This is a genomic window from Mycobacterium sp. 852002-10029_SCH5224772 (assembly GCF_001667315.1).
In the GTDB taxonomy this organism is placed as follows: domain Bacteria; phylum Actinomycetota; class Actinomycetes; order Mycobacteriales; family Mycobacteriaceae; genus Mycobacterium.
Genome location: NZ_LZHT01000132.1, coordinates 1 through 56280, shown reverse-complemented (window position 1 = coordinate 56280; position 56280 = coordinate 1). Strand labels below are relative to the sequence as shown.

At 67.6% G+C, this 56280-nt stretch carries 55 protein-coding genes, 2 pseudogenes and 1 riboswitch (1 of these 58 only partly in view); of the genes and pseudogenes, 27 read left to right on the top strand and 30 right to left on the bottom strand.

The genetic code is table 11. The features are described 5' to 3' along the window. Both A5775_RS22775 and A5775_RS22770 read left to right on the top strand, forming a co-directional pair. On the top strand, positions 1–248 hold the 3' portion of the coding sequence (locus tag A5775_RS22775; RefSeq protein WP_067257528.1) for a hypothetical protein. It extends 541 nt beyond the left edge of the window; 248 of the gene's 789 nt are visible here — the last part of the coding sequence; its start codon lies off the left edge, out of view; the stop codon is at positions 246–248. A gap of 47 nt (positions 249–295) precedes the next feature. After that, positions 296–1363, top strand: coding sequence for a hypothetical protein (locus A5775_RS22770; protein WP_067257524.1), 1068 nt, complete (start codon positions 296–298; stop codon positions 1361–1363). Between the two features lie 73 nt (positions 1364–1436). Here the strand turns inward: A5775_RS22770 and A5775_RS22765 are convergent, their stop codons facing one another. Together A5775_RS22765 and A5775_RS22760 are read right to left on the bottom strand one after the other, a co-directional pair. After that, positions 1437–1583, bottom strand: coding sequence for a hypothetical protein (locus A5775_RS22765; RefSeq protein ID WP_007169078.1), 147 nt, complete (start codon positions 1581–1583; stop codon positions 1437–1439). A 28-nt stretch (positions 1584–1611) separates the two neighbouring features. Further along, positions 1612–2184, bottom strand: a complete 573-nt coding sequence (locus A5775_RS22760) for an HhH-GPD-type base excision DNA repair protein (RefSeq protein WP_067257521.1) — start codon at positions 2182–2184, stop codon at positions 1612–1614. A gap of 111 nt (positions 2185–2295) precedes the next feature. Here A5775_RS22760 and A5775_RS22755 point away from each other — a divergent pair, with 111 nt between their 5' ends. After that, positions 2296–2829 (top strand): nuclear transport factor 2 family protein, encoded by a 534-nt coding sequence (locus tag A5775_RS22755; RefSeq protein ID WP_067257510.1) that lies wholly within the window; start codon positions 2296–2298, stop codon positions 2827–2829. A 34-nt stretch (positions 2830–2863) separates the two neighbouring features. Here A5775_RS22755 and A5775_RS22750 read toward each other — a convergent pair whose 3' ends face one another. Together A5775_RS22750 and A5775_RS22745 are read right to left on the bottom strand one after the other, a co-directional pair. Then, positions 2864–3088, bottom strand: a complete 225-nt coding sequence (locus A5775_RS22750; protein ID WP_067257507.1) for a DUF5302 domain-containing protein — start codon at positions 3086–3088, stop codon at positions 2864–2866. A 47-nt stretch (positions 3089–3135) separates the two neighbouring features. Further along, entirely contained in the window at positions 3136–3579 is a 444-nt protein-coding gene (locus A5775_RS22745) for a PPOX class F420-dependent oxidoreductase (RefSeq protein ID WP_067257504.1), read from the bottom strand. A gap of 75 nt (positions 3580–3654) precedes the next feature. Here A5775_RS22745 and A5775_RS22740 point away from each other — a divergent pair, with 75 nt between their 5' ends. After that, positions 3655–4176, top strand: a complete 522-nt coding sequence (locus A5775_RS22740) for a DUF1697 domain-containing protein (RefSeq protein ID WP_067257501.1) — start codon at positions 3655–3657, stop codon at positions 4174–4176. 52 nt (positions 4177–4228) lie between these two features. Here the strand turns inward: A5775_RS22740 and A5775_RS22735 are convergent, their stop codons facing one another. Next, the gene (locus A5775_RS22735) at positions 4229–4594 is read right to left on the bottom strand and encodes a GntR family transcriptional regulator (RefSeq protein ID WP_067257499.1); all 366 of its coding nucleotides are present in this window, start codon (positions 4592–4594) and stop codon (positions 4229–4231) included. A gap of 37 nt (positions 4595–4631) precedes the next feature. Between A5775_RS22735 and A5775_RS22730 the strand changes: the two genes are divergently transcribed. Continuing rightward, a complete protein-coding gene (locus tag A5775_RS22730; RefSeq protein ID WP_067257498.1) occupies positions 4632–5345 on the top strand; it encodes an NAD-dependent deacylase in 714 nt (237 codons plus the stop codon). On the opposite strand, the gene A5775_RS22725 is transcribed toward A5775_RS22730, so the two are convergent. Continuing rightward, the gene (locus A5775_RS22725; RefSeq protein ID WP_067257496.1) at positions 5342–5974 is read right to left on the bottom strand and encodes a bifunctional 2-polyprenyl-6-hydroxyphenol methylase/3-demethylubiquinol 3-O-methyltransferase UbiG; all 633 of its coding nucleotides are present in this window, start codon (positions 5972–5974) and stop codon (positions 5342–5344) included. The two genes, A5775_RS22730 and A5775_RS22725, sit on opposite strands and share 4 nt — an antisense overlap. Positions 5975–6040: 66 nt before the next feature. After that, on the bottom strand, positions 6041–8356 hold the full coding sequence (locus A5775_RS22720; RefSeq protein ID WP_067257494.1) for an MMPL family transporter: 2316 nt from the start codon (positions 8354–8356) through the stop codon (positions 6041–6043). 309 nt (positions 8357–8665) lie between these two features. Between A5775_RS22720 and A5775_RS26090 the strand changes: the two genes are divergently transcribed. After that, complete coding sequence (locus tag A5775_RS26090) at positions 8666–8788, top strand: hypothetical protein (protein ID WP_003878506.1); 123 nt, start codon at positions 8666–8668, stop codon at positions 8786–8788. A 139-nt stretch (positions 8789–8927) separates the two neighbouring features. On the opposite strand, the gene A5775_RS22715 is transcribed toward A5775_RS26090, so the two are convergent. Both A5775_RS22715 and A5775_RS22710 read right to left on the bottom strand, forming a co-directional pair. Next, positions 8928–9680, bottom strand: a complete 753-nt coding sequence (locus tag A5775_RS22715) for a 3-hydroxyacyl-CoA dehydrogenase (RefSeq protein WP_067257491.1) — start codon at positions 9678–9680, stop codon at positions 8928–8930. A 44-nt stretch (positions 9681–9724) separates the two neighbouring features. Next, positions 9725–10807, bottom strand: coding sequence for a CaiB/BaiF CoA-transferase family protein (locus A5775_RS22710; RefSeq protein WP_067257488.1), 1083 nt, complete (start codon positions 10805–10807; stop codon positions 9725–9727). Positions 10808–10925: 118 nt separating this feature from the next. Here A5775_RS22710 and A5775_RS22705 point away from each other — a divergent pair, with 118 nt between their 5' ends. Both A5775_RS22705 and A5775_RS22700 read left to right on the top strand, forming a co-directional pair. Further along, positions 10926–11735, top strand: coding sequence for an enoyl-CoA hydratase (locus tag A5775_RS22705; protein WP_067257484.1), 810 nt, complete (start codon positions 10926–10928; stop codon positions 11733–11735). Between the two features lie 94 nt (positions 11736–11829). Next, the gene (locus A5775_RS22700; RefSeq protein ID WP_067257481.1) at positions 11830–13170 is read left to right on the top strand and encodes a DUF2867 domain-containing protein; all 1341 of its coding nucleotides are present in this window, start codon (positions 11830–11832) and stop codon (positions 13168–13170) included. Positions 13171–13176: 6 nt separating this feature from the next. Here the strand turns inward: A5775_RS22700 and A5775_RS22695 are convergent, their stop codons facing one another. Continuing rightward, entirely contained in the window at positions 13177–13899 is a 723-nt protein-coding gene (locus A5775_RS22695) for a CPBP family intramembrane glutamic endopeptidase (RefSeq protein ID WP_067257477.1), read from the bottom strand. Next, complete coding sequence (locus A5775_RS22690) at positions 13896–15044, bottom strand: NAD(P)H-binding protein (RefSeq protein WP_067257474.1); 1149 nt, start codon at positions 15042–15044, stop codon at positions 13896–13898. Before A5775_RS22690 ends, A5775_RS22695 begins: the two co-directional genes overlap by 4 nt. A 159-nt stretch (positions 15045–15203) precedes the next feature. On the opposite strand from A5775_RS22690, the gene A5775_RS22685 reads away from it, so the two are divergent. From A5775_RS22685 to A5775_RS22675, 3 genes are read left to right on the top strand one after another with little or no spacing between them, the layout of a single operon-like run. Further along, entirely contained in the window at positions 15204–16307 is a 1104-nt protein-coding gene (locus A5775_RS22685; protein WP_082953138.1) for a type III polyketide synthase, read from the top strand. A gap of 20 nt (positions 16308–16327) precedes the next feature. Beyond that, complete coding sequence (locus A5775_RS22680) at positions 16328–16828, top strand: isoprenylcysteine carboxyl methyltransferase family protein (RefSeq protein WP_067257471.1); 501 nt, start codon at positions 16328–16330, stop codon at positions 16826–16828. Continuing rightward, entirely contained in the window at positions 16825–17841 is a 1017-nt protein-coding gene (locus tag A5775_RS22675) for an NAD(P)/FAD-dependent oxidoreductase (protein WP_067257465.1), read from the top strand. The genes A5775_RS22680 and A5775_RS22675 overlap by 4 nt, the downstream gene beginning before the upstream one ends. A 21-nt stretch (positions 17842–17862) precedes the next feature. Here A5775_RS22675 and A5775_RS22670 read toward each other — a convergent pair whose 3' ends face one another. From A5775_RS22670 to A5775_RS22630, 9 genes are all read right to left on the bottom strand, one after another. Continuing rightward, a complete protein-coding gene (locus A5775_RS22670; RefSeq protein WP_067257461.1) occupies positions 17863–18654 on the bottom strand; it encodes a crotonase/enoyl-CoA hydratase family protein in 792 nt (263 codons plus the stop codon). Continuing rightward, entirely contained in the window at positions 18651–19796 is a 1146-nt protein-coding gene (locus tag A5775_RS22665) for a thiolase family protein (RefSeq protein WP_067257458.1), read from the bottom strand. Before A5775_RS22665 ends, A5775_RS22670 begins: the two co-directional genes overlap by 4 nt. A gap of 278 nt (positions 19797–20074) precedes the next feature. Continuing rightward, positions 20075–21559, bottom strand: a complete 1485-nt coding sequence (locus A5775_RS22660) for an aldehyde dehydrogenase family protein (protein ID WP_067257454.1) — start codon at positions 21557–21559, stop codon at positions 20075–20077. 91 nt (positions 21560–21650) lie between these two features. Beyond that, positions 21651–22868, bottom strand: a complete 1218-nt coding sequence (locus A5775_RS22655; RefSeq protein WP_067257449.1) for a cytochrome P450 — start codon at positions 22866–22868, stop codon at positions 21651–21653. A gap of 9 nt (positions 22869–22877) precedes the next feature. Further along, a complete protein-coding gene (locus A5775_RS22650; protein ID WP_067257446.1) occupies positions 22878–23882 on the bottom strand; it encodes an SDR family oxidoreductase in 1005 nt (334 codons plus the stop codon). After that, positions 23875–25029, bottom strand: coding sequence for a spirocyclase AveC family protein (locus tag A5775_RS22645; protein WP_067257442.1), 1155 nt, complete (start codon positions 25027–25029; stop codon positions 23875–23877). Before A5775_RS22645 ends, A5775_RS22650 begins: the two co-directional genes overlap by 8 nt. A gap of 5 nt (positions 25030–25034) precedes the next feature. Next, positions 25035–26153 carry an ABC transporter substrate-binding protein gene (locus tag A5775_RS22640; protein WP_067257439.1) on the bottom strand — a complete coding sequence of 373 codons (1119 nt, stop codon included), beginning with the start codon at positions 26151–26153 and terminating at the stop codon, positions 25035–25037. Between the two features lie 93 nt (positions 26154–26246). Then, positions 26247–27098: a CbbQ/NirQ/NorQ/GpvN family protein gene (locus A5775_RS22635; RefSeq protein WP_067257436.1), complete on the bottom strand. Its 852-nt coding sequence runs from the start codon at positions 27096–27098 to the stop codon at positions 26247–26249. Positions 27099–27153: 55 nt separating this feature from the next. Beyond that, positions 27154–28872, bottom strand: a complete 1719-nt coding sequence (locus A5775_RS22630; RefSeq protein WP_197512849.1) for a nitric oxide reductase activation protein NorD — start codon at positions 28870–28872, stop codon at positions 27154–27156. A 181-nt stretch (positions 28873–29053) separates the two neighbouring features. On the opposite strand from A5775_RS22630, the pseudogene A5775_RS22625 reads away from it, so the two are divergent. From A5775_RS22625 to metE, 9 genes and pseudogenes are all read left to right on the top strand, one after another. Next, positions 29054–29368 (top strand): annotated as a pseudogene (locus A5775_RS22625) (SDR family NAD(P)-dependent oxidoreductase); the annotation flags it as partial. Between the two features lie 105 nt (positions 29369–29473). Then, complete coding sequence (locus A5775_RS25590; protein WP_231995253.1) at positions 29474–29632, top strand: hypothetical protein; 159 nt, start codon at positions 29474–29476, stop codon at positions 29630–29632. 61 nt (positions 29633–29693) lie between these two features. After that, positions 29694–30842, top strand: a complete 1149-nt coding sequence (locus tag A5775_RS22620) for an acyl-CoA dehydrogenase family protein (protein ID WP_067257432.1) — start codon at positions 29694–29696, stop codon at positions 30840–30842. Beyond that, on the top strand, positions 30839–31957 hold the full coding sequence (locus A5775_RS22615) for an acyl-CoA dehydrogenase family protein (RefSeq protein ID WP_067257429.1): 1119 nt from the start codon (positions 30839–30841) through the stop codon (positions 31955–31957). Before A5775_RS22620 ends, A5775_RS22615 begins: the two co-directional genes overlap by 4 nt. Next, positions 31957–32614 (top strand): annotated as a pseudogene (locus A5775_RS22610) (nitroreductase family protein). The gene A5775_RS22615 and the pseudogene A5775_RS22610 overlap by 1 nt, the downstream one beginning before the upstream one ends. Positions 32615–32751: 137 nt before the next feature. Further along, positions 32752–34032, top strand: a complete 1281-nt coding sequence (locus tag A5775_RS22605) for a TetR/AcrR family transcriptional regulator (RefSeq protein WP_067257425.1) — start codon at positions 32752–32754, stop codon at positions 34030–34032. Between the two features lie 97 nt (positions 34033–34129). Continuing rightward, positions 34130–34972: an SDR family oxidoreductase gene (locus A5775_RS22600; RefSeq protein WP_067257422.1), complete on the top strand. Its 843-nt coding sequence runs from the start codon at positions 34130–34132 to the stop codon at positions 34970–34972. Between the two features lie 94 nt (positions 34973–35066). After that, complete coding sequence (locus A5775_RS22595) at positions 35067–35720, top strand: SDR family oxidoreductase (protein WP_067257419.1); 654 nt, start codon at positions 35067–35069, stop codon at positions 35718–35720. 68 nt (positions 35721–35788) lie between these two features. Continuing rightward, a riboswitch (cobalamin riboswitch) is annotated at positions 35789–35991 on the top strand. A gap of 147 nt (positions 35992–36138) precedes the next feature. Continuing rightward, positions 36139–38418, top strand: coding sequence for a 5-methyltetrahydropteroyltriglutamate--homocysteine S-methyltransferase (gene metE / locus A5775_RS22590; protein WP_067257416.1), 2280 nt, complete (start codon positions 36139–36141; stop codon positions 38416–38418). A 70-nt stretch (positions 38419–38488) separates the two neighbouring features. Here metE and A5775_RS22585 read toward each other — a convergent pair whose 3' ends face one another. After that, positions 38489–40213 (bottom strand): DUF3556 domain-containing protein, encoded by a 1725-nt coding sequence (locus tag A5775_RS22585; protein WP_067257413.1) that lies wholly within the window; start codon positions 40211–40213, stop codon positions 38489–38491. 85 nt (positions 40214–40298) lie between these two features. Further along, on the bottom strand, positions 40299–40988 hold the full coding sequence (locus tag A5775_RS22580; RefSeq protein ID WP_067257409.1) for a TrkA family potassium uptake protein: 690 nt from the start codon (positions 40986–40988) through the stop codon (positions 40299–40301). 121 nt (positions 40989–41109) lie between these two features. Here A5775_RS22580 and A5775_RS22575 point away from each other — a divergent pair, with 121 nt between their 5' ends. Next, positions 41110–42606, top strand: a complete 1497-nt coding sequence (locus A5775_RS22575; RefSeq protein ID WP_067257579.1) for a potassium/proton antiporter — start codon at positions 41110–41112, stop codon at positions 42604–42606. Between the two features lie 207 nt (positions 42607–42813). Continuing rightward, positions 42814–44193 carry an FAD-dependent oxidoreductase gene (locus tag A5775_RS22570; RefSeq protein ID WP_067257406.1) on the top strand — a complete coding sequence of 460 codons (1380 nt, stop codon included), beginning with the start codon at positions 42814–42816 and terminating at the stop codon, positions 44191–44193. A 60-nt stretch (positions 44194–44253) separates the two neighbouring features. Here A5775_RS22570 and A5775_RS22565 read toward each other — a convergent pair whose 3' ends face one another. Beyond that, the gene (locus A5775_RS22565; protein WP_067257403.1) at positions 44254–44763 is read right to left on the bottom strand and encodes a DoxX family protein; all 510 of its coding nucleotides are present in this window, start codon (positions 44761–44763) and stop codon (positions 44254–44256) included. A gap of 272 nt (positions 44764–45035) precedes the next feature. On the opposite strand from A5775_RS22565, the gene A5775_RS22560 reads away from it, so the two are divergent. Then, the gene (locus tag A5775_RS22560; RefSeq protein ID WP_231995254.1) at positions 45036–46577 is read left to right on the top strand and encodes a pyruvate, phosphate dikinase; all 1542 of its coding nucleotides are present in this window, start codon (positions 45036–45038) and stop codon (positions 46575–46577) included. Beyond that, on the top strand, positions 46574–47188 hold the full coding sequence (locus tag A5775_RS22555; RefSeq protein ID WP_067257397.1) for a hypothetical protein: 615 nt from the start codon (positions 46574–46576) through the stop codon (positions 47186–47188). Before A5775_RS22560 ends, A5775_RS22555 begins: the two co-directional genes overlap by 4 nt. Here A5775_RS22555 and A5775_RS22550 read toward each other — a convergent pair whose 3' ends face one another. The 3 genes from A5775_RS22550 to A5775_RS22540 form a co-directional block, all read right to left on the bottom strand. Continuing rightward, positions 47189–48415, bottom strand: coding sequence for a WS/DGAT domain-containing protein (locus A5775_RS22550; RefSeq protein WP_067257393.1), 1227 nt, complete (start codon positions 48413–48415; stop codon positions 47189–47191). It lies immediately after the preceding gene. Positions 48416–48446: 31 nt separating this feature from the next. After that, positions 48447–49349 (bottom strand): alpha/beta fold hydrolase, encoded by a 903-nt coding sequence (locus A5775_RS22545; protein ID WP_067257390.1) that lies wholly within the window; start codon positions 49347–49349, stop codon positions 48447–48449. 162 nt (positions 49350–49511) lie between these two features. Next, complete coding sequence (locus A5775_RS22540) at positions 49512–50000, bottom strand: VOC family protein (protein WP_067257387.1); 489 nt, start codon at positions 49998–50000, stop codon at positions 49512–49514. Between the two features lie 119 nt (positions 50001–50119). Here A5775_RS22540 and A5775_RS22535 point away from each other — a divergent pair, with 119 nt between their 5' ends. Further along, complete coding sequence (locus tag A5775_RS22535) at positions 50120–50980, top strand: alpha/beta fold hydrolase (protein WP_067257383.1); 861 nt, start codon at positions 50120–50122, stop codon at positions 50978–50980. A gap of 105 nt (positions 50981–51085) precedes the next feature. Here A5775_RS22535 and gnd read toward each other — a convergent pair whose 3' ends face one another. After that, positions 51086–52108: a phosphogluconate dehydrogenase (NAD(+)-dependent, decarboxylating) gene (gene gnd, locus A5775_RS22530; RefSeq protein ID WP_067257381.1), complete on the bottom strand. Its 1023-nt coding sequence runs from the start codon at positions 52106–52108 to the stop codon at positions 51086–51088. An 18-nt stretch (positions 52109–52126) separates the two neighbouring features. Beyond that, positions 52127–53533, bottom strand: coding sequence for a glucose-6-phosphate dehydrogenase (locus tag A5775_RS22525; RefSeq protein WP_067257378.1), 1407 nt, complete (start codon positions 53531–53533; stop codon positions 52127–52129). A gap of 120 nt (positions 53534–53653) precedes the next feature. Between A5775_RS22525 and A5775_RS22520 the strand changes: the two genes are divergently transcribed. Continuing rightward, positions 53654–54487 carry an adenylate/guanylate cyclase domain-containing protein gene (locus A5775_RS22520; RefSeq protein WP_067257375.1) on the top strand — a complete coding sequence of 278 codons (834 nt, stop codon included), beginning with the start codon at positions 53654–53656 and terminating at the stop codon, positions 54485–54487. Here A5775_RS22520 and A5775_RS25170 read toward each other — a convergent pair. Then, complete coding sequence (locus A5775_RS25170) at positions 54439–54648, bottom strand: hypothetical protein (protein ID WP_082953136.1); 210 nt, start codon at positions 54646–54648, stop codon at positions 54439–54441. The genes A5775_RS22520 and A5775_RS25170 overlap by 49 nt on opposite strands. A 147-nt stretch (positions 54649–54795) precedes the next feature. Between A5775_RS25170 and A5775_RS22515 the strand changes: the two genes are divergently transcribed. Further along, a complete protein-coding gene (locus A5775_RS22515; protein ID WP_067257576.1) occupies positions 54796–55482 on the top strand; it encodes a guanylate cyclase in 687 nt (228 codons plus the stop codon). On the opposite strand, the gene A5775_RS22510 is transcribed toward A5775_RS22515, so the two are convergent. Then, entirely contained in the window at positions 55479–55802 is a 324-nt protein-coding gene (locus A5775_RS22510) for a putative quinol monooxygenase (protein WP_067257371.1), read from the bottom strand. The two genes, A5775_RS22515 and A5775_RS22510, sit on opposite strands and share 4 nt — an antisense overlap. Positions 55803–56280: the final 478 nt, after the last annotated feature.

The window sequence follows — 56280 nt, the reverse complement described above, 5'->3', positions numbered from 1 at the left end:
CGAGCGCACCGGCCACACCGCCCGCTCCGCAAATCCCGCAGGCGCAGGTCAACATGCCGGCGATGCCGTCGGGCCTCCCGGTCAGCGTGCCCTCGCAGGTGCGGCTTCCGCAGGATCTGCCTGCGCTGGCGTCGGGGCAGACCCCGGCGGCTCCGGCAGCTCCGGTGGCCCCGGCCGCTCCGGCCGCACCCGCTCCGGCCGCCAGCCCGGCCGGGCCGGCAGCGCCGCTGCTCGCAGCGTTGCCTTGAGCAACGTCGTAATCGGCCTAAACCACCACTGAGAACCAGAGGACACCGTGGCAACCACTTGGAATCTGTCCAACGGTTTGGCCGCTGTCGTCACGGCATCGGTTGCCGCGCTCGGGCTTTGCCCGAGCGCGGCAGCCGACCCGCCGGCGCCGCAGCCGACACCACAATCCAACGCGGCCCAACAGCTGCCGGGTCTGCCTGCCTTGTCGCAGCTCAGCCCGCTCATCCAGCAAGCGGCCGGTGACCCGCAGCAAGCGACACAGCTGCTCATGGCCGCCGCGCAAGCCTTCGCCCACAGCCCGACCGCGCCCAGCGAGTCCAAAAACGTGGCGGCGGCGGTGAATCAGTTCGTCCAGGAGCCCACCGCGCCGGTCCAGCATGTTCCCGCGGCGGGCGTAGAGCCCGGGTTGCAGGCCCACCTGCCGGCCGGAATCGACCCGGTGCACGCGGCCGGTCCCGCGCCCGAAGCGGCACCCGAGGCGCACCTGCCGGCCGGTGTCGATCGGGTGCACGCGGCCGGGCCGGCGCCCGCGGCCGCTCCGGCACCGGTGCCCGCCCAGCCCGCCAATGTGCCCGTCGCGGCACCGGTTCCGGCACCGCCGGCACCGGCAGCACCCGCACCAGAGGCTGCCGCTGCGGCGGCCCCGGCACCTGCACCTGCGCCGGATGCCGCCCCCACGGCGGCCGCTCCGGGCTTCGGCGCTGACGCGCCTCCCACGCAGGACTTCCTGTATCCCTCGATCGGCACCAATTGCCTGGCGGATGGCAGCAGCGCCATCGCCACCGCGCTGTCGGTCGCGGGGCCGGCCAACATCCCGCTTCCCGGCCCGGGGCCCGGTCAGACCGCCTACGTGTTCACCGCGGTCGGCACGCCCGGACCCGCCGAGGTGCAGAAGCTGCCGTTGAACGTCACCTGGGTGAACCTGACCACGGGCAAGTCCGGGACGGTCGCCCTCAAGCCGCGTTCGGACATCAACCCCGAGGGGCCGACGACGCTGAGCGCGATCGCCGACACGGGCTCGGGCAGCATCATGTCGACGATCTTCGGGCAGGTCACGACCAAGGAAAAGCAGTGCCAGTTCATGCCCACGATCGGCTCGACGGTGGTGCCGTAACAGAACGGCGTCGCACCGTCTCGCCGCCTGCGAACGCGCGTGTTCCCGCTCCCGGGGTCACGCGCGTTCGCTGCTAGTAGGCCATGAACAGGATCGCGTCGCGGTCGTACTCGAGGCCAGGATGAACGCTGGCGAGGTGGGCTTGGGTCAATTCGACCAGCTCGTCCTCGTCCTTGCCGACAATGGCTTCGCCGCACGGACACGTCAGGTGTGTTTTCACGTTGCCGCCCTTCCCTTCCGGTGACCTACTACTTTGCCGCCTTGGCTGCGGCTTTCATTTGCTTTTTGTAGGAGCGCACTTCGCTCATCGATTGGGCGTCGACGATGTCGGCGACGGAGATGTGCGTGCCGGCCTTGCCGAACTCCCCGGCCGCCGCGCGCCAGCCCTTTGGCGTGACGCCGTACTGCTTGCCCAGCAGCGCCAGAAAGATCCGGGCCTTGACCTCGCCGAAACCAGGGAGCCCCTTGATGCGCCGCAGCAGTTCCTCGCCGTCGGGGTCACCCGCGCTCCACAAGCCGGCGGCATCGCCGTCGTAACGGTCCACGATGATTTGGGCCAGGGTCTGGATACGTTTGGCCATCGATCCCGGAAACCGGTGTATCGCAGGCCTTTGCGAGCACAGCGCGGCGAACTTGTCGGGGTCGTACTCGGCAATTTCGTGAGCACCGAAGCTGCCCATCCGGTCCGCGATCTTCTTCGGGCCCGCGAAGGCGGTCTCGAACGGTACCTGTTGATCGAGAACCATCCCGATGAGCAGGGCCAACGGATTCTCGTCGAGCAGCGCGTCGGCCTCAGGATCTTGAGCCAGCCAAAGTTTCACCGTCAAAGACCTTCCTTCCGCACAACACCCTACGACCGCGCCCCAGCGGTTTGACACGAACCACCGGAAACGCGTCTGCGGTCAGCGCCATGACCATCGAGTTATCGTGGCGTGGTGGTGGATGAGGCCCGATTGGCGCTGATGCTGGCCCGCGACGAACTGCACGCGCTCGTCACTTCCTATTTCCGGGCGGTCGACCGCGCTGATTACGAAGGCCTCCGCAGCCTGTATCACCCCGACGCGACCGACTCGCACGGCTCGTTCTCGACGGGGGGCGTCGAGGAGTTCATCGCACAATTGCAGGCCGCGGAACCGTATGTGCGTGTCTCCCAACACAACATCACCACGACGAACTTTGTGGTCGAGGGCGACGCGGCCCGCGGTGAGATCTACTGCCTGGTGTTTCACACCTTCGCCGGTCCCGAGCATGACGTGGACGTCATCATCGGCGGCCGATATCTGGACGAGTATGCCAAGCACGACGGCCGCTGGAAGTTCAGCCGGCGCACCATCGTGGCGGATTGGGCATACCAAAACGACCCGTCCCAAGTGAACTTCGGACACCCCAGCACCCGGGGAAGCCTGCGCGGCAAACCGGGGCAAGACGACCCCTCGATCGGCCTATTCTGCCCACCCCGGGGGTAGACGAATCAGGCCGTCTACTAACGACTCTCGATCCTCAGCCGCTCTTGCGGCGGAATTCGCGGCGGTTTCCCGCCGCGCCGTGCGCCCGGGGCTGCTTGCCGGCGCCGTCTTTGTGGTCGGATCCGTCCGACGATTTCGCCATCTTGCGGTCGAGGGCTTCACGGAACTTGCGCTTGGTGTCCTCGTCCGACCCGGGCGATTCAGAAGCCCCCGAAGACTTGGACGACTTTGAACCCTGCCGGGCATTCGATTCAGCCATAGGGGCAGCTTAGCCCCGGTTTGCCGGGCGGGCCGCAGGCGGCGCGGCTACCGCATGCCCGGGGGCATGCCGTACAGGTGCGTGATCGGCAACGTCAGCAGCACCCGCCGATCGGTGACCATCGCCTGACGGTACTCGTCCCAATCCGGATGTTCGCCGGCGATGTTGCGGTACAAGGCAATCAGCGCTTCCACGGTGTCATCGCCGGGCGCGGCCGCCGGGGGCGTCAGTTCGGCGGTGCCCTCGGCGACGGCATAGGACCATCCGTCGTCGGCGTCGACCAGGATCGACGCCCGCGGGTCCCGGCGCAGGTTGCGCGTTTTGGCGCGTGGCTCGGTGATCGACACCTGGATCACCGTGCTGCGCGGGTCGAAGTGGTAGCTCACGTTCGACAGCTGCGGTCGCCCGTCGCGCTTGATGGTGGCCAGCACCCCGAGGGAATGTCCGCTTATCAAGGCCAGCAGCTTGTCGTCGAAGACTTGGCGTCCCATGACGAAAGCCTACGTCGCGCGCCGGCCGGGCGGCCCCGGATGGTGGTTCCCCGGCCGGGCTGGTGGAATCGGGGTATGGCCAAGTACGCGGCGTTTCTGCGTGGCGTCAACGTCGGGGGCGTCAATCTCAAGATGGCCGAGGTGGCGGCCGCCCTGACCCACGCGGGCTTCAGCGACGTGCGGACCGTGTTGGCCAGCGGCAACGTGCTGCTGGAGTCGTCGGCCGGCGTGACGGCGGTGCGCAAGACGGCGGAAGCCGCGCTGCGCGAACGGTTCGGCTATGACGCCTGGGTGCTGGCCTACGACATCGGCACGGTGCGCGACGTGGTCGACGCCTACCCGTTCGAGCGCGGGGCCGACGGCTACCAGTCCTACGTCACGTTCGTCGCCGACGCCGCCGTGCTCGACGAGCTCGCCGCGCTGAGCAAGGACGCCGGCCCGAGCGAGAGGATCGCCCGCGGTGACGGCGTGGTCTACTGGCAGGTCCCCAAGGGCAGCACCCTGGACAGCACCATCGGCAAGACGATGGGCAAGGCGCGCTACAAATCGTCGACCACGACGCGCAACCTGCGCACGCTGGACAACGTGTTGCGCTGAGCGCGGGCCGCACGCGCTCGATGCGCCAACGCTTTTGGACGCAGAACCAGGCTCACTCGTCGGGCACCGATTCGATGTAGCGCAGGGCGTCGGCTTTGTCCAACCCGAGTCCCCGCGCCACCCGGACATACTCGCGGGCGGCGGCCGCCATCGCGGCGTCGGTCGGATCGTAGCGGGCGACGAATGTGCCGAAGCGGCCCCGGGTTTCGATGATGGCGGCGGTTTCCAGCTCACGGTAGGCGCGGGCCACGGTGTTGACGGCGACCCCGAGTTGGCCGGCCAGGTCCCGCACGGTGGGCAGGCGGGTGCCCGGCGGCAGCGCGCCGTCGCGGACACCGTCGATCACCTGCGTCCTGAGCTGGTCGAACAGCGGTTTGCCCGCCTTCATGTCGACCCGCAACCAGTCACCCAGCTCCACCCGTTCAGTATCCCCCACCCCCGGCTATGTTGGTGGGATGCGCGTAGCGGTGCTCAGCGGCGCGGGGATCTCCGCGGAGAGCGGCGTGCCGACGTTCCGCGATGACAAGAACGGGTTGTGGGCCCGCTTCGATCCCTACGAGCTGTCCAGCACCCAAGGGTGGCGCGACAATCCCCAGCGTGTCTGGGGCTGGTATCTGTGGCGCCACTACCTGGTCGCCGACGTGCAACCCAATGCGGGTCATCGCGCCATCGCCGCCTGGCAAGACGACGCCCAGGTCACCGTCATCACCCAGAACGTCGACGACCTGCACGAGCGCGCCGGCAGCGACTCCGTCCAGCACCTACACGGAAGCCTGTTCGAATTCCGTTGTGCGCGTTGCGCTGTGCCGTATGGCGGCGCACTACCGCAGATGCCCGAACCGGCGCTGGAGGTGGAGCCCCCGGTGTGTCGATGCGGCGGCCTGATCCGGCCCGACATCGTGTGGTTCGGTGAACAGCTGCCCGACGAGCCCTGGCAGCGCGCCGTCGAGGCGACCGAGTGCGCCGACGTGATGGTGGTGGTCGGGACCTCGGCGATCGTCTATCCGGCGGCCGGGCTGGCGGAGCTGGCGCTGTCCCGCGGCGCCGCCGTCATCGAGGTCAATCCGGAAGTCACGCCCCTGTCCGGCAACGCCACCCTCAGCATCCGTGAGACGGCGAGCCGGGCGTTGCCCGGACTGCTGCAGCGGCTGCCGGCGCTGCTGGACTAGGCGGGCCGCCGCGCGCGGCCCAGCAGCAGCTCGGACACCGGCATCGGCGCCCAGGCCGGCAGCGTCCACTCCCGCCGCGACGTGTCGACATCGAATCCGGCCTCGACGATCGAGCGTTCGGTGTCGCGATGGGTGTGGCAGTTGCCGAACAGCCGCGGCCACAACGTCGCATCGACGAAACGCTGAAAGCGGCCCCGCGCACCGGCGCTGGCGATGTGCTCGAGGTAGCGCAGTTCCCCACCGGGGCGCAGCAACGAGTACAGGCGCCGAAGCACGCCGCCGGGATCGCGCACCGAGCACAGCACCAGCGAGCACACCACCGCGTCGAACGGCTCCCCGCCGCTGAGGCTTTCGGCCGTCTCGCCGGAAACGATCACGCGCACGGACGCCGCGTCCGCCGCGGCGCGGGCCCGTGTCGCCAGCCGCGGTTCGGGCTCCACCGCGACCACCTCGTCGACCGACTCCGGGTAGTACGGAAAGTTCGTCCCGATCCCCGCGCCGACTTCCAAAACCCGGCCGGACAGGCCGGCCAGATTCTCCCGCCGCAGGACCCGGATCGCCTCGGCTTCATGGCTGGCGACGACGGGCCACACGCGCGCGAAGAAGGGATTGTCGACCACTGTTGTCATGCGTATGTGAACCTTCCGACTCGGATGAGGCCCAGAATAGGGTTCGGCGACGGGATGGGTCGGCCGTTAACCGATATTGGGCACCGGTTCCCCGAGCGCGGACCCGGCAACCGGTTCCGGGGTGGGTTCGCGGTAGGCGGTTTCGCCGCCTTCGCTGATGCCGAACCGATCGTGCAGCCACGCCAGCGGCCCGGGCGCCCACCAATTCCAGCGGCCCATCACGTGCATGAAGGCCGGGACGACCACCATCCGCACCAGGGTGGCGTCGGCGATGACGGCCAGCACCAGGCCCAGACCGAACATCCGCATGAACGAGACGTGGGCGGCGATCAGTGCGGCAAACGACATCGACATCACCAACGCGGCGGCGGTGATCACCCGGCCGGTGCGGGCGACGCCGAGCGCCACACTCTCGTCGTTGGCGGCGTGGGCCTGCTTCGGGGTCGGCGTGGCGGGTCGAGCGGCGCCCGACGCCAGCCAGTATTCGCGGATCCGGGAGAGCAGGAAAACCTCGTAATCCATCGACAACCCGAACGCGATGCAGAACAGCAACACCGGCATGTTCGCCACCAACGTCCCGCTCGGCGTGGTTCCGAGGGCGCCGAGATGGCCGTCCTGGAATATCCACACCAGCGCGCCGAACGCGGCGGTCAACGACAGAAAGTTGCAGGCGAGCGCCTTGGCCGGCAGCAGCACGCTGCCGGTGAGCAGGAACAGCAACACGAAGGTGATCGCGGCCATCAGTCCGAGGACCAGCGGAAGCCGTTCCGTCACCGCGTCGACGCTGTCGCGGTTGACCTGCGCCACCCCGCCCATCTCTACGGATCGCCCCGCCGGGCTGGAGACCTCGTGCAACCGCCCGAGCTGGGTGTCGTTCGCCGCGGAAAACAGCGGCGCCGTGCTGCTGACGGTCAGGAACGCGCTGCCGTGGGCCAGCCCGGTCGCCCCGGTTGGTGGCCCCACCCGGTTTCCGCCGGTGAAGGTGCCTCCGGGCGCGGACACCGCCGCCACGTCGGGCACCCGCGACAGGTCGGCGGCGTACGTGTCGAAGTCCCCCGGATTCAGGCCGGCGGCGTCGGGGATGACTACGGGCACCGATGTCGCGGAATCGTCGGCGAAATCGCTGCGCAGCCGGTCGCCGACCTGATGCGCCGACGCCGAACGCGGCAGCACCCGGTCGTCCGGGAAGCCCCATTTCACCGAGAAGAACGGAAGCCCGAGCAGCAGGAGCAGGCCGACGACGCTCAGGCCGATCGGCGCCCAGCGACGCATCACGACCTTGCTCGACCGATACCAGAATTGTTGCTCGACGGGTTTGCGCACCGGTTCGGGTCGCCGGAGCGCCCGACGCATCAGCCGGCGCACATCGAAGGCGTCCAGCCGATCGCCCAGCAGCACGATCGCGGCCGGGGTGATGACGATGGACGCGGTGGCGACGAAGGCGACGGTGGCCACTCCGGCGTAGGCGAACGACTTGAGGAAATACATCGGGAACGCCACCGTCGCCGACATCGACAACGCCACGGTGACCGCGGAGAACAGCACCGTGCGGCCGGAGGTGGCCATGGTCCGGATGAGCGCCTCCTCGCGGTCGTGGCCCTCGGCCAATTCGTCGCGATAGCGGCTGACGATGAGCAGGGTGTAGTCGATGGCCAGCGCCAGGCCCAGGGCGGTGCTGAGGTTGAGGGCGAAGGTCGACACCTCGGTGGTGAAGGTGACCAGGCGCAGGACCGACATCGAGCCCACGACGGCCAGCGCACCCAACGCCATCGGCAGCGCGGCGGCCAGCAGCCCGCCGAACACCCAGATCAGCACCAGAAAGCTCAGCGGCAGCGCGATCATCTCCATCACCAGCAGGTCGTCCTGGTTCTGCTTGTTGATCTGGGCGTACTGCATGGCCGCGCCGCCGGCGCGGACGGTGACCCCGTCACGGTCGTGCACGAATTGGTCCGCGAGGGTCTGGGCGTTGTTCTGGACGAAGTTTTCGCCGCCTTTGAGGTTGACCACGATGAGGCCCGACCTGCCGTCGCGGCTGACCAACTCGGCCGGGGCCGCGCCAGTCCAGGGCGAGGACGCGTTGTAGACCAGCGGGGAACGTTGCAATTCGTTGACGAGGTCGGTGCCCACGGTGCGGGCTTGTTCGCTGTTGGTGCCGCCGGGTGCCGTCACCATGATCAGCATCTGCTGACCGCTCTGCCCGAACTTTTCGGTCAACACGTCGATGGCGCGGGCGGACTCCGAGTCCGGATCTTGGAAGCCGCCGGGAGACAAGCTCTTGGCGACGGGAATGCCGAAAACGGCGGCGGCGACGAAAACCAGCAGCCCTATAGCGATGATTCGGCGCGGCGCCGCGATCGCGACTCGGGCGATTTTCTGCAGCATTTTCAGCCCTTCCGCTGCCGGTGGCCCCAATGCGCTGGCCGCTGGCTAGTCCGCGACAACGTAACAAACGCTAATTACCACGCGTCGAACAGTGTTCTCCTGTAGCACGTGGAAGGGCCGGTGAACCGTTCAACGCCGGGTTAAACCGCGGGGACGGTAAGAGTCCGGCCAGAAAAATGTGTCGCATGTAAGCAGTTCACGGCCCAAATCCCGGCGGGAGCGGCGGGAACCCTACCCGCCGGTAAATTGCCACCGTTTTCCGAATCGTGACTCAATGATTCCTTAATGGTGGCCCATACGCTCAGTGTCATGTGGATCGACGACACAAGTGCCGACGTCATCAAGGTCGACTTCGAGGCCCTCTACCACGGCGACGTGCTGGTGGAAGGCGAGACCTCGGAGCAGTTCGACGAACTGCAAGCGGCGAGCTGAGCCAGACCATGAGCATGCTCGCACGGCTGTTAATGGCCGAACCCTCCGTCAGTCGGTGGTTCCGCAAGTAACCATCGATCCTGGTTATCACGAAAGCCCCCCGCCGAAGCGGGGGGCTTTCGTTTTGTCTGACGGTGCGTCAGCGAGGCGCCATGCGAATGGCGCCATCGAGACGGATGACCTCGCCGTTGAGCATCGGGTTCTCGACGATGTGCACGGCCAGCGCGCCATACTCGTCGGGGTCACCCAGCCGGGCGGGGTGCGGCACCTGCTTACCCAGCGACGCCTGCGCCTCCTCGGGCAGCGAACCGAGCAGCGGCGTCTTGAACAGCCCGGGCGCGATGGTCACCACGCGGATGAGCTGGCGCGACAGGTCGCGGGCGATCGGCAGCGTCATCCCGACCACCCCGCCCTTGGACGCGGAGTAGGCGGCCTGGCCGATCTGGCCCTCGAACGCGGCGACCGAGGCCGTGTTGATGATGACGCCACGTTCCTCGCCGATCGGCTCGGTCTTGGCGATGCGCTCGGCCGCCAGCCGCAGCACGTTGAAGGTGCCGATCAGGTTGACCCCGATGACCTTCTTGAAGCCGTCCAGCGGGAACGGGCCATCCTTGGACAGCGTCTTGATGGCGTTGCCGATGCCGGCGCAGTTGACGTTGATGCGCAGCGTGCCCATCGACTCCGCGGCGTCCAGCGCCTTGCCGACGGCGGCCTCGTCGGTGACGTCGGCCTCGACGAAGCGGGCCCGGTCGCCCAGCTCGCGGACCGCTTCTTCGCCGCGCAGGTCGATGACCACCACCTGGGCGCCGCGGTCGAGCAGTCGCTTGGTGGTGGCCAGGCCCAGGCCTGACGCGCCCCCGGTGACGACGGCAACGGCGTCTTTGATCTCCATCCGAGTCCTTTCGTGAATCTGCCGACCAACTTGTTGGTTGGGAACTATACCCAGTCCTTGAGCACCGCTTCGGCGTCGGTCACCGGCGCCGCGGGGCGCGGGGTCTCCGGCGCGGTGCGGGAGAACCGCGGCGCCGGCAGCGGCTGCAGGCCACCGTCGACTTCGTAGAAGGTGTTCCGCTCGGTGATGTGCGGCTCGGTCTGCACCTCGCCGAAGGCCAGCACCGGCGTCACGCACGCATCGGAGTCGGCGAACACCTTGGCCCAGTGGTCGCGGTCCTGGCTGGCGAACTTCTCGACCAAGACCGCCCGCAATTCGGGCCAGCGGCTGACGTCGTTCTGCCCGGGCAGGTCCGCGCCGTCCAGGCCCAGTCCGGTCAGCATGGCGGCGTAGAACTGCGGTTCGATCGCGCCGACCGCGACGTAGCGGCCGTCGGCGCATTCGTAGGTGTCGTAGTAGGGGGCGCCGCCGTCGAGCAGGTTGGTGCCGCGCGCGTCGGTCCACATGCCCGAGGAGCGCATCTGCCACATCATCTGGACCAGCACGCTCGAGCCGTCCACCATCGCGGCGTCGACGACCTGGCCCTTGCCGGAGGTCTGCCGCTCCCACAGCGCGGACAGGATGCCCAGCAGCAGGAACATCGAGCCGCCACCGAAGTCACCCACGAGGTTCAGCGGCGGGACGGGCCGTTCGTTCACCCGGCCGATGGAGTGCAGGATGCCGTTGAGCGAGATGTAGTTGATGTCGTGACCCGCCTGCTGGCTGCGCGGGCCGGTCTGACCCCAGCCCGTCATCCGGGCGTAAACCAGCCGGTCGTTGACCTTGGCGCAGTCCTGCGGACCCAGACCGAGCCGCTCGGTGACGCCCGGTCGGTAGCCCTCGATCAGCACGTCGGCCTTGGCGATCAGTTTGAGGACGAGCGCGCGCCCGTCGTCGGACTTCAGATCGGCGGTCACCACCCGCCGGTTGCGCATCATGGCGTCCTTCGCTACGCCACCAGGACCTGATGACGGGCGGTCGATGCGCACCACGTCGGCGCCCAGATCCCCCAGGATCATCGCGGCGTGCGGACCCGGCCCGATACCGGCCAACTCGACGACACGCAGTCCCTTCAACGGTCCAGCCATGATCCACCGACCTTTCGTCCGCTCTGACGCCTTGACCGTTCGTGCCAAACAACCGGTCGTTCGACATCTTCGCAGCCGTGCCGGCCGGCCGCGCACCCCGGTCACTTATGGTGAGCCCATGCCTTCATCCGCGATCGCCACCCTCGCCCCAGTCGCAGGACTCGACGTCACGCTGTCCGACGGCGTGTTCTCGGTGACCATCAACCGGCCCGACAGCCTGAACTCGCTGACCATTCCGGTGATCACCGGGATCGCCGACGCGATGGAGTACGCGGCCACCGACCCCGAGATCAAGGTGGTGCGCCTGGGCGGCGCCGGACGCGGCTTCAGCTCCGGCGCGGGCATCAGCGCCGACGACGTGTCCGGCGGTGGTGTCCCGCCGGACGAGATCATCCACGAGATCAACCGGCTGGTGCGCGCGATCGCCGCGCTGCCCCACCCGGTGGTCGCCGCCGTTCAGGGGCCCGCGGCCGGGGTCGGCGTGTCCATCGCCCTGGCTTGTGACGTCGTATTGGCTTCGGAGAGCGCGTTTTTCATGCTCGCGTTCACCAAGATCGGGCTGATGCCCGACGGCGGTGCGTCGGCGTTGATCGCGGCCGCGATCGGCCGGATCCGGGCCATGCAGATGGCGTTGCTTCCCGAACGGCTGACGGCCACCGACGCGCTGTCCTGGGGACTGGTCACCGCGGTCTATCCGGCCGACGAGTTCGAGGCCGAGGTGGACAAGGTGATCGCCCGGTTGTTGGGCGGGCCGGCCGTGGCCTTCGCCAAGACCAAGCTGGCGATCAACGCGGCCACGCTCACCGAATTGGATCCGGCCCTGCAGCGCGAATTCGACGGACAGTCGGTGCTGCTGAAGTCCCCCGACTTCGTCGAGGGCGCAACGGCCTTCCAGCAGCGCCGCACCCCTGATTTCACCGATCGCTGAATGTCGTAACGCTGACCGTCGCGGCGCTTGAGCTTGCGCCGATGCGGTAACCCTCCGTGTCAGACCCCAACGGCTGACAAGCGACGGAGGATGGATGCCCGAACAGGTGCGGTGCCTGGTGACCGGCGCGACCGGCTACATCGGCGGGCGTCTGGTGCCCCGCTTGCTCGACGACGGTCATCACGTCCGGGCCCTGGCGCGCAACCCCGACAAGCTGGCGCAGGTGCCGTGGCGGCAGCAGGCGGAGGTGGCACGCGGTGACCTCGGCGACGTCGATTCCCTCATCGCCGCGTTCGACGGAATCGACGTGGTGTACTACCTGGTCCACTCGATGGGAACGTCGAAGGATTTCGCCGCCGAGGAGACCCGCGCCGTCCGCAATGTCGTGACGGCTGCGCGCCGCACCGGGGTGCAGCGGGTGGTGTATCTGAGTGGCCTGCATCCGGACAACACCGATCTCTCACCGCATCTCGCGTCACGCAAAGCTGTCGGGGAGGCACTCATCGACTCCGGCATCCAGACCGTGGTGTTGCAGGCGGGGGTGGTCATCGGGTCGGGGTCGGCGTCGTTCGAAATGATCCGGCACCTCACAGACCGGCTGCCGGTGATGACCACGCCGAAGTGGGTGCACAACAAGATCCAGCCGATCGCGGTGCGGGACGCGCTGCACTACCTGGCCGCGGCGGCGACGGCCCCAGTCCCGAACTCGCGCACCTGGGATATCGGCGGCCCCGACGTGCTGGAATACGGCGACATGATGCGGGTCTACGCCCGGGTCGCGGGGCTGGGCAATCGCTACCTGTTCGTGTTGCCGTTTCTGACCCCGACGATCGCCAGCCTCTGGGTGGGGACGGTGACCCCGATCCCGCCCGGCCTGGCGCGGCCGCTGATCGAATCGCTGGAATGCGATGCGGTGATGCGTAATTCCGACATCGACGGCATCATCGAACCCCCACCGGGCGGGCTGATCGACTACAGTCGCGCGGTCGAGCTGGCGCTGCAGCGGGCCGCCCGCGGCTTCCCCGATGCCTCCTGGTCCTCGCTGCGGTCCGAACCCGCCGAGGCGCTGCCCAGCGACCCCGACTGGGCCGGCGAGATCGTCTACACCAACGTGCGCACGGCCGATACCGCCGCCGAGCCCGAGAGCGTCTGGATGGCCGCGGAGGACGCGATGAACTCACGGACACCCGACTGGAAGGTCGAGGAGCGCGCGCCGGGAACCCTGTTGCGGCTGCGCTCCACCAAGCGGGCCCCTGGACGGGAGTGGCTCGAGATTGCCGTCACGCGGCAAGGCGATCGCGAGAGCCGGTATACCCAGCGGTCGGTCTTTGTGCCGAGGGGTATTCCGGGGCGGGTGTACTGGTTCTTCGTTCGGCCGGTCCGCACCGCCGCGATGCGTGCGCTCGCGCGTGAGGTCGTTGGTTCGGCCCGATAGCCGGCGTTAGACGCCGAACATCGGAGGCAGCGCAAGGACCATGATCAACCCCCATACCAGGTGGGTGAGCACCGGTGCCAAAACGCCACCGGTCGCCCGGCGCTCGAACGCGCACACCGTGCCCAAAATGATCGCGGCGAAGCCGAGCATCGGGTTGCCACTGGCCAGTGTCGCGATCGTATAGAGGACGGTCGAAATCACGACCGGGTGATAGCGCCCCAGGGCCGTGTAGAGCGCGCCGCGAAAGAACACTTCCTCGGCAACGGCGTTGACGAGCGTGATCGCCACGATCACCGGGTACCACCCGTGGTGGGCGTATAGCAGTACCCGGGTTATCAGCTCCGCTACGGGCGTGATCTCCCTGACGATCAGTCCGCCCACGACGAACGCGCCGCCGAGCAGCAGGCCGACGCTGGTGCCGGTGATGACCGGCCGCTGGTTGCGCCCCCGCCAACATATCCCGCCCAGGTGCAGCGGGCCGGAGGTCAGCGCTCCGGCGGTCCACACCCCCGCCAGCGCCAGGGTCAACCAGTAGAAGCTGGACTCCCCTGGATGGCGCCGCAGCGAATACCCCAGCACCGCGGCGCCGGCCACCATCGTGATCGCGACGATGACACGCCGCCGCCGCACGACCGACGGCGATTCATTGTGTGGCACAGCAACATTGGTAACCGCACGGCGCAGCTCGGAAAAGACGCTGGTGTGGTAGGGGGTCATCGACTGGCTCATGCGGGACGCACCTTCGGGGTCAGGGCGATCAGGATGTCGAGGCCGGTGCGAACCGCTCCCGCAACCGGACCGGGGACCCTGTTCACCAGTCCCAGGGTCGGCCGCACGATCGACGGTGTGACTCGCTGGGCGAGATGGCGGATGCGGCGCGCATCGCCACCGGTCCATCCGGCATCGGTGTTGGCGAGGTGGTGCGGATCAGCCAGCGCGTTGACCGGGCGTGGCCGCTGATTCGACCGGTCTCCCAAGGCCAGTGCGATGGCGTCGTCGATCCCGAGCAGTCCCCCCGGGGGATCGGGCACCCGGTCGCGCAGGTCGCTGATGGATGCCACCATCGGGTGGTCCAGCGACTCGACCAGATCGCCGGCCAGGCCCTTGGGCACCGGCAGCGCGACGCCGGTGATCAGCGAGGCCAACCCGGTGTCGACCCTGCCGACCGACAAGCCGGCGTGCCACCTTCCGGAGATGCGGGCATACGTCTTGAGTAGCCGCCGATAAGACATGGTGTCGGGGCCGGCGATGTCGTACGCGCCCGCGGGCACCAGATCATCATCGGCCGCGGCGACGAGGTAGTGCAGGACATCGCGGATGGAGATCGGGTCGATCGGGTTGTCCATCCAGTTCGGTATCGGGATGAGCGGGAAGCGATCCCCCACGTAGCGCATCATCTCGAACGACGTCGAGCCGGCGCCGATGATCATCGCCGCGCCCAGCCACACCAACTCCGGACCGTCGGGCACGGTGAGCGCCTCGGCCACTTCGGCCCGGCTGGTCAAGTGCTCGGATAGTGCCTCGTCGGCGGGCACGAAGCCGCCCAGGTAGACGATGCGCCGCACCCCGGCGTCCCGAGCCGCAACGGCGAGGTTTGCGGCCGCGGTCTTGTCGGCGTCGCGGAAACCGGGCTGACCGATGGCGTGCACCAGGTAATACACCACGTCAACGGGCTCCGAGTCCGCGAAGGCGGAGCGCAACGACTCCGGGTCCGCCGCGTCGAGCGTCACCGGCGTGATGTCGTCGAACCAACCGAAACGCTTGAGGCGCAGCGGGTTTCGAGTTGCGGCTACGACACGGTGCTGATTTTCCAGCAGCGCCGTGACCAGTCGTGATCCCACGTAGCCGGTGGCACCGGTGACCAGAACCCGCATACCCCGACCCTATCCCGCAGGGGCGGCGGCTAAACGCAAACGTCCCACCCGTGAAGCGGGGAGGGTAAGAGCGTGATTTGACCTTCACAAAATGACCAGTGGTCATCGTCACAGTTGGTTAGGGTGAACTAACCGACCGCCGGTGCCGTCAGCCAGTGCATGGACAAGATCTCGGGGCGCACATCGGCGGCGCTCGCACAGCACACACCGATCGCCGACGCCGAACCATCAATAGCGGCGGTTGCGGTGCAATTTCCGCCCAACCGGTATACGCAGGATGAAGCGATCGGCGCGCTGATCGACTTGGCCGGGCCGGACTTTCGGCGGTTCGCACTGAGCAGTGGGGTTGAGCACCGCAACACCGCGCTGCCGCTGGCCCGCTACCGCGAACTGAACGGCTTCACCGACGCCAACGAGGCCTACCTTGACGTGGCACTCGATCTGGCCGAGCGGGCCCTGCTCAAGGCACTCGACAAGGCAGGCGTAGCGCCCTCGGAGGTGGACATCGTCTTTTCGACGACGGTTACCGGGCTCGCCGTTCCGACCCTGGAGGCGCGGCTGGCGACGCGGGTCGGGCTGCGGCCGGACGTGAAACGCGTCCCGCTGTTCGGGCTGGGCTGTGTGGCCGGGGCGGCCGGAGTGGCGCGCATGCACGACTACCTGCGTGCCTTCCCCGACCACACGGCGGCGCTGCTGGCGGTCGAACTGTGCTCGCTGACCATCCAGCGGCAAGACACGTCGGTCGCCAACCTGGTCGCCACCAGTCTTTTTGGCGACGGCGCGGCCGCAGTGATCACCCAAGGCGCCCACCGGGCCAGCGGGAAACGCACCGGCCCCCGGGTGCTGGCCACCCGCAGCCGGATCTACCCCGACACCGAGGACGTGATGGGCTGGAAGATCGGCGGCGACGGATTCCGCATCGTGCTGTCCGCCGACGTCGCCATCATCGCCGAGAAATATTTGGGCGACGATGTCCGCGACTTCCTCGCCGACCACGGTCTGAGCCCGCGCGACGTGACGACCTGGGTCTGCCACCCGGGCGGCCCCCGGGTGATCGAGGCCGTTGAGAACGTCCTGGACCTGCCCGTGGACGCCCTCGATCACACGCGAAAGTCATTGCGCGAGAACGGAAATTTGTCGTCGGTCTCGGTGCTCGACGTGCTTGCGGTCAACATGGCCGACCCGCCGCCTCCGGGCTCGATCGGCCTGATGATCGCGATGGGCCCGGCGTTCTGCTCCGAGCTGGTCCTGCTGGCCTGGTAGGGCTGGTAAAGACTGTAGCCATGTATTACCTGCTGGTGTTGGCCGTCGGGGTCGAGCGCGTCGTGGAGTTGGTGGTATCCACCCGGAATGCGCAGTGGTCGTTTACCCAGGGCGCCAAGGAATTTGGGCGATCACACTATCCGGTGATGGTAATGATCCACACCGCGCTGCTGGTGGGGTGTCTCGTCGAACCCTGGGCGCTGCACCGGCCGTTCATCGGATGGCTGGGCTGGCCGATGCTGGCGGTGGTGGTCGCCAGCCAGGGGCTGCGCTGGTGGTGCATCACGACGCTGGGCCGACGCTGGAACACCCGGGTGATCGTCCTGCCGTCCGCCCCGTTGGTGCGCCAGGGTCCCTACCGCTGGCTGCACCATCCGAACTATGTTGCAGTGGTGGCGGAAGGGTTGGCGCTGCCGTTGGTGCACACGGCGTGGCTGACCGCGGCGATTTTCACGCTGGCCAACGCGGCGTTGCTCAGGGTGCGGTTGCGGGTGGAGAACTCTGCGTTGGGCTACACGTGAGCGATTACGACGCGGATTTGCTGATCGTCGGCGGCGGTCCGGGCGGCCTGGCCACGGCGTTGCACGCTCGACGCCGTGGACTTTCGGTGATCGTGGCCGAGCCACGCGAGAGCCCCATCGACAAGGCGTGCGGCGAGGGCCTGATGCCGGGCGGGCTGGCCGAGCTGACCGCTTTGGGCGTCGACCCGGCCGGCATGCCTTTCCACGGGATCGCCTACGTGAACGAACAACGGCGGGCCCAGGCGCGGTTTCGCGGCGGGCCGGGGCGCGGCGTGCGGCGCACGACGTTGCACGCGGCGCTGGCCGCGCGGGCCAAAGAGCAAGACACCGACTGGATCCGCGCGCGGGTGACGGACGTCCGCCAAGACGCCCACGGCGTCTCGGCCGCCGGGGTGCGAGCGAAATGGTTGGTGGCGGCCGACGGGCTGCATTCCCAGGTCCGGCGCGCCGTCGGCATCACGGTGACGGCGGGAACGCCGCGGCGCTACGGCGTGCGGTGGCATTACCGGGTGCCGGCATGGACCGAATTCGTCGAGGTGCACTGGTCGCGGTGGGGCGAGGCGTACGTGACGCCCGTCGAGCCCGATTTGGTCGGCGTGGCGATCCTGTCTCGGGGGCGGCCCGACCTGGCCTGGTTCCCGCGACTGGCGCGGCAGCTGGAGGGCGCGAGCCTCGGGCAGCCGCGCGGCTGCGGTCCCCTGCGGCAAGTGGTTTCCCGGCGCGTCGCGGGACGCGTGCTGCTGGTCGGCGACGCCGCCGGTTACGAGGATGCCCTGACCGGCGAGGGCATCAGCCTCGCCCTCAAGCAGGCCGCCGCGGCGGTCGAGGCCATCGTCGACGAGACGCCGTCGTCATACGAGAAGGCGTGGCACCGGATCACCCGCGACTACCGGTTGCTCACCCGGGCGCTGGTGCTGGCCAGTACGCCGCCCCTGGTGCGGCGCGCCCTGGTGCCGACGTGCACGCTGCTCCCGGCGGTGTTCGGCCGCGGGGTGAACATCCTGGCGCACTGACGCGCCGGGCGAACACGTGCCTCAGCGCGCCTTCCAGACCGGCTCCCGCTTCTCGGCGAACGCCATCGGCCCCTCCTTGGCGTCCTCGGACTTGATCAGGACCCGCATCTCGCGCACGGTGCGTTCCCACCCCGGCTCGTCGCCGACGACGACCCCGTCGTCGACACCGTAGGCGACCCGCTTACTGGCCTGCACCGACAGCGGCGCGTTGACGGTGACCCGCGCGGCCAGCGCCAGCGCGGCGTCCAGCACCGTGCCCCGCGGGGCGACCTCGTTGATCAGCCCCCATTCGCAGGCCGCGGCCGCGGTGAGCGGCTCGCCGGTCAGCAGCAGCTGCATCGCCACCTTGCGCGGCAGCTGCTGCGCGATGCGGAATACGCCACCGGCGGCGGCGATGAGTCCGCGCTTGACCTCGGGGAGCCCGAACTGGGCCCGCTCGTCGGCCACCACCAGGTCACTGGCCAGCGCCAGCTCGGTGCCGCCGCCGAGGGCGGTGCCGTTCACCGCCGCGATGGTGGGCTTGTCGATGAAGTGGTGGACGTATCCGGCGAAGCCCCACTCGGGACGGTCGGGGTGATACAGGTTTTCGCGGCGCGCGATCGCCTTGAGGTCGGCACCGGCACAGAACGACTTGTCGCCCGCGCCGGTGAGCACGACCGCCCGAACCTCGGGATCGTGTTGCGCCGCTTCCAGCGCATCACCGACACCGATGCTGACCGCGGCGTTGACGGCGTTGCGAGCCTCCGGCCGGTTGATGGTTATCACCATCACGTTGCCCCGGCGCTCGGCCAGGGCCCCCGGCGCCTGGGTCACAACAGTTCCACGATGGTGGCGTTCGCCTGGCCGCCGCCCTCGCACATGGTCTGCAGACCGTAGCGAATTCCCTTGTCCCGCATGTGATACAGCAGGGTGGTCATGATCCGGGCGCCGGATCCGCCGAGCGGGTGGCCCAGCGCGATGGCGCCGCCGTTGGGGTTGAGCTTCTTCTCGTCGGCGCCGATGTCCTTGAGCCACGCCAGCGGGACGGGCGCGAACGCCTCGTTGACCTCGTAGGCGCCGATGTCGTCGATGGACAGCCCGGATTTCTTGAGCGCCTTCTGCGTCGCCGGGATGGGTGCGGTCAGCATGATCACCGGGTCGGCACCGGCCAGCGACGCGGTGTGCACCTTGGCGATCGGCTTGAGCCCCAGCTCCTTGGCCTTCTCGGCGGACATGAACAGGAGCGCCGCCGACCCATCGGAGATCTGCGACGAGTTACCGGCGTGGATCACGCCGTCTTCCTTGAACGCCGGCTTCAGCGAGGCCATCTTCTCCATCGGCGTGCCGCGGCGGATGCCTTCGTCCTTGAGCACGACGTTGCCGTCCTGGTCCTTGATCCCCACGATCTGGTCGTCGAAGGCCCCGGAATCCTGTGCGGCCGCGGCTTTTTCGTGCGAGGCCAGCGAGAACTCGTCGAGCGCGGTGCGGTCCAAGCCCCACTTCTCGGCGATCATCTCCGCGCCGATGCCCTGGTTCGGCGTCTGGCGGTACCGGTCCTTGAAACCCTTCGGGTACGGGTTGCCGCCATTGGCCAGCGACGCCCCCATCGGGGTGCGCGACATCGACTCGACGCCACCGGCGACGACGATGTCGTAGTGCCCGGCAATGACGCCGGCGGCCGCGAAGTGGATGGACTGCTGGCTCGAGCCGCACTGGCGGTCGACGGTCACGCCGGGGACGGTCTCGGGCCAGCCGGCGGTCAGCAGCGCGGTGCGGCCGATGTCAAGGGCCTGTTCCCCGGCCTGCATGACGCAGCCCCAGATGACGTCGTCGACGAGGCCCGGGTCGACGCCGGCCCTGTCGACCAGGCCGTTGAGCACCTGCGCGGACAGGTCCGCCGGGTGCACCCCGGACAACCCGCCGTTGCGCTTCCCAATCGGTGAACGCACTGCCTCGACGATGACGGCTTCAGCCATGGTCTTGTCTCCTTTGACACGTGGACTTCGAAAAAGAGGTGAGTCTTGCCTCGATTGTCAACCAAGGGGTTGGGAGGGCGAAGCCCGGGGTGCTTCTCGCCCGCTAACCGGAGGTCGACAAGCTCGCGTCAAAGCGGTCACAAGGGCCGCATCAGCATCGAGCCCAGGTGACCACATGCTGGTTCGTATGCGCTATCGCAGCTGCTGGTGACACTCGAAGCACTCGTAATGGTCGCTGACACAGTCGCTTTGGGTGGCGCGCCTGTGCCGCGCCCATCTCAACCGGCGGGGTAGGCGACCGACTTGATCTCGGTGTACTGGTCGAAACCGGCGACACCGTTCTGCCGCCCCACGCCGCTCTCCTTGTAACCGCCGAACGGGGTGTCGGCACCGTAGGGTGCGCCCCCGTTGACGCCCATGAAGCCGGCCTTGATGCGGCGGGTCACCGACAGCGCGCGCTCGAGGGAACCGGCAAACACGTTGCCGGCCAACCCGTACACGCTGTCGTTGGCGATGCGGATCGCGTCCTCCTCGTCGTCGAACGGAATGACCGAGAGCACCGGGCCGAAGATCTCTTCCTGCGCGATCGTCATGGAGTTGTCGACGTTGGTGAAAAGCGTTGGCCTGACGAAGTATCCCTTGTCGAAACCGGTTTCCGCGCCCGGGCCGCCGACCAGCGCCGTGGCGCCCTCTTCGACACCCTTCTGGATGTAGCCCGTCACCCGCTCGAACTGCCGTTGCGAGATCACCGGCCCGCACAGGGTTCCGGGGTCCTGCGGGTCACCGCAGGTGACGTTCTCGTAGATGTTCTTGAGGATCTCCACACCCTCGTCGTAGCGGGAGCGCGGCAACAGCAGCCGAGTGGGGTTGGCGCAACCCTGACCGGCGTGCATGCACGGCGCGATGCCGACCATGCACGCGGTGGCGAAGTCGGCGTCCTCGAGGACGATGGTGGCCGACTTGCCGCCGAGCTCCAGGAACAACCGCTTCATGGTGGCCGCGCCCTTTTCCATGATCCGCTTGCCGACCACGGTCGAGCCGGTGAACGAGATCAGGTCGACCTTGGGCGACAGCGTGAGCTCCTCACCCACGAAGTGATCCGAGGCGGTGACGACGTTCACGACACCGGCGGGGATGTCGGTTTTTTCGGCGATCAACCGGCCGAGCCGGGTGGCGTTGAAGGGAGTGTTCGGCGCCGGCTTGAGCACCACCGTGTTGCCGGTGCCCAGTGCTTGGCCCAGCTTGTTGAGGGTGACCTCGAACGGGAAGTTCCACGGCACGATCGCGCCCACCACGCCCGCCGGTTCGCGCCAGACCTTGCGCGTAGTGAGCGTGCCGGTGAGGCTGATGACCTTGTCGCCCAGGTCGGTCTCCCAGGCGTACTCGTCGATCAACCGGGCGGGGTACTTCAGCCCGTCTTCCAGCGGGGCGTCCAGCTGGGGGCCGAATGTGATGGCCCGGGGCGAGCCGACCTCGAGGATGAGCTCCTCGCGCAGCTCGTCGATCTCGGACTCGATCGCCTCGTGCAGCTGCAGCAGGCAGCGCTTGCGCAGCTCCTTGTTGGTCGACCAGTCGGTCTCGTCGAAGGCGCGCCGAGCGGCGTCGATGGCCCGGTGCATGTCCTGGATCGAGGCGTCGGCGACCTCGCCGAGCTGCTCCTCGGTCGCCGGGTTGATGTTGGTGAAGGTGCCGGCCTGCCCGTCGACGAGCTTGCCGTCGATCATCATCTTCGGCTCGAAGCGGACCTTTACAGCCTCAGTCATATCTGTCACTCTCTTCTGGGTCGTTGAGGGGCTACGGAGAGCCTTACCGGAAACTAGCCGATTGGCAAGCCGCAACCCGCCGCGGGGCTGGTTACTGGGGGTCGAACAGCACCGGAACCGACGTCGGCGACCGGAAGACCTGCCCGCGGATGTGCGGATCGTTCGCGTCGGGATCGAGGCGGAGATTCGGCAACCGGTCCAACAACAGGTTGATCGCGGTGCGCATCTCGAGCCGCGCCAGGTGCATCCCGAGGCAGACGTGCACGCCATGCCCCCAGCCCAGATGGCTCTTGGGGGAGCGGAAGATGTCGAACGTGTCCGGTTCGGGGTAGCGGTCCTCTTGCCGGTTCGCCGAACCGAGCATCGGCATCACCGTCGCCCCGGCCGGGATCGGCACCCCGCCGAGTTCGGTATCGCGGGTCGCCACCCGGGTAATGGTCAACAGCGGCGATTCCCAGCGCACGCCCTCCTCGATGGCCTGCGGCAGCAGCGAGCGATCGGCGCGGATGGCGTCCAGCTGCTCGGGATCGGACAGCAGCCCGAGCAGCAAGCTGCCCAGCGACCGGTAGGTGGTCTCGACGCCGGCAGGGAGCAGCAGCCGAAGGAACGAGAAGATCTCTTCATCCGCGAGCCTTTCCCCGTCGATCTCCGCAGCAGCGAGCGCGCTGATCAGGTCTTCCTTCGGCTCGGCGCGCCGGGCCTCGAGAATCGGTGCGAAGTACTCGCACAGGGCAGCCGAAGCCGCCAGCCCGCGTTCCGGATTCATCAGCCAGCTCAGCAGCGAAATCGACCACCGCTGGAACTGTGGGTAGTCCTTTTCCGGCAAGCCCAACAAGCCGGCGATGATCTGGCTCGGATAGTCGAAGGTGAACTCCTTGACCAGATCTGCCTTGCCATGGGGGGCGAAGTTGTCGATCAGGCCGTTGGCCACCCGGCCCACCAACTCGTCCTGCCAGCGCGCCAATGACTTCTGCGAGAAAGCCTTCGACACCAGTGACCGCAGCCGGCCGTGCACCGGCTCATCCATACCGAGCATCACGCCCTCCCCCAGCACCGGGCCGAACGCGGCGATGACGGCAGCCGAGGAAAACGTCTCGTTGTCGCGCAGCATCTGCTGGATGTCCTCGTGGCGGTACACGATGAACATCGGCAGCGATTCCTCGTGCGGCAGCGCCCCCGACGTCTCGAGTCGCTGCACCGGCTCCTCGCGCCGAATGCGCGCCAATTCGGTGTACGGGTCGCGCACGTCACCGGATATCGCGTCGTCGAAGGCGCCAAAATCCGCGAGGTCGTCAAATAGCTGTTCCATTAATTCCCCTCAATTCCCTTGCTGCCCCTTGCTCCGCGTCGCTGCCAGCGATGCCAGGCGCTGCAGCACCGGCTGCGGAAGTACACGCGCGGCAAGTACCATCGCCTTTTGGCCAAGAGTCAACGGCCAGGCCTCATCGCGCATCGACCCCTGCCGGGGTATGCCCAGCACGATCCGCGACATGTGGTGCATGCCCGACGCGGGCAGGATCCTGTTGGCTACCAGCAGCATCGACGCGTCCGGGCCAATGCCGCGGCGGCGAAAGGGCACCCGGTCATCGAGTGCCTTGAGCAGGCCGTCGGTGAACCGCTCGGGTGGCCGGGCCATTTTCATCGCGAAGCGACCGCGGCTGTTCATGGTGTTGTGTAGCCGGGCGTACGGGCCTTCGAAGTTGCGATCGTCAGTGGTGCCGGCGTCAGTGATGATCTCGGTGTCATGCGTGCCGGCGACCACCACGGTGACCCCGAGCCCGAAGGGCGCGATCTCGCACGCCATTGACTCCCCCCAGCGCTCCAGCGCGCCCTTGGCCGCCGAGTACGGTGCGGTGGCGGGTTGACCGCGTACCCCGGCGGCGCTGGACACCAACACAATTCGCCCCCTACCCGCCGCCCGCATCGACGGCAGCAGAGCCTGGGTGAGCGTGACGGGACCCAGGACGCTGGTGGCAAGCATGCGCTGCCACAACGCCATATCGGTCTCCTCCACCATTCCGGCGGCGGAAATGCCCGCGTTGTGCACCAGCGCGTAGGGTGCGCCCACGGCTTCTTCGATCGCCTTGGCCGCCGCGGTGATCGACGCGGTGTCCGTCAGGTCGAGCTGCACACCGATCAACCGTTCGTCGTCGGGCGGCGGCAGCCCCTGGTCCTGAATGGCCTGACGCAGCAGCGGCATTCTCTGGTCGGGTGTGCGCATGGCCGCGACCACCCGCCACCCTTCCCGATACAGCCGCACCGCCGAAGCGAACCCCAGCCCGCGCGACGCACCGGTGATGACGACCGTGCGCGCCTCAGCCACGGTTGCTCGCCGTTTGATCCTGGACAGCGCATGCTCCCTCACCCGGCGGCGGCGGATCGACATGGGGTCGCCCGTTGGGCTCCCCGCTGGCCCAGGTCGACCAGATACCGACGGAGTATGGACCCGGAGCACCCGCCTTCTCGTAATACCCCTGTGGGTCATACACTTTCGCTTCTGGATATGGCCACGGGCAGGCCACCGAAGTGGCTGCATGACTGACCTTGATGACCCAGAACCAGCCGCCGTAGGCGAAGTAGGACACGTTGATGATGACGAACATCACCAGGAAAGTGCCCAGCACCGGACGCGACGGTAACAACTTCGCTTTTGCGGCAAGCTTTTCCGCCACCGACTTACCGGTGTCGTCGCGGTAGCAGAGGATGGCGGCGGGCACCATCACGAAGCACACCGAAAACGATTCCCAGATCAGCGGGAACTGGAAGGTGGTGCCGGTGAACACCGATCCCCACGGGATCACCTGCGAGTAGATGTACATGCCCCAGTGGACCAGCGTGTTCTCCAGAAAGGCATCGAAAATGAACCCGATCACCAGCGTGATCAAGCCCAGGCTGACCAAGGGATGCCGCGACACATAACTGGTGGGTCCGTACTTTGCCTGCAGTCTGCGCAGGAGCCAGACCGCCGGGAAGTAGGGCCCGAAGTAAAACATCACGTAACCGAAGACCACGAACGGTTCGACCGTCGGCGACAACGACACCAGTGGCCAGGATTCCGGCCAGTGAACGAGATCGGGGTTGTAGACGGCGAACGGCGACCAGTTCATGATCGGGTCCTGCCACACGATCAGCGTGGTACACAAGAACATCAACATCGCCGGGCTGCCGGGATTGCGCCGCCAGCCCCTGATGAAGACGATCAACAGCACGAGCAGCGCCACCACGGTGGCGGCATCCAGGAATGTGATGTAGTCCAGCCCGAACATGAACCTCACCGGGCGGGGCCGGCCCTGCACATTCGGGTTCGCGACGCGGGGGTCGAGGGCCACCCGGCAATTGGCGATGAAGAAGAGCGCGAAGGCGGCCAGCGCGGCGCCGGAGATCCAACCGCCCCAGCCGCGCTTGTCGGTTCGCTGCGGGGCGGCCGATTCCTGCTGCGCGGCAGGCGGTGTGGACTGTTCGGTGGACATCGACGTCAGCCTTCCTCGCCGAAGCGATCAACCAGGTGCGAGTTGACGCCGTCGGCATCGAGCGTGCGGGCCACGAGATAACCGGCGCCCATCCATGCCCGCCGCGTCCACTTGCCGAACGACACCCGGGTGCCGGGCGCACCCGACGCGGCGGGCATCATCTTCACCCGCTCCAGCGCCTCCTTGACCCCGCGCGGGCTGAGCGGGTGCGCATCGGTGAACGCGCGCACAAGCGTCGCGGCGACATCGCGATTCACCACGGTCACGCAGAACTCGGGGCGACTGCCGTTGTACTTCTCCGCGTAGCTGTCCAGAAAGTCCTGGCCGATCCGGTTCGCCTCGTCGTACTGGTCGACACCGGTCCAGCCCAAAAACGCGTTCCACATGATCGGGTTCACCCAGGCGTTCTGCCACGCGGTGGTGGTGAAACGAGGCGGGTCCCAGCCGAGGGTCTCGAGCGCGGGGTTGACGAAGACGATTCCGAATCCGAAGCCCAAATGCACGATCGCCTCGGCCTTCGCCTCATGGAGCGTCTGCACCGCAGCGTTGACGTCCTGCGCCGTCTGGGCGATCGCCACTTCCGCCACGATCCGAATGCCCTTGCGCCGACAGGCACTTCGCAGGTTCTTCAGGTAGCTCTCACCGATGAGGCTCTGCTCGACCAGGACACCGATCTCGGCGAGTCCTCGTTTGGCGATCAGGTCGGCCAGGAAGATGGGTTCATCGGTCATCGATCCCTGGGGGAAGGCGAAAGTCCACTCGCCCAGCCAGTCGTCGGTGCCGGTCACGCTGATCGCGGGCACCTTGAACCGCTCCTCGATCGCTTCGCGCAGCGGCACGCAGTTATCGGTGATGTTCGGACCGAAGACCACCAGGCAGCCCTCGTCCACCAACTCCCCGAACGCATCGATCACCGCCTTGACGGAGCCCTTGGGCAGGCCCTCCACCTCGCGGTAGATCATCTGCACGGGACGGTCCATCAGGCCGTGGGCGACCGCCTCTTCGAAGATGAGATCGAAAGTCTGGGTGAAGGACGCGAAAAGATCCTCGGGGAACCCCGGTGGCAGCGTGAAATCCATCAGGTAGCCGACCTTGATCGGCTCTGCGCTGCTTTCGTAGGACATCTGACCTCCCGGGTGACAAATTCGCGCGGGCCCCCAACCGAAAACCTAATATTTGTTCAGAACCCTAGCGGGGGCGGTATGCAGCGTCAAACCTCATTTCTCGGGCCGCTCCGCTCCCTCGCCCAGATAGATCTCGATCATCTCGCCCAGGGCTTTGCCCACCGCCACGTCGTCGGTGAGCGGCCCCGCGATGGCGGCGCGGGCCGCTTCTCGCATGCTCAGGCCCTCGGCCACCAGCCTGCCCGCCGCGATCAGCACGCGCGTCGACGCGACCTCACGCAGGCCGCCGGTCTCCAGTCGGCGGATGGCCTGACCGAAACGGACCAACTCGGCGGCGGTGGCGCCGTCCACGCCGGCCTCGTGCGCAACGATCCCCTCTTCGACATCGGCTGCGGGGAACCCGAATTCGATCGCGACCATGCGCTGACGTGTCGAATCCTTGAGATCCTTGAGCACGCTTTGATACCCGGGGTTGTACGACACCACCAGGCCGAATCCCGGTGCCGCGTCCAGCGTGACCCCGAGTCGTTCGATGGGCAGCTGTCGCCGGTGGTCGGCGAGCGGATGCAGGACGACGGTGGTGTCCTGCCGGGCTTCCACCACTTCGTCGAGATAGCAGATCGCACCCTCACGCACGGCCCGGGTCAGCGGGCCGTCCACCCAGACGGTCTCGTCGCCGCGCAGCAGATACCGGCCGACCAGGTCCGCGGTGGTCAGGTCGTCGTGACAGGCGACGGTGATCAGCGGGCGGCCCAGATCGTAGGCCATCGCCTCGACGAATCGCGTCTTTCCGCAGCCCGTCGGGCCCTTGAGGACCAGGGACAGGCCCTGGCGGTACGCCGCCTTGAAGACGGCCTCTTCGCCGCCGACCGCCTGGTAATAGGGCCGCAGCGTCTCCCCCTCGGAACCGCCGTTGAAATATGCAAGCCCGGACTCGTTGACCATAGCTTCCCTTCAGATCGTCCGGTGATTGGAGCCTAACCGGAACAGATTTTTGTTATCAAGTGTCGCGGCGAGCAGGCCCGGAGAGTTGCTGCGCCAACTGTGTTCTGGGACTGGACATCACCGCCACCCTCCGGCGAACCTCCGCCGAGCGCAGCGCGGACCGAAACAGCGGTCCGATCACACCGGCCAGCTGATCGGGGCGCGCGATCGTCGCGTGCGCGCTACTGCCGAACACCCTGCGCAGCGATTGCACATCGGTCCCCGCGCCGACGGTTAGGCACACACAGCCGGTCCCCCGCCGGCGGGCCTCGGTCAGCGCGCGGCGCGCGTCCGCGGCACCGTAGGCGCGCTCGTATCCGTGGTCGTAGGCGAGGCCGTCGGACAGCACCACCAGCAGCCGCCGGGACGTTCCGCCGCGTGCCTCCAGGACAGCCGAACCGTGCCGGATCGCCGCGCCGAGCCGCGAGTACGCGCCGGGTTCCAGGCTGTTGAGCCGCCGGATGACGTGGGCGTTCAGCTGGTCGTCAAACCGCTTCACGGGCACCATGGTCACCGCGCGGCGGCCCTGCGAGTAGTAGGCGTAGAGCGAGACGCGGTCACCCAGGTCGTGCAGCGCCACGGTGAGGTTGGCGACCGCGGATCGCTGTTGTTCGTGCACCGTCCGCCCGACCGTTCCCGGCTCGCCCGCCGACCCCGACACATCGAGCAGCAGCAGCACCGACAGGTCGCGCCGGCGCCGCAGGCTGTCGAGGTACACCGCCTCGTCGGGCACCGATCCGGCCCGCACTTCGACCCGGGCTTCGACGGCCGCGTCGATGTCGATGTCGTCGCCTTGCGACTGCCGGTGACGGCGGTGCAACCCCATGCCGAGTCGCGAAAGTGGCCGGCGCACACCGATGGCGCCGTCGATGGCCTGTGTCGCGGACGCTGCGATCTCCTGCTCGATCTCGCGCACGGTGCACCACGCGGGCCGGTAGCGCCGGTGGGCCACATCCCATTCCGGGTACCGCACGCCGTCCGCGGCGGGGTCCTCACCGTCCCCCTCGTCGCCGGGGGCCGACGCCAGCGACGCGACGGCGTAGGCACCGCGCCTGGCGGAGTTGGTGCGATGCGTCGGGCTGTCCGCGCCGGGCGGGCCCCCGTCACTCCCGGTCTTGCGCACCGACGACAGCAACCTTTTCAACCACTTGCCGATGAAGCCGCCCCCGCCCACCGGGCTGGTGAACAAGTCCGGGTCGTCGGAATCGTCGACCTCGCCGTCGTCGAGCTCCTCGAGTTCCGGCTTCTGGTTGCTCGGGTTTCGCGGAACATGTTGGGGTTCGGCCTGATTCCGTTGCGCGGTCGTCCGGGAGGCCGCCGCCACCACCTTCGCCGCACGGATCACGCCAAACTCCGGTGGCGGGTCGTCGATGGCTCCGCGGGCGGAGGCGATGCGCAGCGACGCGGCGGGCGAGCCACTGCGACTGGCGATGTCGCGATCACCGACCAACGCCAGGACGGCGGGCAGGACGCCGGCGTTACTCAGCAGTGCGCGATGACCTTCGACAGCCAGATAGCGTCTGGCCAGCCGCGGGTGGCGCACCAGAGGACGCACCACGTCGGGATCCAGGCTGCCGGCCGCGATCATGGAGGCGTGGACCGCAACCGACTCGAGCCGCGCCCGGTCTCGCGCGGCCGAATCGATGTAGATGGTCTGACCGTCCGTCCACGCGGGTTCACCCGGTTGCAGTTCGGCGACGGCCACCGCTTGCCCCGCCAGTGCCGAGGCAAGCATGCCGAGTCCCTGCACCCGGTCGCCACGAGCGGCTGCCACGCTCGACCTCCGAACCAATCGTTGACCAAATATCTGTTCCACCGTAAAGTCCGCCGTGAGCGCAGTCAATCGCGCCGGCTGGTCTGTCGCCAAAAGAGCCGCCGTCACCACGGGCAGGACATGAGTTAGTCGGGAGCACATCATGATTGACTTCACCGGCCAGGTGGCGGTGGTCACCGGCGCCGGTCGCGGACTCGATCGGCTGTACGCGCCGGACTTCGCCCGGCGCGGCGCCGCGGTGGTGGTCAACGACCTCGGTGGCGGAATGCGGGGCCGTCCAGATGAAGCTGGCGACGCCGGCGTGGCCGACCAGGTGGTCGACGAGATCACGAAGACCGGTGGCACCGCGATCGCGTCTTACGAGTCGGTGGACAGTCCCGCCGGCGGCCAGGCGATCGTCGGCGCCGCCGTGGACACCTTCGGGCGCCTGGATGCGGTGATCAGGGATGCCGGCATCGATCGTCGATGAGGTGCTCGAAGTGTGCGAGCGGCGCGGTGTCAGCCCGATGCCGGGCGGCACCGAGATCGAATTTCCTGAACCCCCACACAACGGGAGCTGATCGTGGACGACGAACTGCGGCAGCGGCTCCGGCGCCTCACCGATCGCGTGGCGATCTACGACTGCATGCAGCGCTACGCGCGCGGAATCGACCGGCAAGACCGCGCACTGCTGCGATCGGCCTACCACGACGTCATTGACCACGCACCGGCTCGAACGTAGAGTCCGGCTTGGTCGCAAGGGACGCGTAGGGGACGCGTAAGGGGCCAAAGAAAAAGGCAACGTGGACTTTTCATACCCGGCGGAAGTGGAGCAATTCCGCAGCGAGCTGCGTGACTGGCTGTCGGAGAACCTGACCGCCGAGCTGGTGGCCGCCCGCCGGCCCACCGGGCGCAACGACGCCTCGTTCGAGATGCTGCGCGTCTGGAACGCGGCGATGGCCGACGCGGGATGGGCCGCCGTGTCGTGGCCGCGCGAGTACGGCGGCCGCGGCGCGACGGTGCTCGAGCAACTGGTCTACACCGAGGAAACCACCCGCGCCCGAGCACCGGTGCCGCTCAACGTCATTGGATTGAACAACATCGCGCCGGCGATCATGCAATACGGCACCGAGTCCCAGAAGCTCACCCTGCTCCCGCGCATGATGCGCGCCGACGACATCTGGTGCCAAGGGATGTCGGAACCCGAAGCGGGCTCCGATCTCGCGGCACTGCGCACCAGCGCCGTGCGCGGTGCCGGCCCGCAAGGCGACCACTTCGTGGTCAACGGCCAAAAGGTCTGGACCTCGCTGGGGCATCGGGCCGACTGGTGCCAGCTCTACGTGCGCACCGATCCCGACGCTCCCAAGCACAAGGGGATCTCCTGCCTGATCGTCGACATGACACTGCCCGGCATCGAGGCACGCCCGCTGGTCACGCTCAACGGCGACGCCGATTTCGCCGAGGTGTTCTTTCACGACGTGCGGGTGCCGGCGGACGCATTGCTCGGGCCACTCAACGCGGGCTGGCAGGTGGCCACCACCACGCTCAGCCACGAGCGCGCCGGTGCCGCCCGCTTGTATGCCGAGATGCAGGTGCGGCTCGAAGAGCTGGTGGACGATCTCGCGACGGCCGACACCGGCGCTCTGGACGACCCCGTGACGCTGCGGCGCTTCGGCGAAATCGCCGTCCGCATCAAGTATCTCGAAGTCCTGTGTCAGCGGTCGATCTCGGCCACCATGCATGGCGGCGATGCGGTGGGGTCGGCCAGCCTTGCCAAAACCGTATGGGGTGAGATCGGGCAAGACCTGGCCGCCCTGGCCTTTGACGTGCTGGGTACCGCGCCGTGGGCGGACTACCGTTTGACATCGCGCGCGCTGACCATCGCGGGTGGCACCAGCCAGATCAACAAGAACATCACCGCGCAACGGGTACTGGGGCTGCCGCGCACATGAACCTCGAACTCACCGACGAGCAGGTGGCCCTGCGCGACACCACCCGGCGCTTCCTCGCCGAAAAGGCCTCGATCTCCGATCACGTGCGGCCGTTGCTCGACGATCCGACCGGAATCGACCACGCCGTGTGGCACGGGCTTGCCGGTCTCGGGGCCACCGGCCTGCTGGTGCCGGAGGACCACGGCGGCTCCGGGATGACGATGGTCGAGGCCGGCATCGTCGCCGAAGAGCTGGGCGCCGCGCTGCATCCGGGACCGTGGTTGTCGACCGCGGTCGCCGCCCCACGGGCGCTGAACCGGTTGGGCGCCAACGACACCGCCGCGGAACTGCAGCGTGGGATCGCGGACGGCACCACGATCGCCGCCGTCTGCTTCCTGGGCCTCGACGACGCGTCCACCGCAGGGATAGCCGCCAGCCGGCGCGACGACGGCACGGTACTCCAGGGCGAGGCCAGCGGCGTACCGGACGCCGCGGCCGCCGACGTCCTGCTCGCGCTCGCCGACGGCGAGCTTCTCGCCGTGCCGAACACATCGCCCGGGGTTTCTGTCGTGGCCGAGCCCGGCATCGACCCGACCCGCAAGCAATTTCGCGTCGCGTTCGACGGGGCCTCCGCCCAGCCCCTGGGCGCGGTCTCTCCGCAACAAATGGCGGCGGTTGTCGACGATATGCTGATCGCGGCCGCCGCCGATGCGCTCGGTGCTGCGCGCGCCGTCATGGAACTTGCCGTCGAATATGCAAAAACCCGAAGGCAATTCGGTCAGCCGATCGGCTCGTTCCAGGCGATCCAGCATCTGTGCGTCGACATGTATGAGGCCGTCGAGCTGGCCCGCAGCGGGGTGATCCACGCTCTGTGGGCCAGCGACGCGTTCCCCGGCACCGACGGCCAATCCGGCGGCGAGCGGCATCTTGCCGCGCTGCGGGCCAAGGCGTTCGCCGGGCGGCTGGCCGCCGTTGGCGACACCGCCATCCAGGTCTTCGGCGGGATCGGCTACACCTGGGAGCACGACGCCCACCTTTATCTCAAGCGCTTGCTGGGCTGGAGCGCGTTTCTCGGCGGGCCCGACCGGTACCTCACCGAACTCGGTGCGCGCCTTGCGAAGAGAGGCCGTCACTGATGGAGATCAAGTATCTGCTGACCGCCGCCCCTCGGCGCGCAAGTCGCTCGACCTGGACGCGCCCGTCAACCTCGACGACATCCGCGAGTGCCTGCGGATCGGCCTGCAGGCCGCGAACGGGTCGAACGCCCAGTCGTGGCGCTGGCTGGTGGTCGCCGATCCGGTGCTGCGCACCAAGATCGCCGAGTTGTATCGCGAGGCCTGTCTACGCCGGGTCGGTGGACAGCTGCTGGCCGACCTGATGCCGGCGGGAACGCCCGAGAGCCGGGTGATGTCGTCGACGGAGTGGTTGGACGGAGGAACATGGGCTCGAAAAGACAAGTGCCGCTGCTGGTAATCCCTTGCTATGAGCCCTACTTGCCGCGCATCGACAGCGACGAATCGTTCCACCTGGCGACGCTGTACGGTTCGATCTTCCCGCCGGTGTGGAATTTTCAGCTCGCCCTGCACACCCGGGGATACGGGACCTGCATCACGACCCTGCGCCTGCATCACGAGGAAGAGATCCGAAAGCTGCTCAAAATTCCGCAAACCTACGTTCAGGGTTGCCTGCTTCCGGTGGGCCGCCTCCGCGCGGGCCGCACCTTCCGGCCCGCCCCACGGCGGCCGATCGACGAGGTGGTTGCGTGCGACCGCTGGGATGGCCCGGCGCTCTAGAATGGGATTTCGCCGCTTTGTGCAGCGGATTCATCGAGGCCCGGTCTGATAGCCTCTAACAAAGATTTGGTTCGGTAGAGAGGACGAATGCGCATGTTCGCCAGGCCGCAGTCGTCCGGGCGCGCACACCGCTGATCATGACGAAGGCCGAGTCATTGCGGGCCAGCGGCACAACCGATTCCACGACGCGCCGCGCCGAGATTTTAGGAACCGCGGCGTCGCTGATCGCGTCCTCGGGATTGCGGACGTCGCTGCAGGAAATCGCCGACGCCGCAGGCATTCTTCCCGGCAGCCTGTATCACCATTTCGAGTCCAAAGAGGCGATCCTGGTCGAGCTGATCCGGCGCTATCAGGACGATCTGGAACGGATCGGGCGGTCCGCCCAGGCGAAACTGGACGAACCAGACTCCCGTCCGGTCGCCGAACAGATCATCGAGCTCGGATCGGCGATCGCCAATTGCGCCGTCGAACATCGGGCCGCCTTGCAGATGTCGTTCTACGAGGGGCCGAGCACGGATCCGGAGCTGATCAAGCTCACGCAGCAGCGGCCCGTGGCGATTCAGGAGGCGATGCTGCAAACGCTGCGCGCCGGCCGATGGAGCGGCTACATCAAACCCGACATCGACCTGCCCACGCTGGCCGACCGGATCTGCCAAACCATGCTGCAGGTCGGCCTTGACGTCATGCGCCACAAGTCTCCGGGAGACCAGGTGGCCGGGCTGCTGTGCCGAATCATTCTGCAAGGGTTGGCAACTCGGGCGCCGACCGACGCGGCGCTGGACCGGTCGACGGCCTTCGCCGCCGCCGACGACGTCATCGCCACCTGGCCCGACGACAGCGCCGCCGACCCCAGCGACAAGGCGGCACACGTGCGCGCGGTGGCTCGAGCCGAATTCGGCCGCAGAGGATATGAAGTCACCACCATCAGGGACATCGCCTCGGCCGCCGGTCTGGGCACCGGGACCGTGTATCGGGTGATCGGATCCAAGGACGAACTCCTCGCATCGATCATGGAATCCTTCGGCAAGAAGGTGGAGGCGGGCTGGGTCAACGTGCTGCGCTCGGATGCCACCCCGATCGAAAAACTGGACGCGCTGAGCTGGGTCAACGTCAATGCGCTCGACCGGTTTTCCGACGAGTTCAGGATCCAGCTCGCCTGGATGCGCCAATCCCCGCCGGACACACCCAACCCGGGCTGGCTGTACGCCACGCGGCTGCGGCAAATGAAAACATTACTTTCCGAGGGGATCCGATCGGGGGAAATAGGCGTCGACGCGCCGTCCACCGCGATGCTGTCCCGCTGTGTCGTCGGCTTGCAGTGGATCCCGGAGAACATCCTCCGCGACGTCGGCACGCGTGCGGGGCTGGTGCACGCGCGGGACACCGTTCTGCGCGGCGTCGCCGTGCGCGGCAAGTAGATCTCGATTAATCCGCCCCGGTATTGAACCAAATAACTGTTACCCATACAGTTGAGCAGTTAGAACCGCGTTGGCATTATCCGAGAAGGGGATTTCCATGACCATTGTCGATCGGTTGCGCTACGACGGCAAGCGCGCTCTTGTTGTCGGTGGCGCGACTGGCATGGGCGCCGCCGCGGCCAAGTCAGCGGCCGAACTCGGCGCCGAAGTCATCGTGATGGACTACGCGCCCGTGGACTACAAGGTCGCCCAGTCCGTCCAGGTGGACCTGCGCGACCCCGCGTCCATCGATTCCGCCCTCGCGCAGATCGACGGCCCCATCCACGCGGTGTTCTCCGCCGCCGGCGTCGCCGACGGAACGATCGACCTGATGAAGATCAACTTCATCGGCCACCGCCACCTGATCGACCGCCTGCTGGAAAAGGACCAATTGCCCAACGGCGCGGCCATCTGCTTCATCTCCTCGGTCGCCGGCATGGGCTGGGAGAACGACCTGGACCTTATGCTGGAATTCCTGGCCACGCCGGACTTCGCGGCGGCCGAGGCGTGGTGCCAGGCGCACGAGGCCGAAGGGATCAACCACTACGGCACCAGCAAGAAGGTGATCAACACCTACGTGGCGACCCAGGGCTACCCGTTGGCGAAGAAGGGCATTCGCATCAACGCGATCTGCCCGGGCCCGACCGACACCCCGCTGGCCCAGGCCAACGCCGACCTGTGGCTGTCCTTCGCCCAGGACTACCGCGACGAGACCGGCTCCAAGGTGCACACGCCCGAGCAGATGGGCGACGTGATGGCGTTCCTCAACAGCGAGGCGGCCTGCGGCGTCAGCGGGATCACCCTGCTGGTGGACTCGGGCCACACCATGGCCTCGATGACCGGCGCCTACGCGCCGGGCAAGCCGATCATCGACATCATCATGGGCAAGGTGAAGCTCTAACTCGGCTTTTCTCCCCGCGAGAATGTAACTGCCGAGTGCCCTCCCCGGCGTTTGCGTTGGTAGTTGCAGCCTCGCGGGAAAGTAGCGTGGGGGCATGGCACGAGTCATCGTCATCGGCGGCCACGGCAAGGTCGCCCTGCACCTGGCCCGCATCCTGACCGAACGCGGCGACGAGGTGAGCTCGATCTTCCGCAACCCGGATCACGCCGACGATGTCGCCGCCACCGGCGCCAAACCGGCGGTGGCCGACATCGAGCAACTCGACACCGGCGCCCTGGCCGGCTTGCTGGCCGGGCATGACGCGGTGGTGTTCTCCGCCGGGGCCGGCGGCGGCGACCCGGCCCGGACCTATGCCGTCGACCGCGACGCGGCGATCCGGGTGATCGATGCCGCCGCGCAAGCGGGCGTCCGCCGGTTCGTGATGGTGTCCTACTTCGGCGCCGGCCCAGACCATGGTGTGCCGCAAGACGATCCGTTCTTCGCCTACGCGGCGGCCAAGGCGGCCGCGGACGCCCATCTGCGCGCCAGCGACCTGGACTGGACGGTGCTGGGCCCCGGCCGGCTCACCCTCGAGCCGGCCACCGGCCGGATCGCCGTCAGGGCGGCGCACGGCGCCGAAAATGGCTCAGTCTCGCGTGCCGACGTCGCGCTCGTCGTGGCCGCCGCGCTGGCGGACGCCTCCACCATCGGCCGCACCATCGAGTTCAACAACGGTGACGTTCCGATCGCCCAGGCACTGGCTCACTGACCCCGCCACCAGCGGAGTAAGCTGCGCTACGCAGCTGGTCTGCCGTCGCCGCACAACGTGGCGCCGGCATCGAGCGAGACATGTTAGGCATGCTTCGCAAGAGGGAACCCGGTGGGAGTCCGGGACTGTCCCGCAGCGGTATGCAGGAACGACCGCCGTCACGAGCACTGGTCTTGCGAAGTTCTCAAGGCTGGGAAGCGACGGCCATTAGGTGCACCACCCCGGTGCGCGCCTGCGAGTCCGAAGACCTGCCAGCTGTGCCGGACGCGCCGCGTCCGGCGGGCTCATCGCCTCGTGGAATGGGCGTTTGACCGTAACCGTTAACGGTGAGTGCCTGTAGAAGAATCAGGTGCGCACCCGACGGTTCGGCCTCGCGTCCGCCGGCGGTGACCAGACCGTTGATTAAAGGACGAAAAACGTGACCTCTCAACCATTCACCGCCACGGTAACCGGCTCGCCGCGCATCGGCCCGAAGCGCGAACTCAAGCGCGCCACCGAGGGCTACTGGGCCGGCCGCACCAGCCGATCGGAACTGGAGTCCGTCGCCGCGACACTGCGCCGCGACACCTGGGCGAGCCTGGCGGCCGCCGGCCTTGACTCGGTGCCGGTGAACACCTTCTCCTACTACGACCAGATGCTGGACACCGCGGTGATGCTCGACGCGCTGCCGGCCCGGGCCACGCAGGTGTCCGACGACCTCGACCGCTACTTCGCCGCCGCGCGCGGCAACAAAGACGTCGCGCCGCTGGAAATGACCAAGTGGTTCGACACCAACTACCACTACATCGTTCCCGAGATCGCACCCACCACGAAGTTCGCGCTGAACCCGGACAAGGTGCTCTCGGAGCTGAAAGAGGCGCTGGGACAGGGTATTCCCGCGCGGCCGGTCGTCATCGGGCCGGTCACCTTCCTGCTGCTCAGCAAGGGCGTCGACGGCGCGGGCGCGCCGATCGAGCGACTGGAAGAGCTCGTGCCCATCTACTCCGAGCTGCTATCGCTGCTCGCCGACAACGGTGCGCAGTGGGTGCAGCTCGACGAGCCGGCGCTGGTGACCGACGGCTCCCCCGACGCGCCGGCGCTGGCCGAGGCGGTCTACAACAAGCTGGGCGCGGTGAGCAACCGGCCGTCGATCTACGTCGCCACCTACTTCGGTGACCCGGGCGCGGCGCTGGCGGGTCTGGCCCGCACGCCCGTCGAGGCGATCGGCGTCGACCTGGTCTACGGTCCCGACACCGCCATCGCTTCTATTTTTGGGGCGCCCGGCCTAGCCGACAAGATTCTGGTGGCCGGCGTCGTCGACGGGCGCAACGTCTGGCGCACCGACCTGCAGGCCGCGCTGGGCAAGCTGGCCACCCTGCTGGGTTCGGCTGCCGGAGTTGCCGTTTCGACGTCCTGCTCGACGCTGCACGTGCCGTATTCGTTGGAGCCGGAGACCGAGCTGGACGAGGCGCTGCGCAGCTGGCTGGCCTTCGGGCAGGAGAAGGTCGCCGAGGTGGTGGCGCTGGCTCGCGCGCTGCGCGAGGGTCGCGAGGCCGTCGCCGACGAGATCGCGGCGTCGAACGCCGCGGTCGCCTCCCGCAAGAGCGACCCACGCCTGCACAACGACCGCATCCGGGCCCGCATCGACTCGATCGTGGCCGCCGGCGCGCATCGGGGTGACGCGGCCCGGCGCCGGGCCAGCCAGGACGAGCGGCTGCAGCTGCCGCCGCTGCCGACCACCACGATCGGGTCGTTCCCGCAGACCGTCCAGATCCGCAAGGCCCGCGCCGCGCTGGTCGCCGGCGAGATCGACGAGGCCGAGTACGAGAAGCGGATGAAGCAGGAGATCGCCGACGTCATCAGGTTGCAGGAGAGCCTCGGGATCGACGTGCTGGTGCACGGCGAGCCGGAGCGCAACGACATGGTGCAATACTTCGCCGAACAGCTGGAGGGCTTCTTCGCCACCAAGAACGGCTGGGTGCAGTCCTACGGCAGCCGCTGCGTGCGCCCGCCGATCCTCTACGGCGACGTGATCCGCCAGCACCCGATGACGGTGGAGTGGGCCAAGTACGCTCAGTCTCTCACCGACAAGCCGGTCAAGGGCATGCTGACGGGTCCGGTCACGATTCTGGCGTGGTCGTTCGTCCGCGACGACCAACCGCTGGCCGACACCGCCAACCAAGTGGCGCTTGCCATCCGGGACGAGACCGTGGACCTGCAGGCCGCCGGCATCGCGGTCATCCAGGTCGACGAACCGGCGCTGCGTGAGCTGCTGCCGCTGCGCCGCGCGGACCAGGACGACTACTTGCGTTGGGCCGTGGGGGCTTTCCGGTTGGCCACGTCCGGTGTCGCGGACTCCACGCAGATCCACACCCACCTGTGCTACTCGGAATTCGGTGATGTGATCGGAGCGATCGCCGATCTGGACGCCGACGTGACGTCGATCGAGGCGGCACGTTCACACATGGAGGTGCTCGACGACCTGAACTCGATCGGCTTCTCCAACAGCGTCGGCCCGGGCGTCTACGACATCCACTCGCCTCGGGTGCCGAGCACCGAGGAGATGGCCGAGTCGCTGCGCGCGGCCCTGCGGGCCGTTCCGGCCGAACGGCTCTGGGTCAACCCCGACTGTGGGTTGAAGACCCGCAACTCCGACGAGGTGAATGCGTCGCTGAAGAACATGGTCGCCGCTGCCCAGGAGGTGCGCGCGGGGGCCTAGCGTTTCGCTCGCGGGTGTAACGCCACGGCGATTTCCGGCGGGCAATGTCGCCGTGGCGTTACACCCGGGGCTACTCCGACACCACCTCGACCGGGACGTCGTCGGCCCAGGGTTGCCGGGTGACCATGTCGGCGACCCGGACGATGCCGCGCTCGAATTCACCGGTCGCCGCGTCGACCAACCGGTACGCCTGCGTCTGCTTGTGAATCGGCTGCGCGTCAAGCAGAACGACGCGGACCTCGCCCGGCTCGAAGTGGCAGCGCTGCTGCAGCGCGGCGATCAGTTGTTCGTTGTGCATGTGGCCGTCGCCGAAGTTCCAGCCGATCGCCGTGCTGCAGATCCGCTCGCCGTCGGTGAGGACGTAGTCGTCCTCGTTCTGGCCCGCCATGGCGCGGTGCGCCAACGTGAACAGCGCCCGGCCGTGAGTGTTGAAGCCGCGGAACGCATATCCCATGTACAGCGGTATCTGCGCCGCCTCTGGGCTGCCGTAGAACCGTTCGAGCTGGGCCTGCGGCATGCTGGCGATCGCCACCACGCCCCTGCCGATCTTGTCGTTGGCCGACGGTTTGATGCACCACAGGGTGGTGTCCCAGTTGCCGGCGTAGTAACGCATTCCGAGTAAAAACGAGATCTTGCGCGGAAACATGTTGCCCAGCAAGACGATTCCTGCGATGACGACAAACAGAACCGCCACCACCACCGGGTGCTTCAGGTCTTCGAGCCCGATGTGGGTGTGCGCGACGAACAAGGACAACACCCCGAAGATCATGAAGACGTTCCACTCCAGCGGCACGCCCATGGGGATCGAGACGAGGATCCCCAAGTGGAAGCACACCATGACGACGGCGGCCACCGTGACGGGCCAGCCACCGTTACAGAAGAACAACGGTAGCGGCACCAGCATCTCGATGGCGGTGCTCAGGTGCGCCAGCAACCGCGACAGGCGGCCGGGCCGCAGGTCATCCGGGAACTTTTCGAAGAAGCGCCGTTTCAGCCAGCGCGGTCGCACCAGGGGGTTGTTGGACATCATCGTGGAGATGACGAACGGAAAGTGTTTGTTGAGTTTGGATGTCGCCGCGCCCATCCAGATCACCAGGAACACCACCTTGGACCCGACGATCATGTCGGGCGCGGCGAACAGGAACGTCACCGCCATGGTCGCGTAGACCTCACCGCGCGCGGCCAGGAAGATCACCTTGTCGCGTAGACCGAGCACCGCGAGGAGCAGCAGGATCAGCACGATCTTCCATGCGGGCAGCAGGCCGACCGTCGTGCCCAATTCGGGGATCGGGCCGGTGCCGTCCGCGAACAGCGCCGCGAGCGTCAGGATAAGGAACAGCGCGTACAGGGCTACGTCGATCGGCTTGCGCTTGGTGCCCGCGGTCAGCGGCACACGGTCCGGCCACGGTGGCAGCCGGATGGTGCCGAAGCGCATCCAGTACAGAATCGAGCCCATCGGCGGGAAGAACCGGTTGTTCAGCGGGCCGAAGCCGCAGCCCAAACCGATCACCTCGAACAGCATCGTGTAGAGCACGACCTTCTCGAACACGATCGGCTCCGACCACCACGACGCGACCTGCGTGAACCCGCCGAGGCCCGCGGTGGCCGAGGCGAACAGCCACGCGCCCAGGATGTAGAGCAGGATTTTGACGACGTAGAACAGGTGCAGTGCGACCGGCGTGCCGAAGCCGACCTCGGCCCAGTGCTTGGCCATCGGGCGGATCTTGTCGCTGCGGCTGCCCTTGTTCCATTCGGCCATGTCGAGCTGCGGTAGCTCGGGCTTCAGAAATCCCATGGTTTCACAGACTAGAACGTGTTCTAGGCAGGTGGCACGCGTTGGGGCCGAACTAGGCCCGGCAAGTTTCTCACTGCGCCAGCCGCTATTTCAGGGAGTGCGCCGTCGGGGTCGGGACACCATGGACGATAAGGGCGCGGACCTGATTCTCGGCGGTACTGCCTGCGACGAACAGCATTTCGTCGCCGGCCTCGAGCACGTCGTCGGGCTGCGGCAAGATGACGCTGCCGCCACGCAGCACGGTGATCAATGCGGCGTCCTGCGGCAGCGGCAGCTCACTGATCCGCCGGCCGACGAGCGGGTTGTCCGCCGGCAGTGTCAGTTTCGACAGGCTGACCTGACCATGCGCAAGGCCCATCAGCTGCACGAGGTGGCCAACGTCGATGGCCCCTTCGACCCCGGCCACCATGGCGCGCGGTGCGGAGACCGCCACGTCGATGCCCCACGCCTCGGAGAACAGCCACTCGTTTCTCAGGTCGTTGACGCGGGCCACCACTCGGGCAACCCCGAACTCGGCCTTGGCCAGCAACGCCGCCGCGAGGTTCACTTTGTCATCGCCGGTTGCCGCGATGACAACATCGCACAGCTGCAGTCCGGACTCTTGGAGCGAAGCCAACTCACACGCGTCGGCGAGTAACCACTCCGCCTCGGGCACCGTCTGTGGTACGTAATGCTCGACGTCGCGCTCGATCAGCAACACCCGGTGGCCGGCCTCGAGTAGCTCGCGCGCGACCGAGCGACCGACCGCGCCCGCTCCGGCGATCCCGATGCGCACTATCCACTCTCCTGACGGCTGGTCAGCGTGTACCCCAGCTCGTCATTAGTGTTACTAGTGATTCCCTTGTACACAACCCGACTTCGCTGGCCTGAGCCGCGACCGAACGGCGATGAACAACATGACCTTGCAGCAGCTGTACGTGACGCTGCTGGTCGGGGGCCTCGTGCTGCTGGCCAGCATCGTCGCCACCCGGGCGGCGGCCAAAGTGGGGTTGCCCAGCCTGCTGCTGTTCCTCGCGGTCGGCGTCGCCCTCGGCGACGACGGGCTGGGGCTGGAATTCAACGACGTCCAAATCGCCAGCGACCTCGGCACGACGGCGCTGGCCGTCATCCTGGTCGAAGGCGGCCTGACGACGCGGTTCGCCGACATACGCAAACTGCTGGCACCCGCGGGCGTGCTGGCCACCCTCGGGGTGGGTATCAGCATGGTGGTCACGGCCGCGGGTGCACACCTGCTGCTCGGCATCAACTGGCAGCTCTCCTTGCTGCTCGGCGCCATCGTTTCGCCCACCGACGCTGCGGCGGTGTTCTCGGTCCTGCGTATCCTGCCGTTGCCCAGGCGGGTCGCCGGGCTCCTCGAGGCCGAGTCCGGATTCAACGACGCGCCCGCCGCCATTTTGGTGCTCATGTTCAGCACGACACCGCTGACACTCGCGCCGGGAACCGCCGCGACTGGCGTGGTGTACGAGCTGGTCGTCGGTGTTGCGGTCGGCTTGTTCAGCGGGGTGCTGGGCGCATTCGCGATGCGCCGAGCGGCGCTACCGGCCTCCGGGCTCTATCCGCTGGCGACATTTGCGCTGGGCATGGTGGCGTTCGCGGCGGCCGCCAGCGCTCACGCCAGCGGGTTCATCGCCGCATATCTGTCCGCGGTGATTTTGGCGAACTCCGGGTTGCCCCATCGCTCGGCCACCCGGTCTTTCGCGGAAGGGCTCGGCTGGCTCGCCCAGATCGGGCTGTTCGTCCTGCTCGGCCTGCTCGTGAGCCCGAGCCAATTGGGCCCCGAACTGATACCGGCAATCGTCATCGGCGCGGTGCTGCTGTTACTCGGCCGGCCGCTCTCGGTCTTGATCTCGCTGTCCCCGTTTCGGGTGCCGTGGCGCGAGCAGGTGTTCCTCTCCTGGGCCGGCTTGCGCGGCGCGGTCCCCATCGTGCTGGCAACATTTCCCATCGTCGAAGGCGTCGCGGACAGCTACCGGCTGCTCAACATCGTGTTCATTCTGGTCGTGGTCTTCACCCTGATCCAGGGACCCGGATTGAGCCTGCTGGCCCACAAGATCGGGCTGATCTCCGGTGAAGCCACTCGGGAGATCCAGGTGGAAGCGGCGCCGCTGGACGTGTTGGAGGCCGAGCTGTTGACGATGACCGTGTCGCCGCCGTCGCGGCTGCATAACGTCTCGGTGCTCGAGTTGCGGCTGCCGGACCCCGCCGTCATCACCCTGATCATCCGGAAGGGCCGCACGTTCGTCCCCCAGCCCCACACCCGTATCCAGGCCGGCGATGAACTGCTCATCGTCACCACACCCAAGACGCGGGCCTCCGCGGAACGCAGGCTCCGCGCGGTAAGCCGCCGCGGCAAACTGGCGTACTGGTTCGACGAGCACGGCGAACCGGACTGATCTGCTGCCGACACCGGCGTCCAAACCTGTTCTCGCACAAGCAGATTCGCGGAAAATCTTTCGCGCACGGTGTGGATCGACACGATTCCGCACCGTCTGCCGAGCGGGCGTGCGCCCGGCCGCGCGGGGAAATCTTTTCAACCGGTCACCGTCGGAGCCCGCTCGGTGTAGTTTGCTGCTGGGGTGGACCAGGTTGAGGAGCCAGCCATGTCTGAGGTCGATTATTGCGTGGTCGGAGCGGGATTCGCGGGATTGACGGCCGCCTTGCGGCTCCGGCAGACGGGCCGATCGGTGGCCTTGCTGGAGGCGCGCGACAGGGTCGGTGGGCGCACCTTTACCGAGACCCGCCCGGACGGGACGTGGATCGACCGCGGCGGCGCGTGGATCGGCCCGGGCCAGGACCGGATCTACGCGCTGATGAACGAGTTCGGCGTGGCGGAGTACAAGCAGCACCACGACGGCGACGCGATGATGATCGTCGGCGGCAAGAAGCACCGCTACGGCGGCACCATTCCCTGGACGATGAGCCCGTGGGCCGTCACCAACCTGGGCCTCGGTCTGCTGTCGTTCGAGAGAATGTGCAAAACGATCCCGCGCGAAGCCCCTTGGGAGGCAAAGGAAGCGGCCTCGTGGGACCGGATCAGCCTGGGCGCGTGGATCGAGAAGAACACCCTGTCCACGCCGGCTCGGGAGATGCTCGACATGGCCCTGTCCGGCCTGTACACCTCGGCGGGGTCAGAGACGTCGTTGCTGTGGGCGCTGCTGCAGACGGGATCGGCCGGCGGCCCGACCTTCGCGATCTCCGGCAGGGGCGGTTCCCAGGACGCCCGCCCGGTCGGCGGAATGGGTGCCATCTACCGACAGATCGTCGCCGAGCTCGGCGACACGGTGCACCTGTCGCAGCCGGTCCGGCAGATCGCGCAGGACGCCGACGGCGTCACCGTCAGCGCTGAGGGCATGACGCTGCGGGCGCGGCGGGTCATCGTCGCGATCCCGCTGGCGATCGCGACCTCGATCGTCTACGAGCCGGCGCTGCCGGTGGATCGGGCCTTCCTGCATCAACGCATGCCGAGCGGCGCGGTCGTCAAGATCTCGGTCGTCTACGACGAACCCTTCTGGCGTGCCGACGGGTTGTCCGGCCAGTCGGCCGCCCCGGGCTCGCCGGCGACCCTGACCATCGACGCCTGCACGGACACCGGAAACCCGGGGATCATGTGCGTCATCACCGAGGGACCCGCGGCGCGGCGGCTGGGCAGGCTCGACGAGGCCGAGCGCAAAGCGGTCGTCATCGGCGAGCTCGTTGATCGCTTCGGGAGCAAGGCGAATGATTATCGTGAATTTCACGAGCAGAACTGGACGGTCGAGCGCTATTCCGGCGGCGGCATGATCAGCCACGCCCCCACCGGCGTGCTGACCGAGTTCGGTTACACCCTGCGCGAGCCGTGTGGCCGCATCCACTGGGCCGGCACCGAGAGCTCGGCCGTCATGTGCGGGTGGATCGATGGTGCGATCCGCTCGGGCGAGCGCGCCGCGGCCGAGGTGACCGCGGCCGACACGGCGGCCGTCGCGGCCTCGCGCGTCGACTAGTCGGGCGCACCGACCGCGTTGCGGCCCAACAACTCGACGTTGGGCGCGTGCGGGACCGGGCTAACCGGCTTGCTTGGCCGGCGGCCGGTAGAAGATCACCAGCTGACCGATGGCCCCGGCCACGCCGAGCACCACCGAGATCAGCAGGCCGTGCCAGCCGTCCATCCAGTTCTTCCCGAAGACCAGGTAGTCCAGGCTGAACTTCCCGGCGCCCAGCGTGGCCACCACCACCGCGGTGACCGCCAGCACCAGGTTGTATTCCCAGCCCTCTTTGACGATGAAGAAGCCGTTGGCGCGGTGCACCGTCCAGGCCGCGACCAGCATCAAGCACACGAAGCCCGCCGCCGGGATCGGGGTGAGCAGCCCGGCGGCCAGGCCCAGGCCAGCGGCCATTTCCGTGGATGCCGCCACGGTGGCGTGGAACTTCCCGGGCTTCATGCCGATGCTCTCGAACCACCGAGCGGTGCCCGGGATGCGGCCACCGCCGAAGAACTTGTTGTAGCCATGCGCGGCCAACGTCACGCCCAACACCAGCCGCAGGATCAGTAACCCAACGTCGTATGGAGTCATAGGTGCAAACCTAGATCATGGGGTGTGGCGGGTGACAGGAACGCCGCGCAGCTAAGTCCATGGGACTGTTTATCCATGTGGGAACATAGCGGGCGTTCCGACGTTGGCCGATGCCTTTGGCCCGATGAGTAGCGACACCACCGAGGGGGTGCACCACGGCTCGCACCGCGCCAGGTAGCGGCGCCCACCCCGATGCGCCAAGCGGCCAGGGGGCTGCACCTTCCGAGCATTCCGTGGTGTTGCTCGACGGCACATCGAACTACCCGCGCGAGATGCTGGGCAACAAGGGCCACGGCATCCAGACGATGCGCCGCCACCATCTACCGGTGCCGCCCGCGTTCTGCATCACCACCGCGGTGGGTCTGCGGTATCTCGCCGATCCCGCGGCAACGATGGACGCGATCTGGGACAGCGTGCTCGACCGGATGAACTGGCTTCAGACGCAGACCTCCCGCACGTTCGGGCGGGGCCCGCATCCCCTGCTGGTCAGCGTGCGCTCGGGAGCCACCCAGTCGATGCCCGGCATGATGGACACCATCCTGGACCTCGGCATCAATGATGACGTCGAGCAGGCGCTGGCGGCGGCCGGCGATCCGGCGTTCGCCCGCGACACGCGCCGGCGATTCTGCGCGATGTACCGGCGCATCGTGGGCTGCGATGAGCAATCGGACGTGCCGTCCGACCCGTACACGCAGTTGCGTGCCGGCATCGAGGCGGTGTTCGCCTCGTGGAATTCGCCGCGCGCGCTGGCCTACCGCACCCACTACGGCTTCGGCGATCGGCACGGCACCGCCGTGGTCGTGCAGGCGATGGTGTTCGGCAACTACGGCGCCAATTCCGGTGCCGGCGCATTCATTTCACGTAACCCGATAACCGGCGACAACGAGCCGTTCGGCGAGTGGCTGCCCGGCGGACAGGGCGACGACGTGGTGTCGGGATCGGTCGACGCGGAACCGATCACCGCGTTGCGCGATGAGCAGCCAGCCGTCTACGACGAGTTGATCGCCGCCGCCGGCAGACTCGAGCGGCTGGATTCCGACGTTCAAGAGATCGAGTTCACCGTCGAAAACGGCAAGCTGTGGTTGCTGCAGACCCGGGCGGCGGAACGGTCGGCGCAGGCGGCGGTGCGCACGGCGCTGCAGCTGCGGCACGAGGGGATCATCGACGATGCGGAAACGCTGCGGCGGGTGACCCCGGCGCACGTGCAGACTGTGCTGAGGCCGGCACTTCAGCCCGAAACGCGCTTGGCAGCACCGCTTTTGGCCACGGGTCTGCCGGCATGTCCGGGTGTGGCATCCGGCACGGCGTACACCGACGTCGACGAGGCGCTGCGCGCAGCCGACCGTGGCGAGCGGGTGATCCTGGTGCGCGATCACACCCGGCCCGAAGACGTGTCCGGGATGCTGGCGGCGCAGGGCGTCGTCACCGAGGTCGGCGGTGCCGCCAGTCATGCGGCGGTGGTCAGCCGGGAATTGGGCCGAGTGGCGGTGGTGGGCTGTGGCCAGGGCGTGGCAGCATCGTTGGCGGGAAAACAGATCACCGTCGACGGCGCCGAAGGCGAAGTGCGCGAAGGCCTTTTGAGCTTGTCCGCGTGGTCGGAAGACGATTCACCGGAGCTGCGTGAGCTGGCCGACATCGCCCGACGGGTCAGCCCGCTGCGCGCCCATGTCACCGGCGACCACACGCGGCTGGACGACAACTCCGAGGCCGCCGTGCTTGCCGCCATGGACAGCGGTCATGCCGACGTGGTCTCGGCCACCCCGCTGGTCGTCATGCTGATCGCGCTGCGCTTGGCCGCCGGGGCTGCGTCATGACCGAACTGGATGTGCTGCAAGGGGTCCGGCTCAAGGGTCGGGTGAGCAGATCCGATCTGGCCGCGACGTTGGGGGTGGATCCCGCCCACATCGGCCCCATCGTCGAGGAGTTGACCGCGGCGGGCCTGCTGGCCGAGGGTGCGACGGTGCAGATCACCCGCCGCGGCAGCGACAAGCTGGCGACGCTGCTCGCCGAGGAGCGCGAGGGCATCGACGCGGACGCGATGGCCGCCGCGTACGGCGACTTTCAAGCCGTCAACACCGATTTCAAGCACCTGGTGACGGATTGGCAGCTCAAGGGCGGCCCGGGCGGCGTTCCCAATACCCACGAGGACCCCGAGTACGACGCCGCGGTGCTCGCCCGACTCGACGACGTGCACACCCGCACGGTGCCGATCGTCGAGGCCGCCGCGACCCACCTGCCGCGGCTCAACGCCTACGCGACGAAACTGGCTGCGGCACTGGATAAAGTCAAGGCCGGGGAGACGGCTTGGCTGAGCAGGCCGCTGATCGATTCCTACCACACCGTGTGGTTCGAGCTGCATGAAGAACTCATCGTCGCCGTCGGCCTGACCCGGGCAGAAGCGGCCAGGTCCGGCGACGCTCAATAGCTACAGCGCCGCGTCGAGCAGATCCACGTAGGCGTCGACATCGGGAACGGCCGACGCCGCCGAGTGCACGCTGATCGCGATGGTGTCGCCGATGCCGTGCACGCCGTGCGTCAGCCCCATCATCGGCGACAGCGCCGGATACCCGGACGTCAACACCACCGGGGCGCCGCCGAAGCTCAGGTCGGCCGCGCCCCGATAGACGCTGGACACCACGGTGTTGCCGGCGACCTGCGCCGGCCGCTCATCGAGGTCGAATTGGTCGACGCCCCAACGCAGTAGCGCGGCCGGCACCGCCGCGAAGGCGCGGTCGGCCGCACGGGTGGACGGGTGGCCGAAGCGGCGCCGCCCGTTGGCCAGGTCGACCGCGATCCGCTCGGCGCGGGCGTCGGATCTCAGCGCCGAGTACAACCCGACGACGACGTTGCCGAAGTGGTTATACGCCTGGGGCGCGCCGGGTTTGGCCATCGGCACTTCGGCACCCAACGAGTCGACGTGCCCGCCAAGCAGATTGGACAGGGCCGTCGACACCGCGTTCAGCACGCCGACCGTGACCGTCGGCCCGGGCAATCGCGAGCGGTGCCGCACCAGCGTGCGCATCGAGACAACGCCGTCCGGTCGCGCATTCGTGGCAAGCGGCGGCCGCGGGCCGGCCCCGGCGGTCAGCAGTCCCGCGCGGGTGTCGCGCACCAGCTGGCGATGGGCACGCGCCGCGACGGCGGCTCGCCAGGGCAAAAAACCCGCGCCCGGCGCCGGCACCTCGGGCACGGGGTCACGACGGCCGAAAAGCCAGGCCGCCATGGCCGCGGCACGGGCACCGTCGGCCAGCGCGTGCGCGACCTGCATCACCGCCACGGTCCCCGGGCCGGTGACGCCCGGAATGCCAGTCACGGAAGTGAAAACATGTAACCGCCAAGCCATTCGGCGGATGTCCAGTTGGTCAACGGCGAGGCCGGCGACGGCCGCCAGGCAGCAGTCCCAGCTCTGCTGGGTGAGGTCGTGGCGGACCACCTGCTCGGTCGTCACGTCGGCCGCCACCCACTGCGGGTAGCGCAGCCGGCCGCGTTCCCGCACGCGAGACGTCAGCGCCGGCTCGGCGTTGGCCCGCCGGCAGAGTTGCCCGACGGTACGCGCATAGTCGGCGGGCTCGCCGTCGAACGCGTACAGCAGGAACTCGTCGTTGGGGATTTTGGCCGACATCCAGTAGAACTGCGCATCGACGGCCGCCATTCGGCGCCCCGACCCGACTCGAGTCATGGCCTCAGCCGGGTGAGCCGATGAATGCCAGCACCCGCTCGGCGACCTTCTCGGGCTGTTCGAGCTGCAGGAAATGCCCGGCATGATCGATGATGGCCACGTCGCTTCCGGCGGGGAGCACCTTCTCCGTCCAGTGCGCGAAAGCCGGCGTCATACAGCCATCGTCGCGGCCGTGCAGATACAGGGTCGGCAGAATCGGCGCCTCGGTCCAGCGCTCGTTCAACTCCGCGTACCGCTGCGGCGGCTTGGTGTTGCGGAGCGTGGCCCGGTAGGTCCCCAGCGCCGCCCGCCAACTTTCCGGGGTCCCGATCGCGGCGTCGACGTGGCGCAGATCCTCGTCGGCCCCGCGATAGCCCGGCGACCACCGCCGCCACAGCAGCGGCAAGATCCAGCGCGCGGAACGCTCTGGCAGCAAAGGCAATTGGAAGTAGAACATGTACCAGCTGCGCAGCAGCTGACGCGGTACCTGGCGGGCCAGCCGGCCTCGCTCGCTCACCTGGCCGCGGAATGCGGCCGACACCGGCACCGACATGATCACGGCTTTGGTGAACGGGCTGTTGGGCATCGCGGCCAAACCGGTGGCCGCCAGCGCACCCCAGTCATGACCGATCACCACATCGCGGTCGGTTCCTCCCGCGGCGGCCCGCACCCGCAGGGCGTCGTCCATGATCGCCCCGACGTGATAGCTGCCGTCGTCCGGAATGGACGAGGGCGCGTATCCCCGCATAAACGGCGCGATGACCCGCCAGCCCGCCGCGGCGAGCAGTGGTGCCATCCTGCGCCAGCCGTAAGCCGTGTCGGGGAAACCGTGCAGACATATGGCAATCGGGCCGTCGGCCGGACCCCAGGTCAGCGCCTTGAGATCCCCGGGAGGACCCGGCACGTCGATCCACCGCGGCTCAGTCATCTCGCGTTGTCCGCCATCTTCACTCCTGTTCGGCGCCGTCCGCACGGACAAACCTAACCCGTGCGGCTCCAAGACGCACCGACCGGAGCGGGATGTTCTTCAGATAGCGCCTGCATCAAAGGATTTGGCGGGACACTCCGCCGAGAGCGACAGCACGAGCAGTTAGGGGACGCGACCGCCGGAGGCCTCCGCCGCTCGTTCCAGTTCGGCGATGACGATCTTGCGCATGCCATACATCGCCTTGGTGGCCGCCGCGGCCCGGGCGCGATCGGGATCGCTGATCAGTTCGTAGAGTCGGTCGGGGACGATTTGCCAGCTCAGGCCGAAGCGGTCCTTGAGCCAGCCGCATTGCGATTCCTCACCGCCGTCGGTCAACCGGTCCCAGTAGTAGTCGACCTCGTCCTGGTCCTTGCAGTGAATCGTGAACGACACCGCCTCGCTGAATTTGAAGTGCGGGCCGCCGTTGATCCCGATGAACCGGGCGCCGTCGAGCACAAAGCTGCCCGACAGGACTGTGCCGGGCTCCCCCGGTCCGGCGTCGGTGGTCCGGTTGAACCCCTCGATGTGGGAGTTCGGGAACACCTCGATGTAGAAGCTGGCTGCTTCCTCGAGGTTGTCGTCGAACCATAGCGACGGGGTGATCGATGGCATGTCCGCGGCCTCCTGGGTGACTCGTTGGGTTTGTATGACAGACCCCGGCGATCACGGAAACTCATCGCGTCGTCGACCCCCGGAAGAGTGCTTATGTGGCCTATGTAACGTCAGATCGCATGAACACCGTCAGCAGCAGCCCCGAGACGGTTGAGTTTGCCGGCGTCAAGGGCATCACCCTGGTCGCCGACGAATGGAATCGGGGCGCCGACTCCGCCGGCCGGCCGAGCATCCTGATGCTGCACGGGGGCGGCCAAAACCGGTTTTCCTGGAAGAACACCGGCCAAACGCTGGCCGATGAGGGACTGCACGTGGTGGCCCTGGACTCCCGGGGGCACGGGGACAGCGATCGCTCACCCAATGCCGACTACGAAATCGAGACGTTGACGGGCGACGTCCTGCGGGTGCTGGAGGCGATCGGGCGGCCCGTGACGATCATCGGGGCGAGCATGGGCGGGCTGACCGGCATCCTGGCCGCGCACCGGGCGGGCCCGGCGAAGGTGACCCGATTGGTGCTCGTCGACGTGGTGCCGCGATTCGAGAAGGGCGGCAGCGCCCGCATCCGAGACTTCATGTTCAGTGGCCTCGACGGTTTCGAGTCGCTGGAGCAGGCCGCCGACGCCGTCGCCGCTTATCTGCCGTACCGCAGCAAGCCACGCAGCCCCGAAGGGCTGAAGAAGAACCTGCGCCTGCGCGACGGGCGCTGGTATTGGCACTGGGACCCGGCGTTCATGACCAAGCCGGGTGACGATCCCGAACTGCGCACCGAGAGCTTCGAGCAGGCCGCCAAGAACCTGAGGATTCCCGTCCTGCTGATCCGCGGCAAGCTGTCCGACGTGGTGAGCCCCGAGGGCGTTCGGCACTTCCTGGCCACCGTGCCGCGCGCGGAGTTCGTCGAGCTGTCCAACGCCGGCCACACCGCGGCCGGCGACGACAACGATGCGTTCAGCGACGCCGTGGTGAAATTCGTCAAGCGCTAGTTCGCGGTGGCGACCCGCTTCGCCCGGCTACGCCGCCCTCGCGATCGCCACTAGCTCGACGGTGGCGACCCGCTTCGCCCGGCTACGCCGCCCTCGCGATCGCCACTAGTTCGCGGGCTTCTCCGCGTGCCCGCCGAATTGCTTGCGCATCGCCGAGAGCGCCTTGTTGGCGAAGTCATCGAGCGAACGTGACGCGAAGCGGGACTGCAACGCGGTGGTCAGCACCGGCGAGGGGACTCCCTCGTCGATCGCCGCGATGGAGGTCCAGCGGCCCTCTCCGGAGTCCGAGACGCGCCCGGAGAATTCCTTCAGCTCCGGGGATTCGTGCAGCGCGATCGCCGTCAGGTCCAGCAGCCAGGAGCCGATGACGCTGCCGCGCCGCCACACCTCGGCGACCTCGGGGATGTCGAGGTCGTACTGGTAGAACTCCGGGTTCGACAGCGGCGCCGTCTCGGCGTCACCTTCCTGGACGTGCTTGCCGATGTTGGCGTTGCGCAGGATGTTCAGCCCCTCGGCGAGGGAGGCCATCATGCCGTACTCAATACCGTTGTGCACCATCTTGACGAAGTGCCCCGCCCCCGACGGCCCGCAATGCAGGTAGCCCTGTTCCGATTGCGCGACCTCGCCGTCGCGGCCGGGTGTGCGCGGCGCCGCGTCCACGCCGGGAGCGACGGTGGCGAAGATCGGCTCGGCGCGCTCGAACGCATCCTTGTCCCCTCCGATCATCAGGCAGTAGCCACGCTCTCGGCCCCACACGCCGCCGCTGGTTCCGCAATCCAGCAGATGAATTCCCTTCTCGGACAGCGCCTTTGCGTGGTTGATGTCATCTCGGTAGTAGGAGTTCCCACCGTCGATGACGATGTCGCCGGACTCGAGTGTCTTGGCGAGCTCGCCGATCACTCCCGCGGTGATCGTCCCGGCCGGCACCATCACCCACACGACGCGGGGCGCCGCCAGCTTCTCGGCGAGCTCTTGCAGCGAGGACACCCCGGTGGTCTTGTCCTCCCCCGCCATCGCTTTCACCGCGTCGGGGTTGTGGTCGTACACCACGCATTCATGTCCGCCCGTGACCACGCGGCGGACGATGTTGGCGCCCATCCGGCCGAGGCCGATCATCCCAAGTTGCATCGTGTCTGAGTCTCCTTACTATTTGGTGGGCGTGGCGTGCGGCAGCCACGGCTCCTGCCAGGCGTGGTGACCGCGCACCAGCTTCTCCGCAGCGTCGGGTCCCCACGAGCCCTGGTCGTATTGGTGAATGCGACCCGGCTTGTCCAGCACCGGCTGCACGATTCGCCACGTCTCCTCGATTGCGTCTTCGCGGGCGAACAGCTGGCGATCTCCATTGAACGCGGCGTAGAGCAGCCGTTCGTAGGGGCGTACCGGTTCGCCGAGGTCCTCGGCGAACGACGAGTCCAGGTGAACGTCGTGCCACGAGTCGCCGACCTGGGCCGACAGCTGCAGCCGCATCCCGGGGTCGGGGTCGATGCGCAGGACGATCTGGTTGGGATCTGGTGGCCGGCGGTTGGGCAGGAACGAAAAGCCGGGCACGTGGTGCAGGAACATCCGGACTTCGGTGACCTTTTCCGGCAGTGCCTTGCCGGCGCGCAGAAAGATCGGCACTCCGGCCCAGCGCCAGTTGTCGATCTCGGTCCGCAGCGCGACGTAGGTCTCGGTGGTGGAATCCTTCTTTACTCCGGCGACGTCGGTATAACCGCGGTACTGGCCACGGACGCAGCGCTCCGGGTCCAGCGCGGGCATGGCCCGGAAAACCTCGGCCTTCTTGTCGTTCAAATCATCAGCGCCGGCACCGACCGGGGGCTCCATGGCGACCAGGGCGAGCACCTGCAGCAGATGGTTTTGCACGACGTCGCGAAGCGCGCCTACCGCGTCGTAGAACTTGCCGCGGTCCTCGATCCCGAAGTCCTCGGCCATGCTGATGTGGATTTCGGAAATGCTCTCGCGGTCCCACAGCTTGGCCAGGCCGTTGTTGGCGAACCGCAGGTATTGCAGTTCCTCGACGGGTTGTTTGCCCAAAAAGTGGTCCACCCGCAGGATTTGGTCTTCGTCGAGCACCGCACGCAGCCGGGCGTTGAGGTCGCGCGCCGATTCCAGGTCGTGGCCGAACGGCTTTTCGATCGCCACCCGCGCCCGCTCCAGCAGGCCGGCCTTCGCCAGGTTTTCCACGATCGGCGCGAACAACGCCGGCGGCATCTCCAGGTAGAACAGCGGATTGGCATCCGCGCTGATCTTCGTGGCGAGCTGCTGGTAGAGATCGGCATCGGTGACGTCGCCGTGCAGGTATGAGAGCCGGCCGGCCAGCCGGTCGAACACCGCGTCGTCGAACTTCTCGCCCGACTTTTTGATGGCATCGCGCGCCCGATCCAGCAGCTGCTCGGTCGTGATGTCGTCGCTGGCCACACCGATGATCGGGCGGTTCAGCTCGTCACGGCGTTCCAGCCGGTACAAGGCCCGGAACGTCATCTTGCGGGCCAGGTCGCCGGTGATTCCGAAAATCACCAGCAGGTCAGATGGATTACTGTCGCCGTCGGCCAAAACCGCTCCTCCCGAAAGTCACCTAATGGGCGCCCCTGAGATCACTACCCGTGGCCGGCGACTCAACCCTAGATGCTGCCCACAGGGCCGACAACCCAAGCGGACCGCAGCCTTGCAAGGATGACCGGCATGGGTGATGCGCTGCATGTCTCGGTCTACATTCTGGCCGGGGTTGCTGCGATCGAGGCGGGCGGGCTGGTCGTGCTGTGGCAGCTGCTGGCGCGCAGCCACCGGGAGCTCGACGAGCTGCGCCAGCGAAACGACGCCCGCAGCTGGTTGCTGTCGGGCGGTCGCGAAGCCGTGAAGACGGTGTGGAACACCGCGAACCTGGTGCGCAAGGGGGGCTTCGGTGCGGCTGTGCGCAGCTCGATCGAGGACCTGGCGGACTGGGCCGAAGTCGAGCGGCCCGACCTTGCCCGGGTCACCCCGGACGGCCGGGTGGTGATCCTGTTTTCCGACATCGAGGAATCCACCGCGCTCAACGAGCGGATCGGCGACCGGGCCTGGGTCAAACTGATCAGCTCACACGACAAGCTGGTCTCGGATCTGGTGCAGCGGCGGTCCGGTCACGTGGTGAAGAGTCAGGGTGACGGATTCATGATCGCCTTTGCGCGTGCCGAACAGGCGGTGCGGTGCGGCCTCGACCTGCAGCACGCGCTGCGCAGCGACGCAAAGCGCAAGCGGCACGAGGAGATTCGCGTGCGGATCGGCATACATATGGGCCGCTCGGTGCGCCGCGGCGATGATCTGTTCGGCCGCAACGTCGCCATGGCGGCGCGGGTCGCCGCACAAGCCACCGGCGGCGAGATCCTGGTGAGTCAGCCGGTGCGGGACGCGCTTTCGGGCTCCGATGACATCCGGTTCGACGGCGGCCGCGACGTCGAGCTGAAGGGTTTTTCGGGCAGCTATCGGTTGTTCGCCGTTGAGCCATCGGCCGAGCCCGATTCGGACTGAAGGCCTCCCCCGTCGTATTCGGCCAACCGCTGATGCAGCCGACCCCGGACCTCGTCCGCGGTGTATGCACGCCGCTTGCGTTGGTCGCGAGCCACCACTACGCCCCCGGCGACGACGCCGGCGGCGCCGGCCAGTCCCAGCCACTTCCACACACTGCGCATGACACCAGGCTATGCGTAGTCCCCGTCGTCGTGCGCCGGTTGTGATTGACTGGTGTGCCCGCAACGCACGGCACCGCAACGTGCGGACGGGCTCATGTTGACGACGAGATCGGCGAAAGCTGCAGCGGCGAACGGGCTTACACGAACATGCTCACCTTGCACCAAGCGCTCGAGGAAACCCGGACCGGCGACCTTTGGCTGTTTCGCGGCGGTTCGGGACCTGACCGCGCCATCCAGACCTTGACGAACAGCCCGGTGAACCACGTGGGCATGACGGTGGCCGTCGACGACTTACCGCCACTGATCTGGCACGCCGAACTCGGCGACAAACTGGTCGACCTGTGGACGGGGACGAATCACCGTGGCGTGCAACTCAACGATTTGCAGCAATCCGTCTTGCAGTGGACCGAGCGCTACCACCAACGATGCTGGCTGCGCCAGCTGACGCCGCCGGCCAACCGCGAGCAAGAGAACAAGCTGCTGCGCGTCATCGCCCGCATGGACGGCACCGCGTTTCCGACCACCGTGCGCCTGACCGGTCGGTGGCTGCGCGGCCGGCTACCGAACGCCTATGACTGGGCGCGCGGAATCCCGTTCGTGGACAAGAAGGTTCGAGAGTCGACGCAGCGGCGTAAGGAGCGCCAGCGCCTCGGTCTGGAAGCCGCCTATTGCGCGGAAACGGTGGCCATCACCTACGAGGAAATGGGTTTGATCACCACGGAGAAGTACTCCAACTGGTTCGATCCGGGCTCGTTCTGGAGCGGTGACAGTCTGCCGCTCGCACCGGGCTACGCGCTGGGCGACGAAATCGAGATCGTGGTGGACGGCGGTTAGCCGACAGCCATCTCACCCATCTCCGACCAGCCCGTGGCATCGATCGTCTGGTTGATGATCTTGGGCGTGGACTTCAGCGCCTGCGGAAGCTCTTGCATCGCCCGCTGGAAGTGATCGCTGTTGACGTGGACGCCGCCCGCATCACCGTCGCGGAACGCCTCCACCAAGACGTACTCCGCCGGGTTGTCCAGGCTGCGTGACCACTCGAACCAGAGGTTTCCGTCCTCCGCGCGAGTCGCCGCGGTGAACGCGGCGACGAGTTCGGGCCACCGGTCGGTCCACTCGGGTTTGGTTTCGAACTTGACGACGATGAAGATCATTGCGGCCCCGCCTAGATTCGCTGCTTCCGGTTCGCCCGCCGATCCCGCGGGCAGCGCCAGCCTATCCGGCCGTGGCACGGCCCCTGGTGGCACGTGGCGACGGGATTCCCGGTTAGCGATAGCAACAGCAAAGTGTGCTCACGAGTCACAAACAACCCATGAGTAAACTTTCGCCGCTGCACACACTTCCGCCACTTCGGAAAGAAGTGTCGCAGCTCACACCCGGCCGAATGCCGGTGTTATTTCACTATTTTGCCGAACCAGTGGAGGCCGTCGCCAGCCGCCGGAAAGAATAGACAAAATGGCTGGCGGTACGCCCTCTATTTGTTATGAATCCGCAATTACCGCGTCGCCGAACAAAAACAATTTAGAGCGCCGGCGGGGCATCCATCGGCGGCCCCGACGCGTCAATGAGAACGGCGGGTTCTTCCGGCGGGGGCGGTGCATCCGGCGCGGGCGGCGGAGGAGCGTCTGGCGG

What these genes read in the sequence shown, in the direction of transcription:
- A5775_RS22695 (WP_067257477.1), bottom strand. Translation starts at nt 13,899, where the DNA reads ATGAGCCAGTCGATGACCCCCTACCACACCAGCGTCTTTTCCGAGCTG.
- A5775_RS22515 (WP_067257576.1), top strand. Translation starts at nt 54,796, where the DNA reads ATGCTCACCTTGCACCAAGCGCTCGAGGAAACCCGGACCGGCGACCTT.
- A5775_RS22715 (WP_067257491.1), bottom strand. Translation starts at nt 9,680, where the DNA reads ATGGAGATCAAAGACGCCGTTGCCGTCGTCACCGGGGGCGCGTCAGGC.
- A5775_RS22545 (WP_067257390.1), bottom strand. Translation starts at nt 49,349, where the DNA reads ATGACTGAGCCGCGGTGGATCGACGTGCCGGGTCCTCCCGGGGATCTC.
- A5775_RS22615 (WP_067257429.1), top strand. Translation starts at nt 30,839, where the DNA reads ATGAACCTCGAACTCACCGACGAGCAGGTGGCCCTGCGCGACACCACC.
- A5775_RS22575 (WP_067257579.1), top strand. Translation starts at nt 41,110, where the DNA reads ATGACCTTGCAGCAGCTGTACGTGACGCTGCTGGTCGGGGGCCTCGTG.
- A5775_RS22640 (WP_067257439.1), bottom strand. Translation starts at nt 26,153, where the DNA reads ATGTCCTACGAAAGCAGCGCAGAGCCGATCAAGGTCGGCTACCTGATG.
- A5775_RS22750 (WP_067257507.1), bottom strand. Translation starts at nt 3,088, where the DNA reads ATGGCTGAATCGAATGCCCGGCAGGGTTCAAAGTCGTCCAAGTCTTCG.
- gnd (WP_067257381.1), bottom strand. Translation starts at nt 52,108, where the DNA reads ATGCAACTTGGGATGATCGGCCTCGGCCGGATGGGCGCCAACATCGTC.
- A5775_RS22690 (WP_067257474.1), bottom strand. Translation starts at nt 15,044, where the DNA reads ATGCGGGTTCTGGTCACCGGTGCCACCGGCTACGTGGGATCACGACTG.
- A5775_RS22510 (WP_067257371.1), bottom strand. Translation starts at nt 55,802, where the DNA reads ATGATCTTCATCGTCGTCAAGTTCGAAACCAAACCCGAGTGGACCGAC.
- A5775_RS22560 (WP_231995254.1), top strand. Translation starts at nt 45,036, where the DNA reads ATGCTGGGCAACAAGGGCCACGGCATCCAGACGATGCGCCGCCACCAT.
- A5775_RS22720 (WP_067257494.1), bottom strand. Translation starts at nt 8,356, where the DNA reads ATGCTGCAGAAAATCGCCCGAGTCGCGATCGCGGCGCCGCGCCGAATC.
- A5775_RS22740 (WP_067257501.1), top strand. Translation starts at nt 3,655, where the DNA reads ATGGCCAAGTACGCGGCGTTTCTGCGTGGCGTCAACGTCGGGGGCGTC.
- A5775_RS22680 (WP_067257471.1), top strand. Translation starts at nt 16,328, where the DNA reads ATGTATTACCTGCTGGTGTTGGCCGTCGGGGTCGAGCGCGTCGTGGAG.
- A5775_RS22535 (WP_067257383.1), top strand. Translation starts at nt 50,120, where the DNA reads ATGAACACCGTCAGCAGCAGCCCCGAGACGGTTGAGTTTGCCGGCGTC.
- A5775_RS22555 (WP_067257397.1), top strand. Translation starts at nt 46,574, where the DNA reads ATGACCGAACTGGATGTGCTGCAAGGGGTCCGGCTCAAGGGTCGGGTG.
- A5775_RS22565 (WP_067257403.1), bottom strand. Translation starts at nt 44,763, where the DNA reads ATGACTCCATACGACGTTGGGTTACTGATCCTGCGGCTGGTGTTGGGC.
- A5775_RS22730 (WP_067257498.1), top strand. Translation starts at nt 4,632, where the DNA reads ATGCGCGTAGCGGTGCTCAGCGGCGCGGGGATCTCCGCGGAGAGCGGC.
- A5775_RS22660 (WP_067257454.1), bottom strand. Translation starts at nt 21,559, where the DNA reads ATGACTGAGGCTGTAAAGGTCCGCTTCGAGCCGAAGATGATGATCGAC.
- A5775_RS22600 (WP_067257422.1), top strand. Translation starts at nt 34,130, where the DNA reads ATGACCATTGTCGATCGGTTGCGCTACGACGGCAAGCGCGCTCTTGTT.
- A5775_RS22685 (WP_082953138.1), top strand. Translation starts at nt 15,204, where the DNA reads ATGGACAAGATCTCGGGGCGCACATCGGCGGCGCTCGCACAGCACACA.
- A5775_RS22710 (WP_067257488.1), bottom strand. Translation starts at nt 10,807, where the DNA reads ATGGCTGGACCGTTGAAGGGACTGCGTGTCGTCGAGTTGGCCGGTATC.
- A5775_RS22570 (WP_067257406.1), top strand. Translation starts at nt 42,814, where the DNA reads ATGTCTGAGGTCGATTATTGCGTGGTCGGAGCGGGATTCGCGGGATTG.
- A5775_RS22550 (WP_067257393.1), bottom strand. Translation starts at nt 48,415, where the DNA reads ATGGCGGCCGTCGATGCGCAGTTCTACTGGATGTCGGCCAAAATCCCC.
- A5775_RS22585 (WP_067257413.1), bottom strand. Translation starts at nt 40,213, where the DNA reads ATGGGATTTCTGAAGCCCGAGCTACCGCAGCTCGACATGGCCGAATGG.
- A5775_RS22595 (WP_067257419.1), top strand. Translation starts at nt 35,067, where the DNA reads ATGGCACGAGTCATCGTCATCGGCGGCCACGGCAAGGTCGCCCTGCAC.
- A5775_RS22520 (WP_067257375.1), top strand. Translation starts at nt 53,654, where the DNA reads ATGACCGGCATGGGTGATGCGCTGCATGTCTCGGTCTACATTCTGGCC.
- A5775_RS22705 (WP_067257484.1), top strand. Translation starts at nt 10,926, where the DNA reads ATGCCTTCATCCGCGATCGCCACCCTCGCCCCAGTCGCAGGACTCGAC.
- A5775_RS22635 (WP_067257436.1), bottom strand. Translation starts at nt 27,098, where the DNA reads ATGGTCAACGAGTCCGGGCTTGCATATTTCAACGGCGGTTCCGAGGGG.
- A5775_RS22655 (WP_067257449.1), bottom strand. Translation starts at nt 22,868, where the DNA reads ATGGAACAGCTATTTGACGACCTCGCGGATTTTGGCGCCTTCGACGAC.
- A5775_RS26090 (WP_003878506.1), top strand. Translation starts at nt 8,666, where the DNA reads ATGTGGATCGACGACACAAGTGCCGACGTCATCAAGGTCGACTTCGAG.
- A5775_RS22645 (WP_067257442.1), bottom strand. Translation starts at nt 25,029, where the DNA reads ATGTCCACCGAACAGTCCACACCGCCTGCCGCGCAGCAGGAATCGGCC.
- A5775_RS22540 (WP_067257387.1), bottom strand. Translation starts at nt 50,000, where the DNA reads ATGCCATCGATCACCCCGTCGCTATGGTTCGACGACAACCTCGAGGAA.
- A5775_RS22605 (WP_067257425.1), top strand. Translation starts at nt 32,752, where the DNA reads ATGACGAAGGCCGAGTCATTGCGGGCCAGCGGCACAACCGATTCCACG.
- A5775_RS22700 (WP_067257481.1), top strand. Translation starts at nt 11,830, where the DNA reads ATGCCCGAACAGGTGCGGTGCCTGGTGACCGGCGCGACCGGCTACATC.
- A5775_RS22745 (WP_067257504.1), bottom strand. Translation starts at nt 3,579, where the DNA reads ATGGGACGCCAAGTCTTCGACGACAAGCTGCTGGCCTTGATAAGCGGA.
- A5775_RS22630 (WP_197512849.1), bottom strand. Translation starts at nt 28,872, where the DNA reads ATGCTTGCCTCGGCACTGGCGGGGCAAGCGGTGGCCGTCGCCGAACTG.
- A5775_RS25170 (WP_082953136.1), bottom strand. Translation starts at nt 54,648, where the DNA reads ATGCGCAGTGTGTGGAAGTGGCTGGGACTGGCCGGCGCCGCCGGCGTC.
- A5775_RS22725 (WP_067257496.1), bottom strand. Translation starts at nt 5,974, where the DNA reads ATGACAACAGTGGTCGACAATCCCTTCTTCGCGCGCGTGTGGCCCGTC.
- A5775_RS22665 (WP_067257458.1), bottom strand. Translation starts at nt 19,796, where the DNA reads ATGGCTGAAGCCGTCATCGTCGAGGCAGTGCGTTCACCGATTGGGAAG.